At 61.4% G+C, this 57671-nt stretch carries 53 protein-coding genes and 1 tRNA gene (2 of these 54 cut by a window edge); 38 read left to right on the plus strand and 16 right to left on the minus strand.

All coding sequences use genetic code 11. The features are described 5' to 3' along the window. Window positions 1–93: the end of a DUF1439 domain-containing protein gene (locus GM668_RS21155; RefSeq protein ID WP_155440940.1), read on the plus strand. 495 nt of this gene lie to the left of the window's left edge; the window shows 93 of its 588 coding nt (coding positions 496–588); the start codon falls outside the window, past its left edge; its stop codon occupies window positions 91–93. Here GM668_RS21155 and GM668_RS21160 read toward each other — a convergent pair whose 3' ends face one another. Continuing rightward, complete coding sequence (locus tag GM668_RS21160) at window positions 94–603, minus strand: carboxymuconolactone decarboxylase family protein (RefSeq protein WP_155440941.1); 510 nt, start codon at window positions 601–603, stop codon at window positions 94–96. Window positions 604–667: 64 nt separating this feature from the next. On the opposite strand from GM668_RS21160, the gene GM668_RS21165 reads away from it, so the two are divergent. Together GM668_RS21165 and GM668_RS21170 are read left to right on the plus strand one after the other, a co-directional pair. After that, window positions 668–1006 (plus strand): winged helix-turn-helix transcriptional regulator, encoded by a 339-nt coding sequence (locus tag GM668_RS21165; RefSeq protein ID WP_155440942.1) that lies wholly within the window; start codon window positions 668–670, stop codon window positions 1004–1006. After that, window positions 1003–1587 carry a DinB family protein gene (locus tag GM668_RS21170; RefSeq protein WP_155440943.1) on the plus strand — a complete coding sequence of 195 codons (585 nt, stop codon included), beginning with the start codon at window positions 1003–1005 and terminating at the stop codon, window positions 1585–1587. The genes GM668_RS21165 and GM668_RS21170 overlap by 4 nt, the downstream gene beginning before the upstream one ends. Here the strand turns inward: GM668_RS21170 and GM668_RS21175 are convergent, their stop codons facing one another. Next, on the minus strand, window positions 1588–2343 hold the full coding sequence (locus GM668_RS21175) for a substrate-binding periplasmic protein (protein ID WP_155440944.1): 756 nt from the start codon (window positions 2341–2343) through the stop codon (window positions 1588–1590). Window positions 2344–2424: 81 nt separating this feature from the next. Here GM668_RS21175 and GM668_RS21180 point away from each other — a divergent pair, with 81 nt between their 5' ends. After that, on the plus strand, window positions 2425–3126 hold the full coding sequence (locus GM668_RS21180) for a CPBP family intramembrane glutamic endopeptidase (protein ID WP_155440945.1): 702 nt from the start codon (window positions 2425–2427) through the stop codon (window positions 3124–3126). On the opposite strand, the gene GM668_RS21185 is transcribed toward GM668_RS21180, so the two are convergent. From GM668_RS21185 to GM668_RS21195, 3 genes are all read right to left on the minus strand, one after another. Next, the gene (locus GM668_RS21185; RefSeq protein ID WP_155440946.1) at window positions 3096–3848 is read right to left on the minus strand and encodes a UDP-2,3-diacylglucosamine diphosphatase; all 753 of its coding nucleotides are present in this window, start codon (window positions 3846–3848) and stop codon (window positions 3096–3098) included. The genes GM668_RS21180 and GM668_RS21185 overlap by 31 nt on opposite strands. 139 nt (window positions 3849–3987) lie before the next feature. Further along, window positions 3988–4479 (minus strand): peptidylprolyl isomerase, encoded by a 492-nt coding sequence (locus GM668_RS21190; RefSeq protein WP_155440947.1) that lies wholly within the window; start codon window positions 4477–4479, stop codon window positions 3988–3990. 113 nt (window positions 4480–4592) lie between these two features. Continuing rightward, a complete protein-coding gene (locus GM668_RS21195) occupies window positions 4593–5252 on the minus strand; it encodes a peptidylprolyl isomerase (protein ID WP_155440948.1) in 660 nt (219 codons plus the stop codon). Window positions 5253–5435: 183 nt separating this feature from the next. Between GM668_RS21195 and cysS the strand changes: the two genes are divergently transcribed. The 20 genes from cysS to GM668_RS21295 all read left to right on the plus strand — a co-directional run bounded on the left by cysS (window position 5436) and on the right by GM668_RS21295 (window position 29841). Beyond that, window positions 5436–6827 carry a cysteine--tRNA ligase gene (gene cysS, locus GM668_RS21200; RefSeq protein ID WP_155440949.1) on the plus strand — a complete coding sequence of 464 codons (1392 nt, stop codon included), beginning with the start codon at window positions 5436–5438 and terminating at the stop codon, window positions 6825–6827. 1 nt (window position 6828) lies between these two features. After that, window positions 6829–7485, plus strand: a complete 657-nt coding sequence (locus GM668_RS21205; protein WP_155440950.1) for a DNA-3-methyladenine glycosylase family protein — start codon at window positions 6829–6831, stop codon at window positions 7483–7485. A gap of 63 nt (window positions 7486–7548) precedes the next feature. Then, a complete protein-coding gene (locus GM668_RS21210; RefSeq protein ID WP_155440951.1) occupies window positions 7549–8523 on the plus strand; it encodes an acetyl-CoA carboxylase carboxyltransferase subunit alpha in 975 nt (324 codons plus the stop codon). Between the two features lie 130 nt (window positions 8524–8653). Next, window positions 8654–10054, plus strand: coding sequence for a tRNA lysidine(34) synthetase TilS (gene tilS, locus GM668_RS21215; protein WP_155440952.1), 1401 nt, complete (start codon window positions 8654–8656; stop codon window positions 10052–10054). A gap of 138 nt (window positions 10055–10192) precedes the next feature. Then, window positions 10193–11458, plus strand: coding sequence for an aspartate kinase (locus GM668_RS21220; RefSeq protein ID WP_155440953.1), 1266 nt, complete (start codon window positions 10193–10195; stop codon window positions 11456–11458). Window positions 11459–11686: 228 nt separating this feature from the next. After that, window positions 11687–13930, plus strand: a complete 2244-nt coding sequence (locus GM668_RS31610) for a calcium-binding protein (RefSeq protein WP_155440954.1) — start codon at window positions 11687–11689, stop codon at window positions 13928–13930. Between the two features lie 136 nt (window positions 13931–14066). Then, a tRNA-Ser gene (locus GM668_RS21230) sits at window positions 14067–14159 on the plus strand. Between the two features lie 401 nt (window positions 14160–14560). Next, window positions 14561–16840: a DUF6531 domain-containing protein gene (locus GM668_RS21235; protein WP_155440955.1), complete on the plus strand. Its 2280-nt coding sequence runs from the start codon at window positions 14561–14563 to the stop codon at window positions 16838–16840. 8 nt (window positions 16841–16848) lie between these two features. Further along, window positions 16849–19131: a DUF4329 domain-containing protein gene (locus GM668_RS21240; RefSeq protein WP_170305743.1), complete on the plus strand. Its 2283-nt coding sequence runs from the start codon at window positions 16849–16851 to the stop codon at window positions 19129–19131. 10 nt (window positions 19132–19141) lie between these two features. Beyond that, on the plus strand, window positions 19142–19549 hold the full coding sequence (locus GM668_RS21245; RefSeq protein WP_155440957.1) for a hypothetical protein: 408 nt from the start codon (window positions 19142–19144) through the stop codon (window positions 19547–19549). Between the two features lie 682 nt (window positions 19550–20231). After that, a complete protein-coding gene (locus GM668_RS21250) occupies window positions 20232–20642 on the plus strand; it encodes a hypothetical protein (RefSeq protein WP_155440958.1) in 411 nt (136 codons plus the stop codon). A 9-nt stretch (window positions 20643–20651) separates the two neighbouring features. Continuing rightward, entirely contained in the window at window positions 20652–21251 is a 600-nt protein-coding gene (locus GM668_RS21255) for a tetratricopeptide repeat protein (protein ID WP_155440959.1), read from the plus strand. 658 nt (window positions 21252–21909) lie between these two features. Further along, complete coding sequence (locus GM668_RS21260) at window positions 21910–23331, plus strand: wax ester/triacylglycerol synthase family O-acyltransferase (protein WP_155440960.1); 1422 nt, start codon at window positions 21910–21912, stop codon at window positions 23329–23331. 165 nt (window positions 23332–23496) lie between these two features. Next, window positions 23497–25191 (plus strand): AMP-binding protein, encoded by a 1695-nt coding sequence (locus tag GM668_RS21265; protein ID WP_155440961.1) that lies wholly within the window; start codon window positions 23497–23499, stop codon window positions 25189–25191. Between the two features lie 38 nt (window positions 25192–25229). Further along, complete coding sequence (locus GM668_RS21270) at window positions 25230–25748, plus strand: phasin family protein (RefSeq protein WP_170305744.1); 519 nt, start codon at window positions 25230–25232, stop codon at window positions 25746–25748. Between the two features lie 39 nt (window positions 25749–25787). Then, window positions 25788–25985 (plus strand): YgaP family membrane protein, encoded by a 198-nt coding sequence (locus tag GM668_RS21275; protein WP_155440963.1) that lies wholly within the window; start codon window positions 25788–25790, stop codon window positions 25983–25985. 60 nt (window positions 25986–26045) lie between these two features. Beyond that, window positions 26046–28139, plus strand: coding sequence for a [FeFe] hydrogenase, group A (locus tag GM668_RS21280; RefSeq protein ID WP_155440964.1), 2094 nt, complete (start codon window positions 26046–26048; stop codon window positions 28137–28139). A 9-nt stretch (window positions 28140–28148) separates the two neighbouring features. Next, window positions 28149–28691 (plus strand): cytochrome b, encoded by a 543-nt coding sequence (locus tag GM668_RS21285; RefSeq protein ID WP_155440965.1) that lies wholly within the window; start codon window positions 28149–28151, stop codon window positions 28689–28691. A 19-nt stretch (window positions 28692–28710) separates the two neighbouring features. Continuing rightward, window positions 28711–29433, plus strand: a complete 723-nt coding sequence (gene phbB, locus GM668_RS21290; RefSeq protein ID WP_155440966.1) for an acetoacetyl-CoA reductase — start codon at window positions 28711–28713, stop codon at window positions 29431–29433. A gap of 171 nt (window positions 29434–29604) precedes the next feature. Next, the gene (locus tag GM668_RS21295) at window positions 29605–29841 is read left to right on the plus strand and encodes a hypothetical protein (protein WP_155440967.1); all 237 of its coding nucleotides are present in this window, start codon (window positions 29605–29607) and stop codon (window positions 29839–29841) included. Here GM668_RS21295 and GM668_RS21300 read toward each other — a convergent pair. The 6 genes from GM668_RS21300 to GM668_RS21325 form a co-directional block, all read right to left on the minus strand. Further along, entirely contained in the window at window positions 29808–31097 is a 1290-nt protein-coding gene (locus GM668_RS21300) for a putative glycoside hydrolase (protein WP_371868746.1), read from the minus strand. The genes GM668_RS21295 and GM668_RS21300 overlap by 34 nt on opposite strands. Before the next feature lie 81 nt (window positions 31098–31178). After that, window positions 31179–33800, minus strand: coding sequence for a magnesium-translocating P-type ATPase (mgtA, locus tag GM668_RS21305; RefSeq protein ID WP_371868747.1), 2622 nt, complete (start codon window positions 33798–33800; stop codon window positions 31179–31181). An 8-nt stretch (window positions 33801–33808) separates the two neighbouring features. Continuing rightward, window positions 33809–34171, minus strand: coding sequence for a hypothetical protein (locus GM668_RS31785; protein ID WP_155440968.1), 363 nt, complete (start codon window positions 34169–34171; stop codon window positions 33809–33811). A gap of 41 nt (window positions 34172–34212) precedes the next feature. After that, complete coding sequence (locus GM668_RS21315; protein ID WP_155440969.1) at window positions 34213–34623, minus strand: bacteriohemerythrin; 411 nt, start codon at window positions 34621–34623, stop codon at window positions 34213–34215. Window positions 34624–34669: 46 nt separating this feature from the next. Beyond that, the gene (locus tag GM668_RS21320; RefSeq protein ID WP_155440970.1) at window positions 34670–35509 is read right to left on the minus strand and encodes a universal stress protein; all 840 of its coding nucleotides are present in this window, start codon (window positions 35507–35509) and stop codon (window positions 34670–34672) included. Between the two features lie 78 nt (window positions 35510–35587). After that, window positions 35588–36100 (minus strand): pyridoxamine 5'-phosphate oxidase family protein, encoded by a 513-nt coding sequence (locus GM668_RS21325; RefSeq protein WP_155440971.1) that lies wholly within the window; start codon window positions 36098–36100, stop codon window positions 35588–35590. Window positions 36101–36257: 157 nt separating this feature from the next. On the opposite strand from GM668_RS21325, the gene ftsH reads away from it, so the two are divergent. Then, window positions 36258–38204 (plus strand): ATP-dependent zinc metalloprotease FtsH, encoded by a 1947-nt coding sequence (gene ftsH, locus GM668_RS21330; RefSeq protein WP_155440972.1) that lies wholly within the window; start codon window positions 36258–36260, stop codon window positions 38202–38204. A 36-nt stretch (window positions 38205–38240) separates the two neighbouring features. After that, complete coding sequence (locus tag GM668_RS21335) at window positions 38241–40019, plus strand: bifunctional aminoglycoside phosphotransferase/ATP-binding protein (protein WP_155440973.1); 1779 nt, start codon at window positions 38241–38243, stop codon at window positions 40017–40019. A gap of 45 nt (window positions 40020–40064) precedes the next feature. Here the strand turns inward: GM668_RS21335 and GM668_RS21340 are convergent, their stop codons facing one another. After that, window positions 40065–40367, minus strand: a complete 303-nt coding sequence (locus tag GM668_RS21340) for a BON domain-containing protein (protein ID WP_155440974.1) — start codon at window positions 40365–40367, stop codon at window positions 40065–40067. Between the two features lie 182 nt (window positions 40368–40549). Between GM668_RS21340 and GM668_RS21345 the strand changes: the two genes are divergently transcribed. From GM668_RS21345 to GM668_RS21355, 3 genes are read left to right on the plus strand one after another with little or no spacing between them, the layout of a single operon-like run. Further along, window positions 40550–43078 carry a cation-translocating P-type ATPase gene (locus tag GM668_RS21345; protein ID WP_155440975.1) on the plus strand — a complete coding sequence of 843 codons (2529 nt, stop codon included), beginning with the start codon at window positions 40550–40552 and terminating at the stop codon, window positions 43076–43078. A 12-nt stretch (window positions 43079–43090) separates the two neighbouring features. Next, entirely contained in the window at window positions 43091–43306 is a 216-nt protein-coding gene (locus GM668_RS21350; protein ID WP_155440976.1) for a hypothetical protein, read from the plus strand. A 41-nt stretch (window positions 43307–43347) separates the two neighbouring features. After that, window positions 43348–44337, plus strand: a complete 990-nt coding sequence (locus tag GM668_RS21355) for a zinc-dependent alcohol dehydrogenase family protein (protein WP_155440998.1) — start codon at window positions 43348–43350, stop codon at window positions 44335–44337. An 8-nt stretch (window positions 44338–44345) separates the two neighbouring features. On the opposite strand, the gene GM668_RS21360 is transcribed toward GM668_RS21355, so the two are convergent. The 4 genes from GM668_RS21360 to GM668_RS21375 are packed head-to-tail and all read right to left on the minus strand — an operon-like array spanning window position 44346 to window position 46080. Then, entirely contained in the window at window positions 44346–44531 is a 186-nt protein-coding gene (locus GM668_RS21360; protein WP_155440977.1) for a sensor histidine kinase, read from the minus strand. Then, window positions 44477–44704 (minus strand): hypothetical protein, encoded by a 228-nt coding sequence (locus tag GM668_RS21365; RefSeq protein ID WP_155440978.1) that lies wholly within the window; start codon window positions 44702–44704, stop codon window positions 44477–44479. The genes GM668_RS21360 and GM668_RS21365 overlap by 55 nt, the downstream gene beginning before the upstream one ends. Window positions 44705–44734: 30 nt before the next feature. Beyond that, complete coding sequence (locus tag GM668_RS21370) at window positions 44735–45577, minus strand: universal stress protein (protein ID WP_155440979.1); 843 nt, start codon at window positions 45575–45577, stop codon at window positions 44735–44737. Window positions 45578–45624: 47 nt separating this feature from the next. Then, window positions 45625–46080, minus strand: a complete 456-nt coding sequence (locus GM668_RS21375; protein ID WP_155440980.1) for a universal stress protein — start codon at window positions 46078–46080, stop codon at window positions 45625–45627. A gap of 122 nt (window positions 46081–46202) precedes the next feature. Here GM668_RS21375 and GM668_RS21380 point away from each other — a divergent pair, with 122 nt between their 5' ends. From GM668_RS21380 to GM668_RS21420, 9 genes are all read left to right on the plus strand, one after another. Further along, on the plus strand, window positions 46203–46511 hold the full coding sequence (locus GM668_RS21380) for a hypothetical protein (RefSeq protein WP_155440981.1): 309 nt from the start codon (window positions 46203–46205) through the stop codon (window positions 46509–46511). Then, window positions 46508–49219 carry a bifunctional acetate--CoA ligase family protein/GNAT family N-acetyltransferase gene (locus GM668_RS21385; protein WP_155440982.1) on the plus strand — a complete coding sequence of 904 codons (2712 nt, stop codon included), beginning with the start codon at window positions 46508–46510 and terminating at the stop codon, window positions 49217–49219. Before GM668_RS21380 ends, GM668_RS21385 begins: the two co-directional genes overlap by 4 nt. A gap of 139 nt (window positions 49220–49358) precedes the next feature. Further along, window positions 49359–49697: an ArsR/SmtB family transcription factor gene (locus tag GM668_RS21390; protein WP_155440983.1), complete on the plus strand. Its 339-nt coding sequence runs from the start codon at window positions 49359–49361 to the stop codon at window positions 49695–49697. Further along, window positions 49691–50125 carry a YeeE/YedE family protein gene (locus GM668_RS21395; RefSeq protein WP_155440984.1) on the plus strand — a complete coding sequence of 145 codons (435 nt, stop codon included), beginning with the start codon at window positions 49691–49693 and terminating at the stop codon, window positions 50123–50125. The genes GM668_RS21390 and GM668_RS21395 overlap by 7 nt, the downstream gene beginning before the upstream one ends. A 1-nt stretch (window position 50126) precedes the next feature. Next, entirely contained in the window at window positions 50127–50564 is a 438-nt protein-coding gene (locus tag GM668_RS21400) for a DUF6691 family protein (RefSeq protein ID WP_155440985.1), read from the plus strand. Between the two features lie 260 nt (window positions 50565–50824). After that, window positions 50825–52132: a homoserine dehydrogenase gene (locus tag GM668_RS21405; RefSeq protein ID WP_155440986.1), complete on the plus strand. Its 1308-nt coding sequence runs from the start codon at window positions 50825–50827 to the stop codon at window positions 52130–52132. 174 nt (window positions 52133–52306) lie between these two features. Further along, complete coding sequence (locus tag GM668_RS21410; protein ID WP_155440987.1) at window positions 52307–53692, plus strand: hypothetical protein; 1386 nt, start codon at window positions 52307–52309, stop codon at window positions 53690–53692. Between the two features lie 414 nt (window positions 53693–54106). Next, window positions 54107–56437 carry a M20/M25/M40 family metallo-hydrolase gene (locus GM668_RS21415; protein ID WP_155440988.1) on the plus strand — a complete coding sequence of 777 codons (2331 nt, stop codon included), beginning with the start codon at window positions 54107–54109 and terminating at the stop codon, window positions 56435–56437. Then, window positions 56415–57671 carry part of the coding region annotated (locus GM668_RS21420; RefSeq protein WP_155440989.1) for a condensation domain-containing protein on the plus strand (this coding region is incomplete at its 3' end). Its footprint extends 385 nt past the window's final position, so 1257 of the 1642 annotated nt are shown. The genes GM668_RS21415 and GM668_RS21420, both read left to right, overlap by 23 nt.

The raw sequence follows: 57671 nt of genomic DNA on the forward strand, positions 1-57671 counted from the left end.
GAAGACTTGCGCTTTGCCGGCATCCAGTTCGTGCCGGTGGCGATCCGCACCACGCCCACGGCGCTGGTGCTGGTAGTGGAACCGGCCCGGTAATTACGCGGCCCATGCTTCCGGCGCGACCCGGCAGGCATTGGCAATAAAGGCAATGGAATGGTAATAGCCGCACAGCGCCAGGATTTCCAGCAGCTGTGCGGGCTCATAGCGTTGCGCCAGTTCCGCCCACACCCCATCGGACAAGGTGGACGTGTCGTGCAGTTCGTCGGCAGCCCGCAGCAGCACATCGTCCGCATTGGCCGCTTGCGTGGCCGCCACTTCCGCCGCGGACAATTGCGCTGCCTGGGAAAACAGCGCCGCGTGCACGCTCCATTCGTAATCGCAGCCGCAGCGCGCACAGGTGCGCAAGATCAGCATTTCACGGTCGCGCAGCGACAGTGTTCCGGGATCCAGCAAATTGCCTGCAAATAGCCGCTGCAGCACACGCGGGCTGTGCGCCATGGTCTTGAACAGTTTCAGCGGTTCCATCCCTGGCGGCATGACGCGGGCAAACGCGCCGGCGGTTTCCGGCGTATAAGGACCTTCGCACGGGGTAATCCTGGGCTGCATGGCGACTCCTTTTTCGTGTATGTGGTAGATTGCTACGGATAATGTAGCACAAAGAGGAGTCGATATGGCAATACCGAAACCGGGCGTCCCCGTGCGCGGTTCGCACAGCGGGCGTCCCATCATGGCGGCGCTGGACTTATTGGGGCGGCGCTGGGTCATGCGCATCATTTGGGAATTGCGGGGCGGGCCGCAAACCTTCCGCGCGCTGCGCGAGCGCTGCGACGACATGTCGCCCACGGTGCTGAACCAGCGGCTGCGGGAATTACGCGACACTGCGCTTGTGGAAATGACGGACGACGGCTATGCGCTCAGCCAGCTGGGTGCTGAACTGTTGAAAGCCATGGAACCCATGCTGGCGTGGTCGGAGCGCTGGCAAACCGTGCTGGCCAAGGAGATGACATGACGCCAAGCCTGTCGCACCATTTGCTCACCCATGCGTACAACAATGCGTGGGCCAACCACCGCCTGCTGAACGCGTGCATGCAGCTGACGCAGGCCGAATTCGAAGCGCCGCGCACGGGTTTCTTCCCGTCGATCAAGGCTACGCTGAACCATATCCTGACGGTCGACTGGTTTTATATCGATGCGCTGGAGCGGGAGCTGGAAGGGCGTGAACCGCACCCGCATTACCTGAGCTTTTTCGAACGGGACCAGCCGTGCGCCACGTGTGGCGAAGTGCGCGCCGAACAGCGCGATGCAGACCGGCGCCTGATCGGGTATTGCCGGCAGTTGAAGGACGATGAGTTGAACCGCACAGTGACGATCTTGCGTGTGGGTTCCGTGCAGCGCGACAAGCGGCACCGCCTGCTGGCGCACCTGTTCCAGCACCAGACGCACCACCGGGGGCAGGTGCATGCAATGCTGTCCGGTACGCCCGTGGCGCCGCCGCAGCTCGATGAATTCTTCAGTGCCGGTGAAGCGGAGTTACGCGCGGAAGATTTCCGCGAGCTGGGCTGGACCGAGCAGCTGATCTGGGGCGCCTGATTATTTGTACGGCGTGGCGGGTTTCGGCAAGGCGCGGATGGCCTGGTTCAAGCGCTCCATGGTGGATGCTGGCATGGAGCGGCTGCACAGGATGTAGCGCTTCAAGCCTTGCGGCAGATCCGGCACGTCGTATTGAATGACGGACGCCAGTTCCTTGAAGTGGGCGCGCATATGGCCCCAGTCGTTGCGGTCTGCGAACATGTAATGGAAGCGGTTCGCAGCCAGCATTTGCATCATGCTGGTGGTGGTGACCGTGCGGCGCATGGTCTGGTTGCCGGCTTTGGCAATGCGCTCATCGAGTTCCACGCCATACGACACGCCATCGACCACGCCCAGTATCAATTCCGGATCCGCCATCAGCGATGCCAGCGATGTGTGGGCTTGGACCTTGGCTGCCGACCCGGGCGCCACGAGGATGGTATGCGGCGGATCCGTATAGACGGGAATGGAGAATTGCGCGATGGCTTCCCGTTCCGGCAAGCGGTACCATGACAGCGAACAGTAATTCGGCTTGCGCAGTTCGAAATTGGTCCAGATGCGTTTTTGCGGTTCGCGCACAAAGCGCGCATCGATACCCGCTGCGGCAAACACTTCTTTACCGTACGCCAGCATGAATCCTTTTTCCACGCCATCTTCCGTGTAGTAATACGGCGGCTTTTCGCGCCAGGACACGGTGACGGCGGAAGACGCCGCGGATTCGCTGGCGAAGGCCGGTATTGCCAGCAATGGCAATACGGCAAGTAAACCGGATTTCATGAAGAATGCTTGAAAACTGAACTTGATGGATTATATATCGGCGGGCATCTGATATTTCACATTGTCTATACGAGAGGGCGCATGCCGTTACCTGAACTGTTGCTGGTACTGTACCTGTTGCTGGTCTTGCCGGCGCACGCGATCTGGCGCAGCCGTCAAGCCGGGGGCATGGAGCGCCCGCGTATGAAAATATACGTGTCGAACATCACCCGGCTGGTGTTGCTGTTGCTGGCGCTGGCGGTATGCGCAGCCTGGTCTGGCTATACCGCCCGGCAAATGGGCGTGGCGTGGCCGCCGGGTACGGCCGGCCTATGGGGGCTGGCGGCAGCCTTGGGCGGGCTGGCGGCCATGATGCTCGGCAGCGGGATGTATGAGCGCCGCATGCGCGCCGGCAAGCGTGCCGCCATCGAAGCGCAAATGCGCGAGGACAAAGCCATGCCGTCCACGCCGCGTGAAATGGCAGTCTTCGCCGTGCTGTCTGTCTTGCTGGGAGCCGGCTGGGAATTGCTGTACAGGGGATTTTTATTGCTGGTGCTGGCGCCGGTGGTGGGCCTGGCGGGCGCGGTTGCCTTGTCCGCGGTGGCCTATGGCTCGGGACATGGCTTCCATGGCTGGAAGCCATACTTCATCAGCATTGCCACCGCCCTGGCGTTCACGCTGGCGTACGTATGGACAGGCAGCCTTTGGTGGCTGATGGTGATCCACATTACGTTGCCGCTGTCTGCCGGCTGGAGTATTTATAGGAAAAAACGCTACGCGATCACCGAGCCATCGAGCGCATAGCGCACGATGGCGCCATCGGCGTGCACGGCAATCCAGCCGCCCCGTGGCGGCTGCGCCTGCGGTTCCCAGTCTGGCAGCACATAGCGGCGCGTGCCATCCACGTGGTGCAAGGCGGGGCGGTGCGTGTGGCCGTGGATCATGATGGTGGCGCCGGTTTGTTCGAAGACTGCGGCAATGGCCTGCGGCGTCACGTCCATCACTTCATAGGATTTCGTCGTGTGTTCTTTCTGGCTGTTTTCACGCAAGCCGGCAATGATGGCTTTGCGCTGCGCCAGCGGCATGGCGAGGAATTGCTGTTGCCATGCGGGGTCGCGCACCTGGGCGCGGAACGCCATGTATTTGACGTCGTCCGTGCATTGCGCGTCGCCATGCAGCAGCACGATGCGCTGGCCGCCGATGTCGGCCACCCACGTTTCCGGCAGCAGGGTCAGGCCCGCTGCGGCAGCAAACGCGTCGCCCGCGAGGAAGTCGCGGTTGCCGGCGATCCAGTAGACGGCAATGCCGGCATCGCTGATCTTGCGGATGGCGGCAATGATGTCCTGGTGATAAGCGTCGCCAAGGTCGTCATCGCCCGCCCAGTATTCAAAGATATCGCCCAATAAATACAGTTGCTGCGCATGGGGCGCCTGCTGTTCCATAAAACGGTGGAACGCGGCCGTGATGGCGGGTTGCGCGGGCTGCAAATGCAGGTCGGAGATGAACAGGGCGAGGGGAGCGGACATTGCGGGAGAAGGTGCTCTTCGTGCGGCATGGGATTCGTCATCCCCGCGCAAGCGGGGATCCATGCTGAGTGGCTTCGGATGCGGCCTATGGATTCCCGCTGGGGCGCCGAGCCGTGCGCGGGAATGACGATGTGCGAAATTAAGCCGCTTCGATGCTGGTGATGATCACGTCTTCCACCGGCACGTCGGCAAACATGCCGGAGCGGGTGGTTTTGACTTTCTTGATCGCGTCTACCACGTCGGTGCCTTCGGTGACTTTACCGAATACAGCGTAGCCCCAGCCGTCCTGGCCTGGGTAGTCCAGGAAGGAATTGTTTTTCACGTTGATGAAGAACTGGGCGGACGCCGAGTGCGGCGCCGAGGTGCGGGCCATGGCCAGCGTGTATGGCTCGTTTTTCAAGCCGTTTTTCGCTTCGTTTTCCACGGTGGCTTCGGTTGGCTTTTGCTTCATGCCTGGCTCAAAGCCGCCGCCCTGGATCATGAAACCGTCGATCACGCGGTGGAAAATCGTGTTGGTGTAGTGGCCGGCGTTCATGTACGCCAGGAAGTTGGCCACGGTTTTTGGCGCTTTTTCCGCGTCCAGTTCAGCCGTGATTTTGCCCAGATTGGTGTTGATGACGATTTTGGTCATGGTGGTTCCTCAAATAAGATATTTTCCCAACATGGGTGCAGGGCCTTCAGGCCGGGCATCCACAGATTTGCGGTTGTGCGCGACTATACAGGACACGCGGCCAAAGCGCTATTTTACTGCTGCATCGGCATGCCGCCCGGCGGCGCGGCATTTGGCGGCGGCACCGGTTCAATCGGCTTTTTCAAGATCGTGGCTTTGGTGATCGTGATGGGTTTGACGGGGATATTCTGGAAGATGCCCTTGTCATCAACCAGCACGCCCTTGATTTTATTAACAACCTCATAACCCTTGATGACGCGGCCAAATACTGCATAACCCCAGCCATCCTGGCCCGGATAATCCAGCCCGACATTATCGACCACGTTGATGAAAAACTGGGCCGTGGCGGAATTCGGATTGCCCATGCGCGCCATGGCGACGCTGTACGTTTCGTTTTTCAAGCCGTTCTTTGATTCAATTTGGATCGGCGGACGGGTTGGTTTGCCTTTCAAATCAGCGGTATAACCGCCGGCCTGGATCATGAAGCCATCGATGACGCGGTGGAAAATCGTCCCGTTATAGTGGCCGGATTTCACGTACTGCAGGAAGTTGGCGACCGATATCGGCGCTTTTTCCTGGTTCAGTTCCAGCACGATTTCGCCTTCCGTGGTTTTCAGCGACACTTGCGGCATTACCGGGTCCGCCGCCAGCGCGGAACCCGACAAAGCAGCGCCCGTGACCAGGCTGGCGAACAGTCCCAACGATTTAATCCACAGTCTCCGTGTCTCTTGCATATGGCTTCCTTAAAATTAACAGTGCTATACTTTGCCCGACGTACCATTCTAGCAAACACCCATTGAGGTCTGTCAGTCCCCGGCGTACGCGATCGGCAGGTGCGGCACGAATATGTGCCACGCACCCGCTATTGTATTGCTGGTTTTGCCACGGTGACAGGCCCTGAGAATTACAAGAGTCCGATGAGCAATTTGAAGATTTACAACACGCTGGCGCGCGAGAAGCAAACATTCGTACCGATGGAAGCAGGCAAAGTCCGCATGTATGTGTGCGGCATGACCATCTACGATTATTGCCATATCGGCCACGGCCGCATGATGATGGCGTTTGACGTGGTGTACCGCTGGCTGAAGGCATCGGGCTACGACGTCACTTACGCGCGCAACATCACGGACATCGACGACAAGATCATCAAGCGCGCTGTGGAAAACGGCGAAACCATCGGCCAGCTGACCAGCCGCTTTACCCAGTACATGGATGAAGACACGGCGGCCCTGGGCATCCTGCCGCCGACGCTGGTGCCGCGCGCCACGGAATACGTGCCGCAAATGCTGGGCATTATTGAAAAGCTGGAAAGCAAGGGCCTGGCTTACCAGGGCGAGGACGGCGACGTGAATTACGCCGTGCGCAATTTCGAGGGCTACGGCAAATTGTCCGGCAAGTCGCTGGACGACTTGCGCGCGGGCGAGCGCGTTGACGTCAATACCGGCAAGCGCGATCCGCTGGACTTCGTACTGTGGAAAGCCGCCAAGGAATCGGAGCCGGAAGAAGTCAAATGGGATTCCAAGTGGGGCAAAGGCCGCCCGGGCTGGCACATCGAGTGCTCGGCCATGTCGTGCGCGCTGCTGGGCGAACAGTTCGACATCCACGGCGGCGGCGCTGACCTGCAATTCCCGCACCACGAAAATGAAATCGCGCAGTCCGAAGGCGCGTCCGGCCACACGCTGGCCAACTACTGGCTGCACAACGGGTTTGTCCGTGTCGACAATGAAAAGATGTCCAAATCGCTGGGCAACTTCTTCACGATCCGTGACGTATTGAAGAAATATGACGCCGAAGTGGTGCGTTTCTTCATCTTGCGCGCGCATTACCGCAGCCCGCTGAATTACTCGGACGCGCACCTGGACGACGCCCGCGGCGCGCTGACCCGCCTGTACACGGCGCTCGATGGCGTGGAAGGCGATGGCCAGCCGCTCGACTGGAATGAAGCCAACGCGCAGCGTTTCGCCGAAGCGATGAATGACGATTTCAATACGCCGATCGCCGTGTCTGCGCTGTTTGACCTGGCGGCGGAAGTCAACAAGACCAAGTCGCCCGTGGCGGCACGCCAGTTGAAAGCTCTGGCTGGTGTGATCGGCCTGCTGGAGCGTACGCCGCAAGCCTTCCTGCAAGCTGGCGTCGGCGGCGGCGACGGCATGAGCGAAGCGGCCATCGTGGAAGCGATTGCCGCCCGTGCTGCCGCCAAGAAGTCGCGCGACTTCGCCACGGCTGACCAGATCCGCAAGGATTTGACGGCGGCCGGCATCGTGCTCGAAGACAAGCCTGACGGCACCACCAACTGGCGCCGCGCATAAGATGGTGAACAGCTCCAGGGAAGGCGCCGTGCCGGGCGCCGCGGCAGTGCCGCCGTATTGGGAAGAGGCGAAAGCTGAACTCATGAAGCGTGACCGCATCATGAAAAAGCTGATTCCTCAAATTGGCGACCTGCACCTGGTCGGCCATGATGACCCGTTTACCACCCTGGCGCGTTCCATCGTCAAACAGCAAGTCACGGCCAAGGCGGCGGACGCCACGTGGCAAACCTTGCGCGCGGCCATGCCGCGCTTCACGCCATCGGCTGTCTTGAAGGCGGGCGCCGGCCAATTGGCCGCGTGCGGCCTGTCCAAGCGCAAGACTGAATACATCCTGGACCTGGCGGACCATTTCAAGGCAAAAAAAGTCCATGCGTCCCAGTGGGACCAGATGGATGATGAAGCGGTCATCGCTGAATTGGTGCAAATACGCGGTATTACCCGCTGGACAGCGGAGATGTTTTTGATATTTAATCTCCTCCGCCCGAACGTTTTGCCGCTGGATGACCCCGGTCTGATCCAGGGCATCAGCCAGAATTACTTCTCAGGCGAGCCGGTTTCGCGCAGCGATGCGCGCGAAGTATCGGCCAACTGGGAACCTTATCGCACTGTCGCAACCTGGTATTTATGGCGGTCTCTGGACCCCGATCCGGTAAAATAGCGCAATTCGCCGTCTCGTCCGCTGCTCTGTCAGCCGTCAGGGCGGCACCCATACGGAGGTAGAATGACTAAAACGACTTTCCTCAATTTTGAGCAACCGATTGCGGAACTCGATTCCAAAATTGAAGAGCTGCGCTTCGTCCAAGACGACTCGGCTGTCGATATTTCGGAAGAAATCGACCGCCTGGCCAAGAAAAGCCAGCAACTGACCAAAGATATCTATGCCAAGCTGACCCCTTGGCAAGTGGCGCAAATCGCCCGCCACCCGCAGCGTCCATACACGATGGACTATGTGAACGAGATTTTCACCGACTTCCATGAACTGCACGGCGACCGCACGTATGCGGACGACCAGTCCATCGTCGGCGGCCTGGCCCGCTTCAACGGCCAGCCATGCATGGTGATCGGCCACCAGAAGGGCCGCGACACCAAAGAGCGCGCGATGCGCAACTTCGGCATGCCGAAGCCGGAAGGCTACCGCAAGGCCATGCGCCTGATGAAACTGGCGGAAAAATTCAACCTGCCGATCTTCACGTTCGTGGACACGCCTGGCGCATTCCCTGGCATCGACGCGGAAGAGCGCGGCCAGTCGGAAGCCATCGGCCACAACCTGTACGTGATGGCGGAGCTGAAAGTGCCGCTGATCGCCACCATCATCGGTGAGGGCGGTTCCGGCGGCGCGCTGGCCATTGCCGTGGGCGACCAGGTCTTGATGCTGCAATATGCGACGTACTCCGTGATTTCGCCCGAAGGCTGCGCATCGATCCTGTGGAAGACCGCCGAGCGCGCGTCTGACGCGGCCGAAGCGCTGGGCCTGACGGCGCACCGCCTGAAAGCCATTGGCCTGATTGACAAGATTGTTAATGAACCACTGGGCGGCGCGCACCGCGATCCAAAAGAAATGGCCCGCATGCTGAAACGCGCACTGGCCGATTCGCTGCGCCAGTTCCAGGGCATGAAGACCAAGGATTTGCTGGCGGCCCGCCACGAGAAGCTGATGAGCTACGGCAAATTCAAGGAAACCACGCCGCAAGAATAATGTCTGACACGCCCACGTATTCCGCCTATGAGATACAGCGGAATGCGTAGGGCGGGTTGCACAAACCCGCCAGGCAGACCACGAACCGGAGCCGGAGTAACACCGCCTCCGGTTTTTTACGTTTTAAACCATGAAAAAAACCGCATCACTGGACGCGCAATTCGCCGCCAGCCTGTCCGCGCTCCCGCACAACGGCAAACTTGCCATCGCCTACAGCGGCGGCCTGGACTCCTCCGTCCTGCTGCGCATCGCCCACGATTGGGCAAAACAAAACAATGTGGCGCTGTACGCCTTCCACGTCCACCACGGCATCAGTCCGAACGCCGACAGCTGGCTCGCGCACTGTGAACAGCAATGCGCGGCGCTGAACGTGACGTTTGCCGCCAGCCGCATTGCGCTGCAAGACGCGAAAAAATCCGGCGTGGAAGCGGCCGCCCGCAAGCAGCGCTACGCAGCCTTGGGCGCCATGTGCCGCGAGCACGGCGTGCCATTGCTGCTGACGGCCCACCACCTGGACGACCAGGCGGAAACCGTGCTGCTGCAAATGCTGCGCGGCTCCGGCACGGCAGGCTTGTCCGGCATGGATACCAGCAACCACGCGCGCGATTTGCTGCAGAACGATGCGCTGCTGCTGGCCCGTCCGCTGCTGGCCGCCACGCGCGAACAATTGGAAGCGTTCCAGCAAGCGCATGCCGTGGCGCATATCGACGATGAATCGAATGCGGATCCGCGCTACGCACGCAACGCGCTGCGCCACCTCGTCATGCCGGCGCTGGCGCAGCACTTCCCCGGCTACCAGCAGCGCTTCGCCCGCAGCGCCCAGCATGCGCAATCGGCGCAGCGCCTGCTGGACGAATTGGCGGACCAGGACTTGGCCACCGCCCTGGCGGGAGAGGGGGGAAGCGGCGATACACTGAGTGTCGCCTACCTGCACACCCTGAGCGCAGACCGCAATTACAACCTGCTGCGCCGCTGGTTCAGCCTGCGCGGCCTGGCCATGCCATCCACCGCGTGGCTGCACGAAATGCTGGAACAGCTGTTAAGCGCAGGCGAAGACACCAACCTGTGCGTCACGCACCCCGAGTGCGAAGTGCGCCGCCACCGTGGCCGCCTGCTGCTGGCGCCCCGCCTGCCCGAACTGGCCGGCATGCGCGAAGATAAATTCGATGACGCCCCCGAACAGGCGTTCCGCTGGCAGGGCGAAGCGCAACTGGCGTTCCCGGACTACGGCGGCGTGCTGCACATCGAAGAAACGCTGCAGGGCGGCCTGGATGCGGCGTGGCTGCAGGCGCAAAAGCTGACGATAGGCTTTCGCAGCGGCGGCGAGACCCTGAAGCCCGCCCACAACCGCCCAACGCGCGCACTGAAGCGGCACTACCAGGCGCTGGGCATCCCCGCGTGGGAACGGGAGCGCCTGCCAGTGGTGAAAGCCGCGGGCGAATTGCTGTTTGCGGCGGGTATCGGCATGGACTGCCGTCATTTGGTGGAGGACGGCGGTAAACGGGTCTTATTCCGGTGGGTGGCAAAATAATCTACGGTACTGATGCGTTTTCGTATGTTCATATGCCAATTGAGTATGACTACATAACTTTTTTGGCTTGTTCTTTCGCGGAGCAAGCTGTACAGTTATAAGCCCTCCTTTAAAAATTATCACTGAGCGGAAACACCAATGGCTTTAATCGTTCACAAGTACGGCGGCACGTCGATGGGTTCGACGGATCGCATCAAGAACGTCGCGCGCCGCGTCGCCAAATGGCACGACGCAGGACACCAGATCGTCGTTGTTCCGTCGGCCATGTCCGGCGAGACCAACCGTCTGATCGCGCTGGCGAAGGAAATTCAAAACCCGCCCGACCCACGCGAACTGGACATGATTGCCTCCACTGGCGAGCAAGTGTCCGTTGGCCTGCTGTCGATGGCATTGCAGGCGATTGGCAAGGATGCCGTATCGTATGCCGGCTGGCAGGTGGCGATTAAAACCGATTCCGCTTTTACCAAAGCCCGAATTCAGTCGATCGACGATGAAAAGGTCAAGCGTGACCTGGACAGCGGCAAGATCGTCATCATTACCGGTTTCCAAGGCGTGGACGAGAATGACAACATCTCGACCCTGGGCCGTGGCGGCTCCGACACTTCCGCCGTGGCGATTGCCGCCGCGCTGAAGGCGGCCGAATGCCTGATCTACACGGACGTCGATGGCGTCTACACCACCGACCCGCGCGTGGTATCCGAAGCGCGCCGCCTGAAAGCAATCACTTTCGAAGAGATGCTGGAACTGGCGTCGCTGGGCTCGAAAGTCCTGCAAACCCGTTCGGTGGAATTCGCCGGCAACTACCGCGTGCCAACCCGCGTCTTGTCGTCGCTGACCGATCCGCTGATGGATCTCGAAACCGAAGCCAACTCGGGCACCCTGATTTCGTTTGAGGAAGACACACACATGGAACAAGCAGTTATCTCCGGCATCGCCTTCAACCGCGACGAAGCCAAAATCACCGTATTGGGCGTACCGGACCGTCCAGGTGTGGCGTACCACATCCTCGGCCCGGTGGCCGAAGCCAACGTCGAAGTGGACATGATCATCCAGAACCAGTCCGTCGACGGCAAAACCGACTTCACCTTCACCGTGTCGCGCAACGACTACCAGAAGGCGCTGGACGTGCTGCACAGCTCCAAAGATGAAGTGGGCCACTCCACCATCGTGGGTGACGCCAAAGTGTCGAAGATTTCCGTCGTTGGCGTGGGCATGCGTTCCCACGTGGGCGTGGCATCGAAGATGTTCCGCGTGCTGTCGGAAGAGGGCATCAACATCCTGATGATCTCGACCTCGGAAATCAAGATTTCCGTGCTGATCGATGAGAAGTACATGGAACTGGCTGTGCGCGCCCTGCACAAGGCGTTTGAGCTGGAAAAGGATGTCAGCGCACGCGTCGAATAATCTTTCGCGTCACTGAGCTTCTTGAAGCGCCCCGCATGCCTGATGGTGTGCGGGGCGTTTTGTTTTTTGTGGTCATGCATAATTGCAACATGCTGTCAATAAGAAGTCACATACTTGTTTGATTTAAATTAAAAATCGGCAAGCTTGCCTCTTTCTACACATTTTCTCCACAGTCACTTTATACATTGGGCTGCAAGGCAACCTGATCAACAACTACTGGAGAGAGAAATGGATTACAGAACTGCGACCTGGGATGTCAGCAACAACACCTACGTCAAGGATGGCGGCCCCAAGCATTACAGTTCGTGGCACACGCTCGATGTCACGCTGAACGTCAACATGAACTCCGTGGCCGGCGGCTGGTCCAAGTTCAAATTCGAAGTCTTCGGCGTCTATAACGACAATATCTTCAACGACGCTTACGTGCGCACCATCAACGTTACAGGCGGCGAGGGCGACGACTGGTTCAACCTGAATTCCATCAGCGATGATTCCGGCAAGGCGGACTGGACCAGCACGATGTACATGAAGGGCGGGAATGACACCGTCATCATGGACGACGACACCACGGAGCGCGGCACCGACTATATCAACCTCGGCGACGGCGACGACTACGCGTACGCCGGCTGGGGCAACGACACGGTGGATGGCGGCAATGGCAACGACATCATGTATGGGCGCGACGGCGACGACAAGCTCAATGGCGACGCGGGCGACGATATCCTGTACGGCAACAACGGCAACGATACGCTCAATGGCGGCAGCGGCGACGATGTCCTGAAGGGCGGCACCGGCTCGGACATCCTCAATGGCGGTGACGGCAACGACCAGCTGAGCGCCACTTTGGGCGTCGGCTACAAGCCGGTCTTGACCGGCGGCGCCGGCTACGATGTTTTCACCTTGTGTTCGGACCTGTATATGCCGGGCAGCGCCTCGTCCAGCACGGATTGGGGCAGCATTGCGGCAGGCACGATCGCCAAGGCCGGCACCAGCAATGCCGCCAGCTACCTGGTGAAAAGCCTGTTCTCGCTTGGCACGGGCTGGAATGCGATTGCCTCCACCGCGATCACCTTCGGGGCCGACATGCTGGGCAAATTCGTCACCGAGCTGTCCGCAGGCGGCTCTGCCGTCAACACGTCCAGCATCGTGTCCGGCACCTACATCGAATTGACGGACTTCGACCCCCGTGAAGATACGCTGCAACTGACGTTTGACAAGGACGTGGTGCTCGACGTCGAATACAGCGCCGTGACCGGCGCCACCATGTTCGTCAAGGACACCACCGGCGCATACCGGATCAAGGCGGCGCTCGACAGTGACTTTACCAGCCTGTTTGGCGGGGACGTCAACGCGATCAAGAACATGCTCAACACTTACCTGTCTTCGGGCCTGTACATCACCAGCAGCACGGTGAAGTCGAATGGCGCCGACGTCAGCCTGTCTGGCTATACCAATGCCAGCGGGGGCACGTTGACGGCGTCCGACTTTGGCGTCACCAGCGGCAAAATGTATGTGATGGGATCGTTTGCGGGACAGACCTTGGATGGCGGCTACGACGCCTCCACCACCATCCTGACCGGCACGGCCGGTTCTGATGTGGTGTCGCTGCAGCGCATTGATTTCAGCAAGACCGACAGCTATAACGCGATTGAATCGCTGGCGCAGGTGAAAACCACGAAGCAGGGGATCCTGTATGGCGGCGATGGCAGCGACGTGCTGATCGGCGGCACGGCCATGGACCAGTTAAACGGCGGCAGCGGCGTTGATCACCTGTACGGCTTGGGCGGCAACGACAGTTACACGGGCGGAGCCGGCAACGACTACTTCCACGTACTCACCTCGTGCCTGTCGACCGACCAGAATTCCAGCAGCACCAGTGCGGCCAATGCCGGCTCGGACACGATCACGGACTTCAACAGCTACCTGGATAGCGACACCATCTATGTCGACAATACGTCCGTCAAAGCCAGCGACGTGAAGTACGCGCAAAGCGGCGCGGATATTGTCATCAGTTTTACCGGCCAGACCAATACGGTCACGCTGCAAAACAAGACCCTGACCGACTGGACTTTCAGCACCGCCACCGACACCACCGGCAACGTGATGATTACAGGATCCTATTCCGGGCCGGCCGGCTGTTTCATTACCACGGCCACGGCGGAGCAATTCGGCTGGGCCGACAATTGCCGCGTGCTTGAAACCCTGCGCTGGTTCCGCGACCACGTCATGGCAGCGCGGCCCGACTGGCAGCGCGATATCGGCGTGTATTACCGCGTCGCCCCGCGCATCGTCGCCGCCACCCGCCATGACGCGGCGCTGTACCGCCGCCTGTGGCGCAGGTCACTGCGCCCGGCGGTTGCTGCCATCGTTGCTGGAAAATACCAGCGTGCTTACGATATCTACCGCCGAATGGTCGAGGAGCTGGCGCCGGCACGCCGTCCGTCTGGGGCACATCAATACCCGGTTGCATGATTTATGAGCAATCAGTAAATATTTTCAAAAAAATGGCTGCGTTTCCTTGACCAATCCCGGTACGGCCATTACTATAGCGCTCGTCTGATCGACGCAGCAATGCAGAAGAGAAAGACGATAGTTGAGTAATCGACTAGGAGGCGTGGCCGAGTGGCCGAAGGCACTTCCCTGCTAAGGAAGCATACGGGCAAAACCTGTATCGTGGGTTCGAATCCCACCGCCTCCGCCAGTATTTAGAAAAAGCCCTTGTTAATCAAGGGCTTTTTCGCTTTTGTTGATCTAGATTATTCGATAAAAGGCCCCTAAAAACGGGGCTCAGTACGAATCCGCATTTGGCGGTCATATACGTCGTGTTATTTCCCTCCGAATTGGCTGGGTATCGATTCTGCTTGTGTTGGCGCTGATCTTGACCGCAGAGTGGGCAGAGCTGACGCGCTGTCCGTTGAAATCATTTCAGGCTGTCGCGCTGCGCCGACAATCGTTGATCTTTCTGTTGCTTTCGTAAACCACCTTCTGGTTTTTGGCTTAAAAGCGCCGTCTCGCCACAATTGGTGAGAATGTGCGCTGGTTTGCCGGGGTACCGTATCCATGGTTTCCATGTGGAAATAGTGCTAATCCTGGAGATACCCCATGCTGCGTGCTCGCGTCAGGCCATGCCTGTCCATCCTTGCCCTGCTCATTTTTTTGTTGCAGTCGTTGGCGGTTGACGCCGCGACAACCTACCGTTCTCCGATTGGCGGCTACCGCTTTGGGTCATCCATTTATCCAGATGCCACCCTGCTGGCCACCAAAGGCTGCGTCGGGGCGTGGTTCGTTCATCATTTGACCTTTACACCCAACGCCAATGCTGCCGGACCTGATGTGACCATTTATTGCGGCATGAGTCAGCCAGACGGCACGGTGGCCACGATGCGCTGGGCAGGTTTCAGCTGGGTGCTCGATTGCGCCCAAGGCATGATGGGCGCAGTGAATGGGCAGACCCAATGCATCATTCCCGGTGTCGTCAAAGAAAAGCCATGCCAAGAGTGTCCGTCCCCCAAAAAGGGCAACCCCATCAATATGGCGAAGAAAGAAAAGGTCCAGACGGAACTGGATTATGCCTCTAGCCTGGAACTGCAATTTACCCGTCTCTACAGCAGCTACTGGACGTTGCATGCAACAGAGGGCGTGTCGCCAGGGTGGCGCCACAATTATTCAATGCGCGTGACGAGCAACCTGAGCAGTTCTGCGCCGTATTATGTACGCGAATACAAGCAGCAGGCGAGCGGCGAGTATGCGTACCTGCCGATCGACCCGCCAACGGCAGTGACGCCATTTGCCCGGGTGACGCGCGCAGACGGCTATTCGCAGTTTTTCCGGTCGAACGACGGCGGCGCGAGCTGGACTGCCGATGCGGACGTCAATATGAAACTGTCCGCCACACGCAACGAGCTGGGTAACGTGACGGCATGGCGGTTGACGACGGCTGCCAATGACGTTGAATATTATGGCGATACCGGTCAATTAACCGACATCAAATATGCGAACGGTCTATCGTTGTCCTTCATCTACAGCGACAGCAGCACGCCCGTCACGATCGCCAGTGCCCCTAATCTGCTAATCAAAGTTATCGACAACTTTGGCCGGTCGTTGATGCTGGGCTATGACGATAAGAATCGCATCATCAGCATGACGACGCCGTCAGAAAAAGTCTTTCTGTACGCGTATGACGCATTCGGCAATTTGGCCAGCGTGACCTATCCGGATGGTTTGAAGAAGCTGTATCACTATAACGAACCGGCGTATCAGCTAAAGACCGGTACTGGAAATGACAGGCTGCTGACGGGCTTGTCGTTCGATACCAGTCCTGGAGTGATCTCCCGCTATGCGATCTTCCGTTACGATACCAACGGCTGGCCTGTGTCGACAGAGCATGCGGGTGGCGCGGATAAGGTCACCATCAGCTACTCGCCCCGGTCGTACACCAATGCGTTGGGCGCAACCACGAGTCCCGGCTATACCACGCTCAACGGGATGGAGTTGCAGACGTCCGAAAACAGGCCCAACGGTTCAGGCGGCATAGTTTATAGCTTTATTTCTTACGATACCAATGGCAACTTCGCGTCGCGCACGGACTACAACGGTAACGTAACGACCTACAGCTACGATCTGGTGCGTAACCTGGAACTGAGCCGTGTGGAGGGCAGTGGCACTGCCGTGGCGCGCACGATCAAGACCGAATGGCACCCGACCTTGCGCCTGCCCGCAAGGATTGCCGAGCCGCGCCGCATCACAACATTCAGCTACGATACGAATGGCCTGTTGCTTGGAAAAGTCGTGCAGGCGACCAGCGACGCCAATGGGACACAAGGCTTTACTGCCACAGCCGTGGGCAGCCCGCGTGTCTGGCAATACACCTATAACAGTTACGGGCAGGTGTTGACGGCGAAAGGTCCGCGCACCGATGTCAACGATCTGACCACCTATAGCTACGACGCCAGCGGTAACCTGGCCAGTGTCACCAATGCGCTGGGCCATCAAACCACGTTCACCGGCTATGACGCCGATGGCCGGGTCGGCACCATCACTGATCCGAACGGCAACGTGACGACACTGACGTACACATTGCGGGGGCAAATTGCGACGCATAGCGTGGGAAATGAAACCACCAGCTATACCTACGATGGCGCCAATTGCCTGACACAAGCCGTGCTGCCCAACGGCGCCACCATCACGTACAGCTATGACGCGGCGCTGCGCCTGACCGGGATCGCCGACAACCTCGGCAACAGCATCACTTACACCCTGGATGCGATGGGCAACCGCTTGAGCGAGCAAGTCAAGGATTCGGCGGGAACCCTGGCGCGCCAGACCACGCGCGTATTCGACACGCTGGGCCAGCTGAAACAGCAGACCGGAGGTGTGCAATGAAGTGCCAAATGACACGCGCCATTGCCGGGGCACTGATGGCCGCTGTTGCGGGCAGCAGTGTTGCCCAGACCGGGCAGAACACGACCAGCAATTTCCAGTATGACCAGATGGGGAACCTGACCCAGCGCACCGACCCGCTGGGCAATGTCACCAACTTCAGCTATGACGCGCTGTACCGCATCAAGCAGTCGATCCAGCCGGTTCCTGCCGCCGGTGTGGCCCGGCCCACCACCAACTTGACGTATGACGGCATTGACCAATTGAGTACGGTGGCCGATCCGCGCAGTTTGACGACGACGTACACCAATGACGGCCTGGGCAACCAGCCTGGACTGGCCAGCCCGGACACTGGCGCGACGGCCCGTACCTTCGACCTTGCCGGCAATATGCTGACCAGTATCGATGCACGCGGCAAGGTGAGCACCTATACCTATGATGCGTTGAACCGCGTTACTAGTATCAGCTATGGCGGTGGTACGCCGACCACGCTGGAATATGATGGCGGACCATCCGGCGCGCCCAATGCGATTGGCCGCTTGACGAAAATGACGGACGAATCCGGCCAGACCACCTACGCGTACGACCAGGCGGGGCGCTTGCTGAGCAAAGTGCAAACCATCACGCATGCGCTGGGGACGGTCAACCGCACGGTCTCCTATGCCTATGACAGCAATGGCCGGCTTGCCAGCCTGACTTATCCAAGCGGTAACCGGATCGACTATGCCTATGGTACGGATGGCAGGGTTAACAAGCTTACGCTGCACCCATCTGATTCCAATGGCGGCACCGATACCGCGACGTCGATCGTGTTGCTGGACCAGGTGCTGTATGCGCCGTTCGGCGGTGTGCAAAGCTGGGCCTGGGGCAACAGCAGCGAAGCGGCACCCAACATGTATGCGCGGACGTTTGATCTGGACGGACGGCTGGTTTCTTACCCGTTAGGTAGTGTGATGCGAACCGTCACCTACGACGCGGCCAGCAGGATCGCGGCACTTAACCATACGGGGACCGCCAATGCCGCCAGCTATAACCAGACCTTTACCTACGATGGCCTGAGTAGGCTGCTGACATACACCGGCAGCACTGGTACGCAAAGTTTTGCCTATGACGCCACGGGCAATCGTACCCAGCTGAAAATCGGCGCCAGCACTTACAGCAACACCATTGCGGCGACCAGCAATCGCCTGGCCAGCACCAGCGGGCCAGTGCCAGCCAAGAGTAATGCATTTGATGCGGCCGGCAATCTCACTGGCGACGGCACTGTTAGCTACACCTATAGTGAACGTGGCCGGATGAAGACCAGTGTGTATGGTGGGGTGACTACCAGCTATCTGTATAACGGCATCGGGCAGCGTACCAGCAAGACGGGGACGACCACGCCGACTGGCGCCGCAGCGTACGTGTATGACGAACAAGGACGTCTGCTAGGGCAGTATGACGCCAGCGGGGCGGTGTTGCAGGAGACGGTGTTCCTGGGGGATCAGCCGGTTGGTGTGTTGAAGCAGGTTGCCAGTGGTACGCCGGCAGTGGTGACGACGTCGGTGGGCTACATTTATTCCGACCACATCAATACGCCGCGGATGATCATGGCTGCGGCCAGTAATAGCGTCGTGTGGAGCTGGCTGGACGCTGATCCATTCGGCATGGCGCAGCCGGTTGAAAATGCAAGTGGAACGGTATTTACATACAACGCGCGCTTTCCCGGGCAGTTGTATGACAAGGAGACTAACCTTCATTACAACTACTTCCGGGATTATGATCCGCAAACTGGACGATATGTGCAGAGTGATCCGATTGGTTTGCGTGGCGGGATCAATACCTTCGGCTACGTTCTCGGTAATCCACTAAAGTACTCTGACCAGTACGGGCTGGCACCTGGCGATCATTTCTATACGGCAGAAGCTGCTGCCCGTGATGCAATACACTACATAAACCCTAGGTCGATCGCAGAGAACCGGGAATATGGTGGATGGATATATAAAGATCGAAATCGTGGTCCTGGTTATACGTATGACGAACCAACTCGATTTGGTCCAGCCGGCGGGCATATGCCATCCAAACCAATGATTGCACCAGTATATGGGGCCTACCACACCCATGCAGCTTACGATCCTGACTATGACAACGAGAACTTCTCTCCGGAAGATAAAGATATGGGAGATCGACTTGGGTGGCCAACATATCTCGGTACGCCTAGCGGTGCGATTAAGCGTTACATGCCTGATCCACAAAGAGCACGCCGAGGTAGAGTGGGTCGGATTGTGAATAAAGATTTAAACAATTGCGAATAGGAGTAGGGCCATGATTTTAAATAAAAGAATTTTTCTATTTTTCATGGTGTTGTTTCAGTTTCTTTTTTCGAGTATAAGTGTTGCTTCCAAGGAGGGCATATTGGGTTGGTCTGATTTTTCAATTAGTTCAAAAGGGCCTGCTGCGACAGGAGTGGCAAAAATCGTCGGAACGCAAACGGAAAATGGTATCGCCAGTCTTCAGATTGAGGCTTTTGGTAAGAAAGTTCAATTAAATGGACTGCAGTTGAAGTCCCTAGAAGGGATGAACATAAACGGAATGCAATTGACTTTTGAGAAGAAAGATGGTGATGGAATTCGGCTTTTTATTGTTATATCTAGGGGATTTTCATCGGGTTTAGTGAAGTCAAAACTAATTGAAATGGATGAGAAGGGAAATATTGCCGTTTCTGAACCTTAGTAATACAACTACTTCCAGGGGCGAGAAGTGTTTAGCAGAACGTAAACGTCGTGAAGAAGAAACTTGTCCGAATCCGTAGCGGGAATTGTGGAATGGTAAAAAGAGGAGCTTTCATTATGAATGTAGGGTTCGACAACTACCCGTGAGATTGAGGTTGAGTTAATTTTAAAAAATTGGGACGGTGATTTCCCCGAAGGATGCCCCCGTCTTGATCGTAATTATTTTTTGAGGATTGCCGAGGACAAGGGAGTGGATTGGTCATTAGTGAGGACATGCTTGCTACTGCCGATTTGGATAAGGCGATAGTTGATTTTTTTATCTCCATTGCGGAATAACGCTAACGTATTGAAATCCTATTCACCGCTTATAAGAGTGGCGGTTTATAATCGTGCATTCTCCTGCACCCTTTACTTGAAATCTCTTCCATTGATCATGCAGTTTGGCGCTGAGCTGGAAATTAACGTGTATCCAACATCGGACTATGAAAATGAAGATTCAAAGGATTAATTTTTCAACCCAAGATATCGCGGCTGCTGATGAATATGGCGTTACTCTGTATATGAGTGGCCCTAACGGAAAAATGAATATATATCGACCTAAAAAACGAAAAGGTTCTATTTCTTCTAGGAAGCGTAATAGCTCCTACACGCAGTCTTGTGAAAATTGAGCACTAGAGGTAAAAATGCGAGTTGCAAGCCTTGGTATCGTTATAATGGTCGCCATTGCAGCGACTTTTCTCAGCGCTAGGGCGAACGCCCAAGAGTTGTCAACTGTAAGGAAGTTACTTGTAGAGGATGATGCAATTAAAAGATCAATTGAGATTCTAGGCCAAGATGGAACCGAAATTACAGCGTATCGCGCGCGAGCCGAGAAGTTAGATCAGCCGGCAGATTTTGGTTTAAGACTAACTGAAGCACAGAAGCGTGAGTTGAGATTGACGTTGCGCGGAAAAGTATATTGGATGGTACGTATCGATGTCCTGAATGACGCCGAGAATGGTAAAAAAAATATACTTTGGACGAGGCGAATACTTATTGATGCGGATACTGGAAAGGAAATTTTTTTTCCAACGGCATCAAGGACGCCGAATTGAAATCCTTGTGTGGATGAACAAAACGATTATCGGTCACATACTGTGGTAAAACGCATACTGTTACTGTCAGGGCAGGCGGCGGGAAAACGATCGCCAATTTCCCTGCGAATGGCTAGTAAAGACCACGATCCTTTTGTAAGGATCTATGAACTTTGCAATCAGGGAAAGCTCGGTGCAGCGTTGAGGATATTAATTGATCCTGCTACGTGTCGATTGCGAAAAAAATTCCGATTCGATTGCAATCATGCTTGGTATTGTGTTGGTGACATTCTTTTTAAGCAAAGGAAGATAGAAGAGGCGGGCAATGCATTTAAGAAATCTTTGCGCACGCGGTTGGATGACATTGATGCTCTTATGGCTGTGGGAAATTGTTATGATGAGTTGCGACGCCCAAGAATTGCTGAAAGGTATTTTCAACGAGCGCTAGATTTATCTCCACAAATTAAGAATAAGAAGCGCCAATCGATCATGCTGAACTTGGGAAACTCGATTTTTGACCAAGGACAATTCGGACGGGCCGCTGGAATTTACAAGCAACTGCTTCGAGTGCGTGGAGAAATTGGCATTAGAGCGAGAAAAAATCTATCAATTGCAAAAAATAGCATCTAGTAACCATTCTGACAGGCTCCGTAATAGGATCGCGCGTGGTTACTTCGACGTCACCCATAGTATGGTTTGGGATCCCGTGCAGTTTGCATTTCCAAAACTGCCGGTATCAAGTTAAGCTACAGGCCCGATGTCCGGATTGTAGGTTCATTGATTTGCAGCCAATTGCTTGCAATTGTGCATTGAATTGCGGTCCCTACCGGGATGGGGGCCTTTTTAGGGGCCTTGAACCATAAACAGAGCTTTTGAAGGCGGATTTTCCCTCTGAAGAGCCACTTCAGTACGAATCCCACCGCCTCCGCCAGATACCTGAGAAAAGCCCTTGATTTTCAAGGGCTTTTTTCTTTTCGGGACTCGGCTTTTCTCTTGGCCGTGTTGCGCATATAACTCAGAACGCACGGTAAAAAGCCATGGCCAAAACTGCGCGTGCTGTGCCACTGCGGGGCAGCACCGACACTAACCGCCGACTTGCTGATATTTTTAGCGAAAGTTTGACGCTTGCGCTGTCGCCCAAACTCGCTTAATGGTATAGCTGCCTATAAATTGTCGTGCCATCCAGGAGCATGCATTATGCGCAAAGTTACTGCAGGTCCACTGACTTTTATCGGTAAGAGCAGCGCCAGCATGGCGTGTCGTGTGTTGCCTCAAGGCTGCCTGTAAAATGGCTCGCCCGCAGACACAACGTGAAGCGCTGACTGCAGTCGATACCGCATGGCTGCGCATGGATCGCCCGAGCAATTTGATGATGATTTGCGGCATGCTGATGCTTGAAGCGCCAGTCGGATTGCAGCAGTTGCGCGACGTGATCCGCACACGCATGCTGTGCTTTCACCGCTTCCGCCAGCGCGTAGCCGATGCTGCCGGCAGTCCGTACTGGGAAACCGATGCGGAATTCGACCTGGACTGGCATGTCAGGCACATGGCGCTGCCTGCCGGGGACACGGCGCTGCAGGAAGTTGCCAGTGACCTCTTCAGTACCCCGCTGGATCCCGCCCGGCCGATGTGGCAGTGCCATTTAATCGATATGCCCGGCACCAGTGCGGTGATCATGCGGATACATCATTGCTATGGCGATGGTTTTGCGATGTTACATGTCGTCAATGCGTTCACCGATGCGTATGCAGGCAGACCCGGCATGGCCGGCGAAGACCTGGCGCCGCAACAGCCTGCCCGTAGCGCCTGGGAACATGTGCTGGGACCTGTCACGGAAGCCGCCGGCGATGCGCTGCGCCTGGTGCAAACCGCGGCAGGCATCGGCGCCGCCGTGGTGAACGAACCCCGCATCGTACGGGGAGCCGCGCGGACAGGCGCTGACCTGCTCTATCAGGCGGCAGTGATCGCCGGCATGACGCCGGATGCGCCAAGCCGGCTGAAAGGCAAGCTGGGGGTCATCAAGAAAGTCGCGTGGGCCGCCCCCATCGCGCTGGCCGACATCAAGGCCGTCGCGGCCGTACTCGGCTGCACGGTCAATGACGTGCTGGTCGCGTGCGTTACCGGTGCGCTGGCCGCTTACCTGGAGGACCAAAGCGATACGGCTGCAAAGCTTGATTTGAGGGCGCTGGTGCCCGTCAACCTGCGGCCGCCGGGACGGTTGACGGAACTGGGCAACCAGTTCGGACTGGTCTTCCTTGATTTACCGTCGGCCATTGGCGACCCCGTGCAGCGTGCCATCGAAGTCCATAAGCGCATGGATTTGCTGAAGCAATCCACTCAGCCACAAGTGGCGCTCGCGATCCTTACCGCAATCGGCGTGGCGCCGGAGCCGCTGAAAGAACGCTTGCTGGAAGCGCTTGCGGCCAATGCCAGCATGGTTGTGACCAATGTCCATGGCCCGGACCATGCCCGTTATCTGGCCGGCCAGCGCATCACCCGCCAGCTGTTCTGGGTGCCGCAATCGGGCGGCATCGGCCTGGGCATCAGCCTGCTCAGTTATGCCGGGCAGCTTAATTTCGGGGTCGCCGCCGATGCGCGCCGCATACCCGACCCGGACCGCATCCCTCAACTGTTTGCCAGGCAATTTGAAGCCTTGCTGCTGGCGGCATTGATGATGCCATGGCCGGGCGATGCCGGCGATGGCGGCTGAGCCGCTCGCCATCTGGATCTTTTTTCATAGAATATTTGATTTCGGTCAAAACACGCAGCGCGGATGGCGCGACCGCATCAATACTGTCCTCTACAATCATTTGCAGATAACGTGCACGGTGCCGCAATCGGATGACGTTTGCGGATTCACGACAGTGGGGCTGCAATGCATAAGGTCTGGCTAGAGCATTACCCTCCGGGTATTCCTGCGGAAGTGCAAGTCGACGTGTTCAAGTCGCTGAACGCGCTGTTTGCGTGGATTTGCAGCACATACGGCGACAGGCCGGCCTTCAGCAACCTGCACACCACGCTGACCTGGCATGAACTGGAAGGGCTGGTGCACCGTTTCGCCGCCTATTTGTGCAGCGTGGCAGGACTGCGCGGCGGCGACCGGCTGGCCGTCATGATGCCCAATCTGCTGCAATATCCCGTCGCGCTGTTTGGCGCCCTGCGCGCCGGCTGTGTGGTGGTCAACGTCAATCCTCTCTATACGGCGCGCGAATTGCAGCACCAGCTGGCGGACAGCGGCGCCACGGCCATCGTGGTCCTTGATCATTTCGCCCATACGCTGGAACAGGCGCTGCCCCAGACGGCGGTCCGGCATGTCATCGTCACGCAGGTTGGCGACCTGCTGCATTTTCCCAAGGCGCAAATCGTCAACTTGCTGGTCCGGCGTGTGCGCCACATGGTGCCGGACTGGCGCATCCGCGATGCGGTCCGGTTCGCCGATGCGCTCCGGCGCGGCGCTGAATGCGCGCCGCCTGCGGTTCAAGTGGGCCGGGAAGACTGCGCCTTCCTGCAATATACGGGCGGCACCACCGGCGTGCCGAAAGGCGCTGTACTCAGCCATGGCAACCTGCTGGCCAATATCGAACAAACCGCAGCCTGGGTGACGGGCACACTGGCGCCTGGCGCCGAGACTGCCCTGGTTCCGCTGCCGCTCTATCACGTCTTCGCACTGACAGCGGCACTGACGTTTTGCAGGCTGGGCGCCCACATTGTGCTGGTCACGGATCCACGCGACGTGCCAGCGCTGATCCGGGAGCTGCGCCACTATCCGGTCAGCGTCATGATCGGCGTCAATACCCTGTTTGGCGCGCTGCTCGATCAGCCTGCATTGGGAAAAGTGCCGATGGACCGGCTGAAGCTCGTGGTGGCAGGCGGAATGGCCGTGCAGCGCCCGGTGGCTGAGCGCTGGCAGCAAGCAACCGGTCGGCCGCTGATTGAGGGGTACGGGCTGACTGAAACCGCGCCGATCGTTTGCGCCAACCCGGTTGGCCAGCATACATTTTCCGGCGCCATAGGCTTGCCGCTGCCGTCCACCGAAGTGGCCATCATGGATGATCGGGGCGAGGAACTGCCCTATGGACAAGGTGGCGAGATTTGCGTGCGCGGCCCGCAAGTCATGCAGGGCTACTGGAACATGCCGGACGAGACCGCGAGGGTGTTCCATGCGGACGGATGGCTGCGTACGGGCGATATCGGGGTGATGGATGAGAGGGGAGTTGTCCGGCTGGTTGACCGCAAGAAGGATGTCATCGTGGTGTCCGGCTTTAAAGTCTATCCGAATGAGGTCGAAGAGGTGGTGGCCATGCATCCCGGGGTGGCGGAAGTGGCGGCAATTCGCGCATCCGACCTGCACTCGGGAGAGACCGTGAAAATCGTCGTAGTGCGGCGCGACCCGGCCCTCACAGCCGAAGATTTGCTGGCACATTGCAGCCAGTACCTGACCGGCTACAAGCTGCCACGGATCGTGGTATTTCGTGCCGGCGTATTGCCCAAGTCACCGATTGGAAAAATATTGCGGCGCGTGGTATGGGCGGAAGAAGAGTCAACAGCCTCCAGCATGGCGGATACCTGAGGCAGCGGAGTCGAAGGCGTTTAACAAGGAGAGTGAACATGGCAAAAAAACGGAAAGGCGTAGCGGCCGATGAGGTGGACAGCCTGGTCAACGCAGTATCTGCGTCGGCCCAGCAAATCTGGCAGGCTGGATTGGGCGCATTTGCGGCCACGCGGCTAGACGGCGGAAAATTGTTCGAGGCCCTGGTGCACGACGGCGCGCAATTGCACAAATTGACGCGGGAGCTGAGCCGGGGCAAGGTTCCGGATGTGGCCGGCAAAGTCGGACAGTTGGCGGAAGATGTTGCGCGGCAGGCCAATGCTTCATGGGAAAAGATCGAACAGTATTTCGAAACACGCGTGGCCGGTACGCTGCACCGGATGGGCGTTCCGTCCCGTGACGATATCGACAGGCTGCGGCAAGACGTCACGGCGCTGGAAGCAGCTATCCGGTTGTCCGCAGGATCGCGCGGCGGAACGCTGGCCATTTCCCCAGCGGCCGGTACCCGTAGCCGGAAGGCGGGCCAGAAGCGGACCAGCCCGGACGGCACCAGCACCAGCACCAAGCGGGCGCACTAAAGCACCGCCACACAGATATAGGATCAAGAGGGGGCTATCATGAAAACCAACGTCGGAACTGCCGACCGGGTCCTGCGTATGGTCGCGGGTCTGGTGCTGGTCGGCCTTGCTGCAAGCGGCAACGCAGGGATGTGGGGATGGCTCGGACTGGTGCCGCTGGCGACGGGTTTCGCCGGCGTCTGTCCGCTGTATAGCCTGCTGGGCTTCAACACCTGCTCCGCATCGCATCGGCGTTAGATGGCTGCACCCATGTATGGGCCGGCGCCAGGGTGACGGCGAGTGAAAGGGATGGTTGACATGATCAGGCTGACGATCAATGGCCGCACCGTGGAGGTCAGTGACGGCGCGACCTTTCTCGATGCCGCAAGAGAGGCCGGTGTGTATATTCCTACGCTGTGCTTTCACCCCCGCCTGCCATCGCATGCCGTATGCCGCATGTGCCTCGTGCAGGTTGCAGGACAGGCCCATCCGCAGCCGGCATGTATCACGAAGGCCAGCGAAGGTGACGTTGTCACGACGGATGCCGAGGAACTGCGCCAGTTTCGGGCCATGGATGCGCAATGGCTGCTGGCGCGCCATCCCAATGACTGCATGCATTGCGAAGTCAATGGCGCATGCCGGCTGCAAAACCTGGTCAGCGAAAACCAATGGGAAGACCGCTGGGAAAAGCTGGCCCGCGGGACGGAGCGCCATCCGGAGCACAGGCTCACCGACCATACTTCGCCCAGCATCTGGCGCGACCTGTCGAAATGCGTTGAGTGCGGCTTGTGCGTGGAAGCGTGCGGCGCCAGCGGCCAGGGCCAATACGTGATTGGCTTTGCCGAGCGCGGAACCGGGCGCTTGCCGGTCACCGTGTTCGACCAGCCGCTGGCCAACACCCAATGCATTTCATGTGGCCAATGCACATCGGCATGTCCGGTGGGCGCGCTGGTCGAAACACCGCACTGGCATGACGTATTGCACACCCTGGATGGCCGCAGGCGCGTCACGGCAGTGCAAGTGGCGCCGGCCACGCGCATTGCCATCGGCGAGGAATTCGGCATGGCGCCCGGCACTGTCAGCACGGGAAAAATGATCCATGCGCTGCGCCGCCTGGGCTTTGATTACATCTTCGACAGCAACTTCGGCGCCGACCTGACCATCATGGAAGAGGCCACGGAGTTGCTGGGCCGCCTGGCTGCGCCCAGCCGGCACCGTCTTCCCCTGTTCACTTCCTGCTGCCCCGGCTGGGTCAACTGGGTTGAAATTAACCGCCCGGATCTGTTGCCGCACCTGAGCACAGCCAAGTCGCCACAGCAAATGCATGGCGCCCTGACGAAACGCAGCGCATTTGCGCGCACGCTGGGACCAGGCTTTTCCAGCGGCTGCGAGGAGCCCTACGTGGTTAGCGTCATGCCCTGCACCGCCAAGAAAGATGAAGCGGTACGGCCGGGCATGGCTGGCGACCTGGACCATGCTGTCACCACGCGCGAACTGGCCAGGATGATCAAGGCGCGCGGCATCGCCTTCCATGCGTTGCCCGACGATGGCGCATTTGACCAGCCGCTGGGCGCCAGCACGGGTGCGGCGCAGATCTTTGCCGCTTCAGGGGGCGTCATGGAAGCGATGGTGCGGACGGCAGCCCATTTTGCCGGCGTGGAAGAATCGCTGCCCTTGGAATGGCAGCCACTGCGCGGCGTTACGCAAGGCGTGAAAACTGCGCAAATCCCGGGCCTCGGCAAGGTTGCCATCTGCAATGGCATTGCCACCGCGCAGCGCTTGCTGGAAACAGAAACTTGGCGCGACGAATTCATCGCCATCGAAGTCATGGCCTGCGTGGGTGGTTGCCTGGGGGGCGGTGGCGAGCCGAAATCCATGGATCCGCAGGTGCTGGAAAAGCGCATGCAGGCGGTGTACAGCATCGATAAACAGGCGCCGAGGCGCCGCTCCTATGAAAATCCGGATGTCCAGGCATTGTATGCAGAAGAACTGGAGGCGCCCAATTCCGTGCAGGCGCATGCGCTGCTTCACACCAGCTATGCGGCGCGCAACTCCAGCCGCCTGCTGCTCATGCGCTTTCTGGATTGCGTAGACCGGCGCGATGGCAGCAGCGCGGCGCGGCTATGCCATCCTGACGTCGTGTGGCAGACAGCATCGCGCCATGGCGATTTGCACGGGGCCTTGCAGATTCAAGCGTTCATCGACACGCAATTGCCGCCCCGCCGGTATGGACCGGCATTTTTGCGGCACACGATGGCATCTGCTGCGGATCCGGAAGACTTGACGGTGATAACGCCAGCGGGCGAGCGGTGCGCGTTTCACGTGGAAGCCGAGCTTGCGCCTGCAGACGGAATACCGGCAATGCTGATCAAGCGCCTGGTGCGGATTCCTGGACACACTTCGATTGCATAAGGGGGAAATATGCGCAAGCTATCGAGCGCACACCATGACCCGGTGGCGCAACTGGTGCACTGGGCCACGGCGGCACTGGTGCTCAGTGCTTTCATCGCCGCGCCGGAAGAGCATGGCGCACAGGCCGCCGGCAACAGCATAAGGCTGCAGTTGCACGAGACACTGGGACTCGCTGTATTCGGCCTGAGCGTGGTCCGCGTGCTTTGGCGCTTCGCTGCTGTGCGGCCGGTACCGGCCGCCACGGTGCGCTGGATGGCGCTCGCCGCAAGCAGCATGCATGGGGTGCTCTACCTATTGCTCTTTTCTGTGCCATTGTCCGCGATCGCCAGCGTATGGCTGCAGGGGCACGCATTGACGTTGTTTGCCGGGATCAGTATTTCGCCGATGCTGGCGCCGTCGCCAGATGCCGGAGAGGCCATGGCCGAAGTGCATGAATGGCTGGGCGATGCCTTGCTATGGCTGGCCGGATGCCATGCGTTGGCCGCGCTATTTCACCACTATATTTTGAAGGATGGGATATTGCTCTCGATGTTGCCGCGCTGGCGGCGCTGAACAACGAAAGGAGGACACCATGGGACGGATTGCAATTGTGACCGGTGGTACACGCGGCATCGGGGCCGCCATAGCCGGCCGCCTGAAAACAGCAGGGTATCACGTTGTCGCGGTCTTTCACGGTAACGTGACCGCAGCGGAAGCGTTTCATCAGGAGACCGGGATAGCGGTCCGTCAATGGGATGTCAGCGATTACCAGGCGTGCGCAGACGGTATCGCGACCGTGCGCGATATGCTGGGTCAGGTTGACATCCTGGTCAACAATGCAGGCATTACGCACGACGTCATGCTGCACAAGATGGCGCCGGAACAATGGCACGCCGTGATGGCGACGGATTTGACCTCGTGTTTCAACATGTGCCGCGGCGTCATAGGCGGCATGCGCGAGCGCGGGTTCGGGCGCATCGTTAATATCTCGTCAGTCAATGGCCAGCGTGGCCAGGCGGGGCAAACCAATTACGCGGCCGCCAAGGCCGGCATGCTCGGTTTTACGCGGGCGCTGGCGCTGGAATCGGCGCCGAAAGGCATCACCGTCAATGCGGTGGCGCCCGGCTATATCGCCACTGAAATGGTCGGGGCGATGGACCAGGTCTTGCTGCAACGCATCGTTGCACAAATTCCGGTCGGAAGGCTCGGCAAGCCGGACGAAGTGGCGCGCATCGTCGAATTGCTGGTCAGCGACGATGCCGGCTATATCACCGGCGCGACTTTCAGTGCCAATGGCGGCCAGTACATGGCATAGGCGGCTAGAAAGGGCAGCGCCGCCGCATCATCCGTCAGGCCGGGGCAACCGTGAATAGCGTCATCGCGGCCTTGCACGGCGAGACCACCCAGGCTGTCCTGGTCCACGGCGTGGCGGCGCTGGCCGGACTGCTGCTCTACATCGTGACCACCCGCAATTGAGCCGATCGCCGTGCTGGCCGGCACCCGCACGCTGCGGACTGCCGGCGGCGAGTCCGTACCCGTACCGGTAGGGGATTTCGCGTGGCGCGTGCTGCATGAGGTGGCCGGCGCCGATGTCCCGACACCTGCCAGCCTGATGATTGGTGAAGCGTACCGGCCGGGTTTGAAAGATGCACGCAGTGTTTCACTGCCTGGCAGCAAGGGCGTGACCGGTTATTCCTGCTGCCGCAAGCCTTCGGAGCTATAGCTGTTGCGCGGATTCCATAGCATCCAGCCATCGCTGCCCGCTTGTTCCGCTGCGTGGATCTGGGCGCGGATTTCATCGGCATCGAATGGACGCCGGTCGAAGGCATAATCGCGGAACGCTTGCAGCCACGGACGGAAGCGCAGCGGCGCAATACCGGTCCGGGCCGCCGCATGCTGCAAGGTCTGCAATACAATGTCGTAGGGCTGCCGCACGGGATCGGGTGCGCCTGGAATGCCGAACTGGAAGCCGGATGGGTAGAGCATGGGCGACAGGTAATCCACGGCCTGCGACAGCGCCGCAAGATTCTGGCCGATCGATGTGTCGTTGTTGTTCCATGCGGTGTAGCCGAAGACGTCGGCTGCCAGGAAAACGTTGTAGGGCGCCAGGCGCCGGTGCGCGGCTTGCAGGAAACCGGTGACCGCGGCAACGCGGTTGGCCTCGGTGTTCGGCTGTGAAAACAGCAGGCCACGGCTGTCAGGGAAGCGCACGTAGTCGTACTGGATTTCATCAAAGCCCATTGCCGCCGCTTCGGCGCCCAGGTCGAGCAGATAATCCCATGCTTCGCGCTGGAATGGATCGATCCAGGCAAAGTGTTCGCGGTCGCGGAACAGGCTGCCATCGGCAGCTTTTACGCTCCATTCCGGATGCGCCTGCGCCAGCAAGTCGTCCTTGAAGGCGACGATACGGGCGATCAGATAGATGCCTTGCTCTTTCAGTAACGCCACGAGTACGCCCATGTCCTGCACCGTGGTCAGGCTGCGCGCTCCGCACTGCGCGGCTTGCGCCACAGCGCTGGGATAGGGTACCAGGCCGCGGTCGCCCTTGATGTCGATGACAAGGGCGTTCAGTTCGGTGCTGCTTAGCAGCTTGAGCGCCGCATCGCGCACAGCGGGATTGCCGGCGCCATACACGGAAAGGTACAGCGCCTTGGGGCGCAGCGGCACTAGCCGTATCAGCGGCGCCTGGCTGCTGTCGCCGGCCCACGTGACACTGGTGCGCTGGTAGCCGACGGCGCGCGCCTGGACATGCTGCGTGGTTGACTGCAGCTGGTAGTGGCCATCTGCATCGGTTGTGACTGCCATGCCGTTGGCGGTCACGGTGGCGCCGGCGACCGGGCGCCCGTTAACGGCATCGGTGACCCGGCCCTCAAACGCCAGCGCCAGCAGCGGCACGCATAGCATCAGCAGCGGGAACAGGAACAGGCCCTGCGCAGTGGCCGTCAGGCGCGTCAGCAGGGCAAGCGGAGGTATTAGCACTGTTTTCTCCCGTGCGGTTTGATCCTGATAGCAATTTAGCTGTGCAAATCGCAAAAAACGTTGATCAGGATCAAAGGAGAGTCAATGCGGACCGGGCAGCCGGCGTTTAGCCCATTCCACGCATAGCAGGTAGCCGGCAAGTATTGCGCACAGTCCCGGCCAGTACGCAGCGGGCATCGTCTGCAGACCGAACAGCGGCGCCAGCGGCGACCCTGGCAGCCACACCCCGCACAGGCAAACCAGCATGGTGGTGGCCAGCAGGGCAGGGCTGGCCCTGCTTTGCACGAAAGGCAGCCGGGCAGTCCGGATCACGTGGACCGCCAGCGTTTGCGACAGCAGCGATTCAACGAACCATCCGGTCTGGAACTGGGCGCCCGTGGCGTGCAAGCCGAACCACAGCCAGGCATAGGTCAGATAGTCAAACAACGAGCTGACGCCGCCCAGAAGCAGCATGGCATGGCCGATATCGCTCATGTCCCAGCGGCGCGGACCCGCCAGGGCGCTAGCGTCAACCCGGTCGGACGCCAGCGCAGTCTGCGACACGTCATAGAGCAGGTTGTTCAGCAGAATTTGCAGTGGCGCCATGGGCAGGAACGGCAACAGTATGCTGGCGCCCAGCACGGACACCATATTGCCAAAGCTGGCGCTGGCGCTCATGCGCAGGTATTTCGTGATATTGACAAACACTTGCCGGCCTTCGCGCACCCCTTCGCTGACCGCCATCAGGCTTTTGCGCAGCAAAATGATGTCAGCTGATTCCCGGGCAATGTCTGCCGCCGTGTCCACGGAAATGCCGACATCGGCCGCCTTCAGTGCACCGGCATCATTGATGCCGTCGCCCAGGTAGCCGACCACGTGGCCGGCCCCTTGCAGCGCGCGGATCACGTCGGCTTTCTGCTGCGGCGTGAGTTTGACAAACAGCGTGGTTTGTACTGCCCTTTGCTGCAACGTTGCCGCATCCATGGCGGCAATCTCGGGACCGCTCAGCAGAAGGCTGTCCCGTAAGCCGACATGATGGGCCACGTGCCGGGTGACCGCTTCATTATCGCCCGTCAGTACCTTGACGGCGATGCCTTGGCCATGTAGCGCTTGCAGGGCTTCCAGCGCGGTGCTTTTGGGCGGGTCAAGAAAGGCGATATAACCGGCCAGCAGCATGCCGTGTTCGTCCGCATCGCTGAATGCCGCTGCTTGGGCCGGCAGCTCGCGCACGGCAACGGCAATCACCCGGAATCCTTCCTGGTTCAGCGATGCCGCCACCCGCACCAGTTCTGCCGCATGGTGCGGGTGCAGCGCTTCGGTTGCGCCATCGCGGTTGCCCTGCGTGCAGTTGGCAGCCACTTCTTCAACCGCACCCTTGCAGATCAGCAACCTGGTGCCGTCCGGGCGCTCCAGGATGACGGACATGCGGCGGCGCTGGAAGTCAAACGGCAGTTCGTCGATCTTGCGGTAATCCAGCGGCGGGGCCAGATGATGGCCTTCGATGTATTCCTGCACGGCGCGGTCCAGCAGGTTCTGCAGGCCGGTTTGGAAATGGCTGTTCAGGTATGCGTATTGGGCGACCTGCGCGGAATCTTTGCCATCGATGTCGACGTGGCGTGCGACGACGACGCGGTTTTGCGTCAGCGTCCCGGTCTTGTCAGTGCACAGCACATCCATGGCTCCCGTATTTTGAATGGCGTTTAAGCGTTTGACGATGCACTTGCGTTGCGCCATCGCCACCGCGCCTTTGGCCAGGTTCACCGTAAAGACGACCGGCAGCAATTCCGGCGTCAGCCCTACCGCCACTGCCGCCGCAAACTGGAGCGCCTGCATCCAGTCGCCTTTGGCCATGCCGTTGATCAGAAAAACCAGCGCCATCAGCAGCACCATTACCCGCAGCATCAGCGCGATATAGCGTTGCAATCCCCGGTCAAAGCTGGTCAGTTCGCGCTGTGCCGCCGCTGACTGCGCCATGCGGCCGAAATCCGTGTCGCGCGCGGTTGCGATGACGACCGCGGTAGCCGTGCCGCTGGCGACGGATGTCCCCATGAAGGCAATGTTGGGCAAGTCATACCGTGCCGGGGGCAGCTGGGCGCAGGGCGCGGCGCTTTTCTCCACGGGCATGGCTTCCCCGGTCAGGGCGGACTGGTCAATGAACAGGTCGCGGCACTGCAGGATGCGCACGTCGGCCGGTACCGCGTCGCCTGCCGACAGCAGGATGATGTCGCCCTGCGCCAGGTGCGACATTGGAATGGAGGCGGTCCGCGTGCCATCCGCTTCGCGCCGCAGCACCCGTGTCCTGGTATGCACCATGGCCAGCAGCCGCGCGGCAGCCTGGCCGGCCCGGTATTCCTGTATAAACGACAATACCGTGGAAAGCACCACCAGCACGGCAATCATGGCGCCGCCCCAGGGCTGGGCGGTGAGGAAGTTCATTATGGCCAGCCCCAGCAAGACCAGCGGCAGAGGCCGCAGGAAAGCCCGGACCAGTTGTCGTGCGGGCGATGCATGTGTTCCGCTGGCAGGTACGCTGGCGCCAGCCTGCTTGCGGCGTCGGGCAGCCTCCGGCGCCGTCAACCCTTTTTCGGTGCTGTCGAGCATCGCCAGTACGCTGCCGGCGTCCGCACGGGATCCCGACTCCGGCGTGACGGGCACCGCTTGCTGCCTGCCTGGCGCAACGGAAGGCGCGCCAGCGTGGCGCCGTTTAGCGTACGGTGCGTGCACGGCGGCGTCTAGTGCTGGTGCACATACATGCCGGGCGCATCGCACAGTGGCGGCGACCGGGAGGGAACGGGAACGATGTCCGGACCGCTGCGGCGGGCCAGCCAGCTCTCCCAGGCAGTCCACCAGGAACCCTGCTGTACCGGCGCCCTGGCATACCAGGCGTCCGGGTCGATGGACGCCTGGGCACGGTCCCCTGCGCCTGGATTGCGCCACGAAATCATGTACACGTCATATCCCCGTTCGGCCAGATAGCGCACCAGTGAGTCGTAGGAAGACAAGTCGAGAATATAGTATTTCATGATCCATGCCGGCACAAGCAGAGGGGGATGGCGCACACGGCATTGCGTTGGGGCGTGTAGCGTATCAGTCATCGGGTTCCAGGCTGCCGTGCTGCGCGGTCGTCCATGCTGTGTCAGTATGCCGGCACTGGCGCCGCACCGTTGCCCTGCCGCACCATGCGCAGCAAGTGGCGGTCCTGGGTGACGATATGAAATGGCAGCCAGTCGACCAGCGCGCGCAAGGCACGGTGCGCCGGATCGGCGTCGCCCTGCATCAGGGCCGACTCCGCATGGTGCAGGCCGGCCAGCATGCGGGCGTGCTGCGCGCGGTGCAGCGCCGCATCCGGGCACTGGAAGCTCTCCATTAATTGTTCTTCATAGCGGAAATCGGTTTCGATGCCGTCCACCACATCGCCATAGGCTGCCATGAACTGGTCTTCCGGCAGCGCCAGCGTATTGACCAGCGCTGCAAACGTCTTGCCGTGCGCCGTATCCAGCGTGGGTTCACCCAACACCATATCGGCCGGGAGGCATTGCTGTTCCATCTGTTCTCCTTGGTAGTTGTCGTGGCCGGCATGGATGCCGGCATGTTCAATGTGTCATCAGCAGGGGAATCCGGGTTTGCCTGAGCAAACCGCGGGTGGTGCTGCCCAGCACCCATTGGCGCAACCTGGTGTGGCCAAACGCGCCAGCCAGCATCAGGTCGGCGCACGTTTCCGCCGCCAGGTTGACCAGCGCGGTATCCGCTTCTTCATCCGTATCGCGCCGTACCACTTCCACGTTGCGGTTGTGGCGCGCCAGATACGCGGCCAGGTCCGCGCCCGGTTCGCCGCCGGCATCGATTTGTTCGGCTTCAGGATTGCAGACGGCAATCGTGACCTTGGCCGCACGGGCAATCAGCGGCAGGGCCAATGCGATGACGCGGTTGATCCCCATGCTGCCGTTCCACGCAATCAGGAGGTTGCTGAAGGCGGCGGAAGGAGAGGCCAAGGGCGGCACCAGCATGACCGGGCGGGCAGCGCGCGTCACCAGCGTGCCGGGCAGGGCGGCCGGCATCAGTAAGCCATGGCTGGCGACATCTTCCAGGTCAGCCACCAGCAAATCGCAATAGCTGGATTGCAGCAGCATGGCATCGGCCTGCGACACGTCGAGCATGCGCGTTTCAAACGAATTGACGCCGCATTCATTGCAGTGTTTGTCAAAGGACTGCAAGCGCTGCTGAGCCTCCGCGTGCAGCCGTTCGCAGTCTTCCGGCAGCAGCATGGAGCCGCCCTCGGCGCCGGCAGCCAGCAGGTAATTCAGTTCAACGATGCCGCTGGTGGTGGCGCCGATCAGGTGTGCGCCCATGCTGTTGGCAAGGCCGGCGGCGATGTCCAGCGTGCGCGGCGTGCCAGTAGCGCTGCTCAGGTGTACGACGATGGTCTTGTACATGGTTGGCCCCTGCGGTGATTGACAGGGGCCATGTTAGTGAACCGGATGATTAATTTATATGACCTGGGACAAGATGGTCTATTTTTCATGGCATGCCGTGCTGCCGGCGTACCGGTCTGCCGCGCTGACCGCATAGAGTTCCGTGTGGCCGAATCCGTGCCTGTAGTCCAGCAGCGAAATCACAGTGGGAAGGATACGCAGGAACAGCAGCCCCTGCCACGGCGCCGGGCCGGCCGCTTGCGCCATGCTTTTTGCCGCCGGAAATTTGTACAGGAACATTTGCGCCACGGATTCGATGTGTTCCTGTCCTTGCACGAATTCTGCCGTGCCGGCCAATGAAATGCCGCGGATACTGTTCCAGTCGGCGTAGTCCAGGTTGACGGTGGCGGACACCTTGTCGTTGCGCTGGATATTGTCCGCCTTCTGGCTGCCCAGGCCGACCGCCGTGTAAATCGCCAGGCCGTCATGCACGTAGCTGACGGTGGTTGCCTGCGGAAATCCATCGGGGCGGATGGTGGCCAGCGTCATGTCTTTGGCATGGTGCAGGATGTCGAGGATGCGGGCCAGTGCTGCCGGGTTGAGCTGTTCCATATATTGTCCCTCCGTGATTGATCGCGACAGTGCGACGGAGACCATGCTAGGAAATCAATAGTCGCTTTCATATGACCTTGATCAAAGTTTTTGTCGAAGGAGTTCGCTACGATGCCATTCTGAGTTGATGGTGATCAACACGGGAGTAGAAATTGCTATGGGCAAAGCTGACGGCAACGATGCGGTGAAAGGCTATGGCGGCTGGTATTGGCTGGCTGCGCTGGCGGCGGTTGCCCTTGCGCTTTATATCGCCGTGATCGGCAGCGAAACCACGCTGGCTTACAGCGAATTCAAGAAGCTGCTGTACGCAGGCAAGCTGTCGCACCTCATGGTGTCCGAGACCATGATTTCAGGGACGCTGCAAACGGATGAACTGGACGTGCTGCTGTTAACGGAGCGCGCACGCGAACTGCGCTGCGGGAGCAGCGCCACCTGTCCGTTTCACGTGGTGCGGGTGGCGGACCCGGCGCTGGTACCGGCGCTGGAGCAGGCCGGTGTGCAGTTTGCCGGACAGGACAGCGGCTGGTTCAGTAGTCCGCTGTGGTGGATGCTGCCGATTGCCCTGGTGCTGTGGCTGCCGGGCATGATGGCGCGCACGCCGGGCGCCGGCGGCGGCAGTGTGCTGGGCATCGGCAGGAGCCACGCGCGCATGTATGCGCTGCCGGTCACCGGTGTCAGCTTTGCCGACGTGGCGGGCATCGACGAAGCCAAGGAAGAATTGATGGAGCTGGTGGAATTTCTCCGTAATCCAGAGCGCTACCGTCGCCTGGGCGGCAGGATACCGAAAGGCGTGCTGATCGTCGGCGCGCCGGGGACCGGAAAAACATTGCTGGCCAAGGCGGTGGCGGGCGAGGCCGGTGTGCCATTCTTTTCCATCAGCGGTTCGGAATTCGTGGAAATGTTTGTCGGTGTCGGCGCGGCGCGCGTGCGCGACTTGTTTGCGCAGGCGGTGGCCAAAGCTCCCTGCATCATCTTCATTGATGAACTCGATGCGCTGGGCCGTGCCCGTGGCATCGGCGGTTTCGAGGGCGGCGCGGGCGAGCAGGAACAGACCTTGAATCAATTGCTGGTGGAAATGGACGGTTTCGACACCAACAGCGGCGTCATTTTGCTGGCAGCCACCAACCGCCCTGAAATCCTGGATCCCGCGCTGCTGCGTCCGGGGCGTTTTGACCGCCACATCGCGCTGGACCGTCCCGACCTGGCCGGGCGCAAGCAAATCCTCGCCGTGCACATGCAGCGCATCAAAACCGGCGGCGACATCGGCCTCGCCGAACTGGCCGCCAGGACGGCGGGCTTTGCCGGGGCGGACCTGGCCAGCCTGGTCAATGAGGCGGCGCTGCTGGCCGGGCGCAAAGGAAAAGACGTGGTCGAGCTGGCGGATTTTGACGAGGCGCTGGAGCGCATGATTGCCGGCCTGGAAAAAAAGACGCGGGTGATGAGCAGGACTGAAAAGGAGACGGTCGCTTACCATGAAGCGGGCCATGCGCTGATCGCGGAATCGCGTGTCCATGCGGACCGCGTGGCCAGGATTTCCATCATCCCCCGCGGTATTGCCGCGCTGGGTTATACGCGCCAGTTGCCCGCGGAAGACCGCTATTTGCTGCGCAAGACGGAATTGCTGGACAAGCTGGACGTGCTGCTCGGGGGACGGGTGGCCGAAGAACTGGTCTTTGGCGACGTTTCCACCGGCGCACAGAACGATTTACAACAGGCCACCCAGCTGGCGCACCATATGGTGCTGCAATACGGCATGAGTGAACGACTCGGCCTGGCAACCTATGCCGGTGGCGCTGGCAGCGGCGGGTACCCTGGGATGGGCGTCCGCAGCGCCGCCTATAGCGACGAGACAGCCAGGGTCGCGGACGCGGAAGTGGCCGGCCTGTTGGCTGCGTCGCGCCAGCGCGTGCGGGAATCCCTGCAGTGTATGCGGGCCCAGCTCGATGCGCTGGCGCAGGAGTTGCTGGTCCGGGAGAGCGTGGACCGGACTGCGCTGGATGCCTTGCTGGCCCGTTTTGTCTCCCGGGAACCGGGGCGGCCACCGTTGCCCCCTGCGGTGGAAGCGGTACAGGCGGATGCGGCGGCCGCAGAAGGCACAGCGTAGCGCTTGCGCGGCAGCGGGCAGACAGAAGGAGGGACTATGCAGCGATCGACGCATGCGGCCGGGCTGCCCGGCGTACAGGCAAGTCCGGCCGCAGGGCCTGGCCAACGGGCGGCGGCCCCAGAGGCCGGCGGGGAATTGACGGTGGCGCTGCAAGCTTGCATGGTGGACAGGCTGGCTGCAGTGCTGAAAGCCGGCGCGGGCGCCGTACTACGTATGGAAACCCAGATTTCCTGGGTACTCGTTTCCGGGGCACATGCCTACAAGGTCAAGAAGGCGCTCCGCCTGCCATTCCTGGATTACACAACGCTGGCGGCGCGGCATACCTGCTGCCAGGCGGAATACCGGCTGAACCAGCGCCTGGCGCCGGAACTGTACCTCGATGTGGTGCCGGTGACGGGAAGCCTGGCTCATCCCGCGCTGGGGGGCGCCGGGCATGTGCTCGACTACGCGGTCAAGATGGCGGCGTTCGATCAGCGGGCGCTGTGGAGCCGGCGCCTGGAAGACGGCGGCCTGGACGATGGCCAAGCCGAAGCGCTCGCGGTGCGCCTTGGGCAATTCCATCTGGCGGCGCCAGCCGTTCCGGCCGGCGTGCCATGGGGTACGCCCGGCTATATCGCCCATACGGTTGGCGCCACTCTGGCCGAGTTGAGCAAGCAGGTGCCCGGCGACGCCGGACAAGCCTGCCTGGCAGGGCTGCGGAAACTGGAGGCAGCAAGCCGTCCCCCGTTGTTTCCCGTGTTCCGCCAGCGCCGCGCCGGCGGGAAGGTCAGGGAATGCCATGGTGATCTGCACTGCGGCAATATCGTCAGCCTCGGGCGGCAGGGTATCCCGTTCGACGGCATCGAGTTCGCTGACGGTTTGCGCTGGATCGACGTGATGGATGACGTGAGCTTCCTGCATATGGACCTGGCATACCGCGGACGCCCGGACCTGGCGGCACGGCTCCTCAGCCGCTACCTGGAAGTCACGGGGGATTATGACGGGCTGGCCGTGCTGCCTTATTACCGCATGCACCGGGCGCTGGTCAGGGCCAAAGTGTTGCTGGAACGGGCGGCGCAAGACCATGTGCCCGCAGCGGAGCGCGCTGCCCTGCGCGCGGCGGCGGACGGCTACCTGCGCTTTGCACGCGGCAGCGCTCCCGCCCCGGCGCCCGCCATCATGGTGACCCACGGCTGTGCCGGCAGCGGAAAAAGCGTGTTGTCGCGCTATGTGGTGTCCGCCCTTGGCGCGTTGCAGATCCGTTCCGACGTTGAGCGCAAACGCATCTGGCCCGCCACCGCCACGCTGTATTCCGCGGCCGCGTCGCGGCGCACGTACGAGCGCCTTGCGGCACTGGCCCGTGCCATCGTGCAGTCGGGCTGGCCCGTTATCGTCGATGCCGCATTTCTACGTGCCTGGCAGCGCGAGCTGCTGCGCGCGCTGGCGGCGGAGTTATCGGTGCCATTTTTTTTGTTCGACGTGCGCGCGCCGGAACAATGCATGCGCGAACGGGTGGCGGCTCGCCTGTTGAACGGATTGGATGCTTCCGATGCAGGCGTCGGCGTCCTTGAGCGCCAGCTGCAAAACCAGGAGCCGCTGACTGAGGAGGAATTGGCGCACGCGCTGGTGGTCGATACCGGCGCCGGCCTGGACTTGCAGCGCGTCCGCGCAGCCTGCGCGCCGGTGCTGGCACACGCAGCGGCAGGGCATCCGCCCGGTGATACTTCAACAGGAGAGCGCTATGGCTACGGACCGGAATTTGAAGGAAGACGTGGAGCAGGAACTGGCATGGAATCCCGCAGTTGGCGAAGGGCATATTGCCATTGCCGTCCGTGATGGCATTGTCACCAACCACCTTGCCATCGGCCCCGCTAACTGAATTCAAGACAGGGATGGCGGCGCGGATTGCTGTTCAGGCAGCTCAAATACCTGCGCCGACGAGGGGGCGCACCACAGCATATGGCAGCGCACCAGCTTGACGCCAGGTACGTTTTCGGCAGCAACGCGCAGCGCGTCGGCCTGGCGATGGTCGGTGACGGTTCCGTACAGGTTGACCACGCCGTTGCGCACCAGGATGCCGGGATGGGTCTGGCGCGCCCATACCAGCGCCGCGAGTTCCTTTTGCAGCTGTTCCTGGATATCGGAATCGGCCCGCGTGCCGGCAGGGAACTCGGACGTTGCCACGGTCCTGTGCGGGATTGATATAGGTCAAGAGCAATAAAAAGAAAACCGGGCGTCGGCACGGCATCTGTGCCAGCCGAGCCACTGATGTGCGCAGAAACCCCGCTCATTTCAGCGCGCCTTGATCTCGGTCAATCAAATATGCGGTGCAAGCGGCTAGTGTGGAAACGGGCAAGGGGAGCGCCATGACGAAACTACCTGACGTGAGCGGGCTGTCGGCGGAAGAGGCGGCGCAACGGCTCGCTGCGGATGGACCGAACAGCTTGCCGGCTGCGAAGAACGGGCTGGCGGCGCTGTGCCTGCGCACGGTCCGCGAACCGATGTTTCTGCTGCTGATCGGTGCCGCCATGCTTTATCTGGTACTGGGCGATCTGCACCAGGGATTGTTCCTGTTCCTGATGGTAGGCGTCACGGTGGGCATCACGCTCTTTCAGGAAGGCAAAACGGCGCGGGCGTTGCAGGCGTTGCAAGAGATGGGCGGCCAGTCGGCGCTGGTGTTGCGCGACGGACAGCCTCAGCGCATTCCGTCCCATGCCGTGGTATGCGGCGACGTGCTGTTGCTGGCCGAAGGCGACCGCGTGGCGGCCGACGCCGTGCTGCTGTACGCCAATGGTTTGCAGGTGGACGAGTCCCTGCTGAGCGGGGAATCGCTGCCTGTCGTCAAACTGGCCATGGCGGGAGCCCTGCCGCGTGCCGGGCCGGGAGCGGAGGCGCTGCCTTACGTGTGGTCGGGAACACTGGTGTTGCAGGGGGACGGCGCGGCGCGGGTGACGGCCACGGGTGCGCGGACGGAACTGGGAAAAATCGGACAGAGCCTGGCGCAATTGCGCACCGAACCATCGCCTTTGCAGCGCAGCGTGGCGCGCCTGGTGTCGTGGTTTGCTGCGGGCGGCCTGGCCCTGAGCCTGCTGGTGACGGTGCTGTATGGCATGCAGGGCGCGTGGATGCCCGCCATCCTGGCCGGTATCGCGCTGTCGATGTCCTTATTGCCGGAAGAATTGCCGGTCATCCTGACCGTGTTCCCTGCGATCGGCGCGTGGCGCATGTCACGCGTGCAGGTGCTGACCCGGCGCCTTGCTGCGATTGAAGCGCTCGGCGCGGTGACCGTGCTGTGTACAGATAAAACCGGCACGCTGACGGAAAACCGCATGCGGATCGAACAATTGCATGTGGATGGCGTAGCGTTGCCGCTGCACCGTGTCCAGGGCGTATTGCCGCCAGCCTTCAGGGAGCTGGTGCGGGTTGCCTCGCTGGCCAGCAAACCGCGATCCGCAGATCCCATGGAAACCGCATTGCATGCGCTGGACGGCAGCGATGTGCGCGAACAGCCTTTGCGCGCTTATCCGCTGTCGCCGGGTTTGCGTGCGATGTCGCAGGCTTGGGACGAAGGGGCCGAAGGCATGGCGCTGGTCGCCACCAAAGGAGCGCCGGAAGCCATTGGCGCGCTGTGCCGGCTGGGCGGCGAAGAATTGAGGGCCATGCTCTGCGCGGCGGACACCATGGCCGGGCAGGGATTGCGGGTGCTGGCCGTGGCCAGCGCGGCACATGCCACAGCCCATCTGCCGGAAGCGCAGGACGGTTTTGAGCTGCGCTATCTGGGCCTGATCGGGCTGGCCGATCCGGTCCGTGCCGAAGTGCCGGAAGCGCTGGCGCAATGCCGGCAGGCCGGTATCCGTGTCGTGATGATTACCGGTGATTACCCGCTGACGGCGGCGACCATTGCCATGCGTGCGGGGCTGGCGTGCGAACACGCGCTGACCGGGACGGAAGTTGACAGCCTCAGCGAGGCAGCGCTGCGCCGCCGGCTGATGCAGGCCACCGTGTGCGCCCGTATCTTGCCGGCGCAGAAGCTGCGTATTGTGCAGGCGTTGAAAGCCAACGGGGAAGTGGTCGCCATGACCGGGGACGGCGTCAACGACGCCCCTGCGCTGAAAGCGGCGCATGTCGGCATTGCCATGGGCGGGCGGGGCACCGACGTGGCGCGGGAGGCGGCCGCCTTGATATTGATGGACGATAACTTTGCGTCCATCGTGCGCGGCATCCGGCTAGGCCGGCGCATCTTTACCAATATGCGCAACGCCATGTCCTATGTGGTGGCCATGCATGTGCAGGTGGCGGGCATGGCGCTGGCTCCTGCGCTGTGCGGCTGGCCTATCTTGCTGTATCCCATGCATATTGCTTTCCTTGAATTGATTATCGATCCGACTTGCTCGCTCGCTTTTGAGAATGAAGCGTCGGATGAGGACGCAATGCGCTGTCCGCCTCGCGACCAGGCAGCCCCGCTGCTGGACCGGGAGGCCGCTACGCTCGCCCTGGCGCAAGGGGCAATTACATTGGGCGTCACGCTGTTTGCCTACTGGCGGGCGCTCGCTATGCTGCCGGCGCCGCAAGCGCGGGCGGCAGGGTTTGCTGTACTGGTGCTGTCCGGGCTGGCGCTGATCTTTTCCACCTTGTCACGGCGGCGCAGCGCCCTGCAAGCACTGGCGTCGCGTAACCGGTTGCCACGGGCGGTAGCGGGCGTCGCCACCGCGTTGTTGCTGGCGGTGCTGTATGTGCCGCCGTTGGCGGACGTGTTTCAGTTCAGTGCTTTGCCTGCGGCTGAACTGATGACGGCGCTGGGGCTGGGCGTGGCCAGCCTGGCTGGCTGTGAATTGTCCAGGCGTCTGCTGGCGCCACGCCGCCAGGTCCTGAACCATATGCAGGCCAGGCAATGAAAGGAGTCGCTCATGCATCCATGCCTCGTTGTGTATTATTCCCGCTCCGGCGTGACGGAAAAAATTGCGCAGGAAATTGCCAGCCGGTGCGGCGCCGATATGGACGCCATTCGGGAAGAGCGCAGCCGTGCCGGCCCGCTGGGTTTTTTGCGGTCCGCCTATGAATGCGTCAGGCGCAAGCTGCCTAAAAAGGCGGACAAGCATGCCCGCCATGTGACCATCAACTGATGCACGCCATGGCTGGCAGCGGCATGGCGTTCAGCCACACCATGCTTGCCATGCAGTTGCCCGCGCCGGGCATGGCCTTGCAGCAGGTCCGCCTGGCGGTCCCGCTGCCGGCCGCCGGGCAGGTGTTGCTGAAGGTGGAAGCGTGTGGCGTGTGCCGCACCGATCTGCATGTGCAGGACGGCGAGGTGGCGGCGGCCTGTCCGGTGGTGCCCGGGCACGAGGTGGTGGGGCGCGTCTGCTGTCTGGGGGCCGGCGTGACCAGCTGGCAAACAGGGGAGCGGGCCGGGGCGGGATGGCTGGCCGGCGCGTGCGGCGCCTGCCACGCCTGCCTGCGCGGCGCGGAAAACCTGTGCGACGCCATCGTGTTCAATGGCTGCCACCACAATGGCGGCTATGCGGAGTATATGCTGGCCGACGCGGCCTACCTGTATCGGCTTCCTGTCGCCTATGATGCGGCCCACGCGGCGCCGCTGCTGTGCGCAGGGCTGATCGGCTACCGGGCCTATGCGCTGGCCGGGCCGGCCGAACGGCTGGGGATCTACGGCTTTGGGGCGGCGGCGCACTTGCTGGTGCAACTGGCCCGGCAACAGGGCCGGCAAGTATATGCATTTACCCGTCCGGGCGACTTGGCTACGCAGGCTTTTGCCCGCAGCCTTGGCGCGGCCTGGGCAGGCGGAGCGGACCAGGCGCCACCGGCGCCGCTGGATGCGGCGCTGATTTTTGCGCCCGACGGGGCGCTGGTGCCGCGCGCGCTGGCCGCCGTCAGGAAGGGCGGCGCAGTGGTCTGCGGCGGCATTCACATGAGCGATATCCCCGCCATGCCGTATGCGCTGCTGTGGGGCGAGCGCAGCATCCGCTCGGTCGCCAATCTGACCCGTGCCGACGCGCAGGCATTCCTGGCGCTGGCCGGGCAATATCCGTTGCAGGTTGCTGTGCAAACCTATCCGCTGGAACAGGCCAACGAGGCGCTGGCGGACTTGCGCGCGGGCCTCGTACACGGCGCGGCGGTGCTGCTGCCGGGCGGCGGGTGACCCGCAGGTCACGGCCCGCCGGCAGGCAGTGGCAGCAAGACCGTGACGCGCGTGCCGCCTTTGCCGCGGATGGAAATCCTGCCGTTGAGGGCCTGGACCCGTTCGCGTATGCCGATCAGGCCCAGCGAGCCGGGTTTGCTTAAATCGCCGTCCTCCAACCCGATGCCATCATCGAGGACACGGATGCGCAGCATGCCGTCATGCCATCGTCGCGCACCAATTGCAGCACTGCGGCGTCCTGGCCGATATCGGACTCGCTGACATTGCTGTCCACCTGCGCGGCCAGGGCGGCTGCCGCCAGCGTGGCGGTCAGCAAGCGGCGCAGCAAGCCGGCGCCAGCGGGCGCGGCTGAGTTGGCATCCGCCATCGGTATCTCCGGCAAGCAGCTGTTTCTGGTTCAGTGCGCCATCAGCACGGGGAGCGTCATGCCGGCCAGTACAGTCTTGCTGGCGCCACCGAGGATGCGCTCACGCAGGCGCGTATGGCCATAGCAGCCCATCACCAGCAGGTCGGCCCGGATTGCGGCAGCCAGCTGCAACAATCCTTGCCCGGCGCCATGCGGTGGGGAGATGGTCATGACTTCCGCATTGACGCCATGGCGCGCGAGGTAGAGTGCAATGTCGGCGCCGGGTTCTTCACCGTGGGATTCCGGACCGGTTTCCGGAGCTATGATGGCGACGGCGGCTTGTTTTGCCCGGCGCAGCAGCGGCATGGCCGCTGTGATGGCGCGGATGGCTTCGACACTGCCGTTCCAGCCGATCAGCGGTCGTTCGCCCAGCGTGGCGAACTGGCCGGCAGCCGGCACCAGCAGGACCGGCCTGCCGGCATAGAGGATCACGTGTTCCGGCAAGTCCAGCAGCAGGGCGCCTTCGTTGCGGTCTTGCGGATCCGCCTGGCCGAGGACAAGCAGGTCGGCATAGCGCGCCTGCAGGCAGAGCCCCGAATATTCGTCTTCGTCCCTGTTGCGCTGTTCATAAGAGTTCAGCCCGGTTTGCTTCACGACGGCGCTGAACAATGCCAGCGCCTGCTCAGCCCGTCGAGTCACGTGTTCGACATAGCCGGAAAACAGGGCGCTGCTGCCTTCAAAAGGACTACGCTGGGAGATAAAACGGGGAATACCGCTCATTGCAGCTCCCACCAGGTGCGCCTGTTCAAGCAAGGCCAGATGAGCTGCCAGCCTGATGCGTTCTGCTGCGTTGGCGGCGTTGTCCGCGTGGACCAGGATCGTACGGTATGACATGGCAGTCTCCGGCGCGTGGCGATGGATGCAAATGGGACAGGGTGCGGTCAATGCCTGCCTGCGTCGGCATGAAAGACCAGTACCGGGATCCGGCTCTTTAACAGCACCCGGTGGGTTTGGCTCCCCAACAACATGCCTTTCAGTCCGGTGACGCCATGCGTGGCCATGGCGATCAGGTCGCAGCCGCGCGCCTGTGCAGTTTCCACGATCTTGCGGTAGGGCTGGTCTGAGCGCAGCGAGACGGTCTCGCACGGAACGCCCATGGCCTTGGCATTGCTGGCCAGCGCTGCCAGCAGTTTGGCGGCTTGGTCGGATGTGCCGCGCAGGTAGGCTTCGCGGGTGTCTTCCAGCTGCTCGGCTTCGTAGGTAAAAACATGATACTCAGGCAGCACATGCAGCGCCGTGACGCGGGCGCCGGCATCTTTGGCGAATTCCAGGGCGGATTGAATGGCGGCCGACGATCCCGGCGAGCCATCGGTTGGCAGCAACAGATGTTGATACATGTCAGGCTCCTGATAAAAAGTTGATGAGCAGTGAAGCTGTTGGACAGTGTGCGCAAGTTGCCGCATTACGGCTTTGATTCAGGTCAAATTGTCATCAATGGACGTTGCTGTGGCCTTGACTGATGGACAAGGACTCAAAGCTGTGGGTTTTGTACTCTTTCTTGTTGCAACTTGATCGTGGTCAAACACCTTGCCTGACTTGGCAGGTGCATGACGGTATCGTATGTGCTACCGGCGGCATGAACCTACGTTCACCTCTTATCGGAACACCTGTCCCGCGCTTGCGGCGGCTGGGGATTGATACCTGTCGGCTCAATGTCGTGTCCGCGTCATTGCTGGCCTTGCATGCGGAATCGCCCGGTGAACTGGCCTACGCCATGGCTTATGCGGAACATGAAACCGGTGAACTTGGCTTGAGGAGACGTGCATGACCATCCGCAACCTGAACTTTCTGTTCGCCCCCCGCTCGGTGGCGGTGATCGGGGCCACGGAGCGGCCCGGCAGCGTTGGCGCGACGGTGCTGCGCAATGTGCTGGCCGGGGGATTCGGCGGCCCCATTTATCCGGTGAATCCCAAACACCAGACGGTGGGGGGCAGGCGCTGCTACCATGCAGTGGCCGCCTTGCCTGAGGCGCCTGATCTGGCGCTGATCTGCACATCACCCACCACCGTACCGGATTTGATCAGCCAGCTCGGTGAGCGCGGCACCCGCGCCGCCATCGTCATGACGGCAGGGCTTGGCGCACCGGCAGGCCGGCATGGGCATACGCTGCGCCAGGCCATGCTGCATGCGGCCCAGCCCCATCTGCTGAGGATACTCGGACCGAACTGTGTGGGGCTGCTGGCGCCCCATATCGGCCTCAATGCCAGTTTTGCCCAGGCAGGGAGTACGCCGGGCAGCCTGGCCATGGTGTCGCAATCGGGCGCCATGGTGGCGGCGGTGCTGGACTGGGCCGCTGCGCGCGGCATCGGGTTTTCGGCATTTGTGTCGCTGGGTGACTGTTCCGATGTGGACGTCGCCGATGTACTCGATTATCTGGCAGGCGATGCGGAGACGCACGCGATCCTGCTGTACCTCGAAGGCATAGGCAATGCACGCAAGTTCATGTCCGCGGCGCGCTCTGCAGCGCGCTGCAAGCCGACACTGGTGTTGAAGGCGGGGCGTGTGCCGGAAGGGGCGCGCGCTGCGGCGACCCACACTGGCGCCCTGGCTGGAACGGACCTGGTCTGCGATGCGGCCATCCGCCGCGCAGGCATGCTGCGCGTGGCATCAACGGAGGAATTGTTCGAAGCGGCGGAAACCCTGGCGCAGCCTCACCCGCTGCGCGGACGCCGCCTTGCAATCATGACCAATGGCGGCGGTCCTGGTGTCATGGCGGCCGATGCGCTGGTGGCTGGAGGCGGGGAGCTGGCGCAACTGGGCCACGCCACGCTTGAGCGCCTGGCCAGCGGGTTACCGTCGAACTGGTCTTATTCCAATCCCGTCGATATCATCGGCGACGCGCCGCCGGAACGCTATGCGCATGCGTTGCGTGAATTGCTGGCAGCGGACGAAGCCGATGCGGTCTTGCTGATCCACGCGCCGACTGCAATTGTTCCGGCCGGGCGCATTGCGCAGGAACTGGCGCCGCTGCTGCAGCAACGGCAGCGCCTGGTGCTTTGCTGCTGGATGGGCGGTGCTTCAGTGGAGCAGGCCGCTGAGCTGACGCGCAAGGCTGGCGCTCCTGTCTTTGCGACGCCGGAAGCGGCGGTGGAGGCATTTCTGCAGTTAAGCAGCTATGCGCGCAACCAGCGTCTGCTGATGGAAGTGCCGTCGTCCCGGTGCGGGCCGCACGCCGATACGGTAGCGGCGCGCGCCCTGGTGCGGCGTATGCTGGCTGCGGGATGTTTAAGCATGGGCGAAACCGATGCCAAGGCGCTACTGGAGGCATACGGCATTCCCGTGGTGCCAACCCGCGCCGTGCCCGACGACGATGCGGCACTGAACGCCGCTGCGGAGATTGGTTATCCAGTGGTGGTGAAAGTATTGTCGCCGGACGTGCCGCACAAGTCCGACGTCGGTGGCGTGGTGCTGGACATCGACCATGAGGACGCGCTGCGTAATGCGCTGTCTGCCATCCGCAGCCGCCTGGCGGCGCTGCGTCCTGAAGCGCGCATCGCCGGCTATTCGGTCCAGAAAATGGTGCGCCGCCGGCAAGCGCGTGAACTCATTGCCGGCATAGCCAGCGACCCTGTGTTTGGTCCGGTCTTGCTGTTCGGGCACGGCGGAGTGGATGTCGAAGCCGTGGCCGACCAGGCGGTTGCACTGCCTCCACTGAACCACGTGCTGGCGGCAGACCTGGTGAGCCGCACCCGCGTGGCGCGCTTGCTGGGAGCGACACGCGGCGCGCCAGCCGCCAATATGGAGGCGGTGTACGATGTGCTGGTGCGCTTGAGCCAACTGGTGATCGACCTGCCCGAAGTCGTGGAGCTGGACGTGAACCCGCTGCTGGCCGATAGCAGCGGCGCACTGGCCCTGGACGCCAGGGTACGGCTGGCGCCGGCCGCTGAGGGGAACGTCCGCCAGCTGGCCATCATGCCGTACCCGGAGCACCTTGAGCAACGCTGTACCTGGCAGGGGGAACCATTGTTGCTGCGGCCTATCCGTCCCGAGGATGGCGCCGCCCACCAGCTGTTTTTCAGCCGGCTCACTGCAGAGGATGTGCGTTTCCGCATGTTTACCAGTGTCAGCGCCCTGTCTCCGGCGCAACTGGCGCGGTTTACGCAGATCGATTATGCGCGCGAGATGGCGTTCGTCGCGATCCGTGAACACGAAGGCGCCCCGGATGAAACGCTGGGTGTGGTGCGCGTCGTTGCCGACCCCGACCATGTGCGGGGTGAATTTGCCGTGACGGTGCGCAGCGACCTCAAGGGCCGTGGCCTGGGCCGGTTATTAATGGAGATGCTGATCGGCTATTGCCGGGCGAGCGGGCTAAGTGAAATCATTGGCGAAGCCCTGCTCGACAATGAACGGCTGCTGGAGCTGGCGCGTGCACTCGGCTTCAGTAGCCGCCACAGCGGCGCCGGTACCGTGCTGCTGTCGCTGCGCCTTGCCGATGGGACTGGCGCGGGCAAGACGGAACACCCGGCAGCGAAGTGATCGCCGGTGACGCCACGCGCACCGTGGTCTGGCCGAGGAAGTAACGGTTTGCCTGGTGCTTACTCCTAGGTGTAAAAACAATATACAAAAATAGTTTATCTAAATATATAATGTTCTCATTGAAACCGTAGAGTGCACCATGACCCCTTCCAGTCCCACTGTAGACCTGGTATCCATGCAGGCCGCCGCTGCGCAGGCTTGCGCCTTGCTAAAGGTATTAGCTAATCCTGACCGTTTGCTGCTCATGTGCCAGTTGTCGCAGGGTGAAATGTCCGTCGGCGAACTGGAGGTCCAGCTCGGCATCCGGCAGCCAACGTTGTCACAGCAATTGACTGTGCTGCGAGAAAACAGCCTGGTGGCCACGCGCCGCGACGGCAAGAATATTTTTTATTCCGTGGCGAGTCCGGAGGCGCTGGCTGTCATGGCTGTCCTGTATCAACAATTCTGTACTACCGCTCGTGAGGAGCCGTCATGCTGATCGACCTTGTTCATTTCACCCCCGGGCTGTCATTGGCAGGAGGCTTGCTGATCGGCACGGCTGCGGCCGTACTGGTGCTGTTCAATGGCCGCATCGCGGGCATCAGCGGCATCCTTGGCGGACTACTGAGCTTGCCGCAACGGGATATGGCGTGGCGCCTGGCGTTCCTGGCCGGCCTGGTTACTGCGCCCATTGCCGCCAGCCTGCTTGGGCAACCCATCGCACCGCAGATTGACGCCGGCTGGAGCACCATCCTGGCCGCTGGCTATCTGGTCGGGCTGGGCACGCGCTATGCCAGCGGCTGCACCAGCGGCCATGGCGTATGCGGCATTTCCCGTGGCGCCATCCGTTCGCTGGTGGCCACGGCAATATTCATGGCGGCGGGATTGTTAACGGTGTTCGTGAAACGGCACGTCTTTGGAGGCTGACATGGCAGTATTGACGTCGTTGCTGGCGGGGCTGCTGTTCGGCATCGGCCTGATGGTGTCCGGCATGGCCAATCCGGCCAAAGTGCTGGGTTTTCTTGACGTGGCGGGGCGCTGGGACCCGTCGCTGGCTTTTGTCATGGCCAGTGCCATCGCCGTAGGGGCGCTGGCATTCCTCGTCGCCGGGCGCCTCCAGCGTTCTTGGCTAGGCTTGCCGATGCAGTTGCCCGGCAACGCTTCTGTGACGCCTCGCCTGGTGCTGGGCAGCGCCGCGTTCGGCATTGGCTGGGGGCTGGCCGGCTTTTGTCCGGGGCCGGCGCTGGTGGCGCTGGGGGCCGGTTATCCGAAGGCGTGGGGTTTTGTCGCTGCGATGCTGGCCGGCATGGCAGTGTTTGAATTGATTGAGCGGCTGGCAGCGCCTGCTGAGTCCGGCACCTGGTAGACGAAACCGCAATATACGTCCAATTGCTGCGACAGCGCTGGCTGGCGGATGGCGAGCAAAACTTCGAGTTCGTTTTACCGCGTTGACGGCGCGCTACGCGCTCGCCCGCAGTGCGCCCGGATGTGGCCTGCGAGACAGCCTGCAGCAGCCATGGCTCATCCAGTCACCTTCGCCACCTGCTGAAATCATGTCATATATGTTATTATTTATGACAACAATCAATGCAGCAGTATTCTTTTCTCCATTCTTTTACTTCAAAAATGCGTCCAATTCATGTCGGCTTGCTGGGTATCGGAGTTGTTGGCTCCGGAACATTCAACGTCCTCAAACGGAACCAGGACGATATCTGCGGCAGGGCAGGGCGAGGGATTGAAATTGTCATGGTGGCGGCGCGTGACATTGCCCGTGCGCGCGGTATCGTCGGCGAGCAGGTGGAGGTCGTAAACGACCCCTGGCAAGTGGTTGATGATCCCCGCATCGACGTGGTGGTGGAAGTGATAGGCGGCTGTACCTTGGCGAAGGAGCTGGTGCTGCGCGCGATTGCCAACGGCAAGCACGTGGTCACTGCCAACAAGGCGCTGCTGGCCGAACACGGCATGGAAATCTTTGCCGCCGCGCGCGCCCGCTCGGTCGTTGTGGCCTTCGAGGGGGCCGTGGCGGTCAGCATCCCGATTATCAAGGCGCTGCGCGAAGGCTTATCGGGTAACCGCATCGAATGGGTCGCCGGCATCATTAACGGCACCACGAATTTCATCCTTTCCGGGATGCGCGACAAGGGCCTGCCGTTTGATGCCGTGCTGAAGGAAGCCCAGCGTCTCGGCTATGCGGAAGCCGATCCCGCATTCGACATCGAAGGAGTTGACGCGGCCCATAAAGCCACGTTGCTGGCATCGGTGGCCTTTGGTATTCCCGTGCAGTTTGACAAAGCCCATGTGGAAGGCATCACCCGCCTGGAAGCGGTGGACATTGCCATCGCGGAGCGGCTGGGCTATCGCATCAAACTGCTGGGGATCGCGAAGCGTACGGCCGACGGCATTGAATTGCGGGTCCATCCAGCGCTGGTGCCGGCACGCTGCCTGATCGCCAACGTCGAAGGATCGATGAATGCCGTGATGGTGAAAAGCGATGCGGCCGGCGTGACCATGTATTACGGCGCGGGCGCAGGGTCGGAACAGACGGCATCGGCGGTCATTGCCGATCTGATCGACATCACCCGCCTGGCCACGGCGGAACACGAACACCGCGTGCCCTACCTGGCATTCCAGCCGCAGGCGATGGTGCAGACGCCGGTGCTGCCGATAGCAGACGTGCGTACCAGTTATTACCTGCGCATTGCCGTGCGCGATACGCCCGGGGTCATGGCCGATATCACGCGCCTGCTGGCCGCCCACGATGTTTCCATCGATGCGCTGCAACAGCAGGCCCCGGCCGGGCGCGAGCAAACCGACATTATTGTTTTGACCCATGAAACTGTGGAGCGGGCCATGGATGCGGCGCTGGCCGGCATTGCGGCACTGCCCACCGTGCTGGGACCGATTACCAAGTTAAGGGTGGAACAGCTGGCCTGACCGGCCACCGCCACCTTCCCGCTTGCGGCCACAAGGTCGTGATAGCGCATGGCCGCGACCTGGCGGCCATGCCCCGCCCGGCGCCACCAGCGCCTGTCTTTCCGCTTCCCATGCGCCCCTATCCGCGGCGCTGCACTATCGCGTCCAGGCTGCCTCAACCTGACGAAAGACATTATGAAACTGGAACCTGTAGACCCGGTGCTGCCCCAGGCGCTGGAGCATTACCATGCCTTGCTGCAAGGCCCCTACCTGGATAGTACCGTGGCGGCAGTTGCCGCCGTGACCGACCGGCAAAGCCAACCCGGCAGCGAAAAAAACATTTGCCATGTGCTGCGCCCCCGCTTCATTACCCAGGCGCAGGAGCGCGCCGTCAACGATGCGGCGCTGGCAGTCTTCAGCGCATTAAAGCAATTGCAGGCGCGCCTGCTGGCCGATGATGCGCTGCTGGCCGCCTTGCCGGTGGACCCGGCCTACCTTGACTTGATCCGCCACACTGCCACTATGCCCACGGGCGTGATGGGGCGCATCGATGCATTCGCCGGCATGGGCGGCGATGTCAGTTTTATGGAATTCAATCCCAATCCGGGCGGCGCTTTTTACTTCGACATGATAGCGGAAGCATTTGAACAGGCGCCCATCATGCAGGCTTTCCGCCAGCGTTATCCATTCGAGTCGTACCGCTTGTCGGCGCGCATGCCGGCCGCGCTGGGCGCCTCGTATACGCGCCATGGCGGCCAGGGCGTGCCACGCATTGCGCTGGTGTTTGGCGACGGTGCCGCTGATGCCGGCGCTCCGGCCTCGCATCACTTCGAGCAATCGCTGGAAGGGCAGCGCCTGGTCGGGATGCTGACCAGGCTGGGGATGCCGCCGGTGATCGCATCGCCCGCCGATTTCGCTTACACCGAGCGCACGGGCCTGACTGCACGCGGTAACGCCGTTGATGCCGTGTTCGTTGAAAACTGGCGGGCCTGGCTGGGATTGCCTGCGTCGCATCCGCTATTCGTGGCGGTGCGTGAACGCAAAGCCTGGCTGATGAACTCGGTCGCGGACAAGGTGTTATTGGGTAACAAAGCCATGTTCGCGCTGCTGTCGGACGCGGACTATGCAAGCTTCCTGCCGCCCGCCCTGCGCGCCGCGGTGGACCGGCACGTGCCGTGGACCCGCTTGTTCCAGCCATCGATGACGGACTTCCATGGCCGCCGGGTGGACTTGCTGCCCACGGTGGCTGCCGACAAGGACCGTTTTGTCCTCAAACCGGCCGATGGCTGGGGCGGCGCGCAAGTGGTGCTGGGCAGCGATTGCAGTGACGCGCAGTGGCATGCGGCGATGGAAGCGGCAACGCGGCAAACCTTTGTGGTGCAGGAAAAGATCGCCGCCGCACCGGAATCGTTCCCGTTGCTGGAACAGGGCGCCCTGGTATTGCATGACCACTTTGTCGACTTGAATCCCTACCTGTGGTCGGACAGCACACCGTATGGCATGGGGGCGCGCGCCTCCCGTATCGCTGTCACGAACTTTAAGCAGGGTGCTTCGCTGCTGCCCGTCTTCGTGCTGCGGTAGACGGCAGTGGCGGCAGGAGAGGTTGCCAAATAAGATAGCCAACCTGTCATTATGCGCTTGACAACTATACGCGATACGGCATACTATCTATTGTCTTTTTGAGAAATCAAAAAGATAAAAATGCTATCCATATAATTCAGCATTTCGGCTCGCACACCCGCCTGCCGCCCCGCCGCCAACACCACTTGGCGGCGGCGTATCACCGATACGCCACTGTCAGCGTTCGTTTGCACCTATCCGGTGAAATGAACTGAATTTCCTTTTCGTTACCTAACATCGCCTGCGTCCAGACCGCACTTTATCGCGTGTTGTCTGCCGTAGTGCCGCCGTGCGTCTTTGCCGCACCGCGTGGTGCCGCGCCCAACCGGTGCAGCCAGGTAGCGCATCCAGCTAACCCTGTTACAGGCTTTACAAATGACACGACCCAATACTGCCCGGCTGGCGCCTGGCTGGGCTTTGTGCGTCTTGCTGCTTGCTTGCGTGGTTGCCGCGCTCGGCTTGCTGCATGCGCGCGGCCCTTCCCCGCTGCGGGCCGATGCTCCGCCCGATGCCTTTTCAGCCATGCGGGCCATGGCGCATCTGGAAAAGATAGCCCAAGTACCCCATCCAGTTGGTTCCGCCGCCAACGCCGACGTGCGCGGCTATCTGCTGGCGCAATTGCGCGCGCTGGGCCTCGAGCCGGAAGTGCAGAGCGCAGTCGGTGTGACCCGCACCGCCGCTGGCGGCAATACGGGCAAGGTACACAACGTGCTGGTGCGCGTGCCGGGCCGCGCGCCAGGCAAGGCAGTCATGCTGTCGGCCCACTATGATTCCGTGCCCAGCGGACCGGGCGCCGCCGACGACGGCGCGTCCGTGGCCGCCATCCTGGAAACGCTGCGCGCGTTGCGCCACGGCCCGCAACTGGAACATGACGTGATTGTCTTGTTCAGCGATGGCGAGGAAGCGACCTTGCTCGGCGCGGAAGCGTTCGTTGCAGGCCACCCTTGGGCGGCGGATGTGGGGCTGGCGCTGAATTTCGAATACCGCGGCAACAGCGGCCCGATGATGATGTTTGAAACCAGCATCGGCAACGGCGGGCTGATTCCGGGATTCGCCCAGGCGGCAGCCCATCCGGTCGGCAGCTCGCTGCTGTACGAAGTGTATAAATTGCTGCCCAACGATACGGACATGAGCCCCTTCAAGCGGGCCGGTATTCCGGGCATGAACTTTGCCGCGATCGAGTCGCCCTACAGCTACCACGCGGAAATCGACCGTCCTGAATTGCTGGACCAGCGCAGCCTGCAGCATGAAGGCGAATTGATGCTGTCGCTGGTACGCCATTTCAGCCGGCAGGATTTATCCAGCCTGGCCGCGCCGGACCACGTTTATTTCGATGTCCCCGGTGCGCTGCTGCATTACCCCGCATCATGGGCGTTCCCGCTGGCGCTGGGCGCGGCCGCGCTATTGGCCTGCCTGCTGTGGCAGGGCCGCCGGCGCGCACAGTTGCGCGTGGCGCGCGCCATGCTGGCCATCCCGGTTTTCCTGTTGATGCTGGTGGTGCTGGCCGGCGCCGCGCAATTGCTATGGCGCGCCATTACGCTGGCGCACCCGCAGTACATGCAATTCATCGGGCCCTATAACAGCCACTGGTACCTGCTGGCGTTCACTGCGCTGGTGGCGGCCGGTTACAGCGCACTGCAAGCGGCGCTGGCGCGCTGGTTTTCCGCGCTGGAACTGGCGGCAGGCGCGATGCTGTGCTGGCAGGCGTTGTTGCTGGCCAGCGCGCTGGCCATGCCGGGCGTGAGTTTTGTCTTCATGTGGCCATTGGCGCTGATGCTGGCCGCGCAGGCCCTGATGCTGGCGCCGCGCGCGCAGCCGATGTCTGGCCAGTGGCGCGCGGTCTGGCTGCTGGTTGCTGCTGCGCCTGCCATCCTGCTGTTTGCACCGCTGCTGCGCTCGCTATATGTCGGCCTGGGACCGAAGTCCGTGATGGCGCCGGCCGCATTGCTGGTGCTGTTGCTGGGTTTGCTTTCGCCGTTGCTGGAACTGTTGACGCGCCGCTGGCTGTTGCCGTTGCTGCCGCTGGGCGCCGGTGCGCTGGCGCTGGTGGCCGGCTCCGCCACAGCGGGCTTCAGCGCGGACCAGCCGCGTCCCAGCGAACTGTCGTACGTGTTTGACGGCGCGGCGGGGAGCGCCCACTGGGTGTCCGGCAATCCCGAGCCGGACCGCTGGAGCGAATCGTATATCGATGCGGGCAAAGGGCGCCACGCCATGCCGCTGCTGTTTGGCGAACGGCCCGGCGCCTGGTGGAGCGCCGGCGCGCCGGCAGCGCAAATCGCGGCGCCCCGCATCGACGTGGCCAGCGACAGCAGCGACGGCAAACAGCGCACGCTGCAACTGCGCGTCACGTCGGTACGCCAGGCTGCGCGGCTAACCGTGGCGGTGGAGGGCGCAACCGTGCTGTCGTCCACCTTGCAGGGGCGCGCGCTGGCCGATGTGCCGCGCCAGGGCTGGACCGTCAATGGCTATGCGCTGGATGGCGACCCGCTCGACATCACGCTGCATTTGCCGGCCGGACAGCCGGTCCGCATCCGCGCCATCGACCGCAGTTACGGGCTGGCGGACCTGGGTGTGCCGGCACGTCCGGCCGGCCTGATGGGCTACCCATTTGGCGCCAGCGACACCGTGCAAGCCGTCAGTGTGGCCGAACTGGCCGCACCTGGCCTTAACTCAGGAAAATCCCATGAACGCTTCAGTCAACGTTGACCAGATGCGCCTGCGGGCGCTGGACATGCTGCGGGGCGGCGCCCGCGCTGCACCGGCTGCGGAACCCACTGCCGGCCCGGCGGCATTGCCGCCCGGCTTTACCCATGGTATGACGGCGGTACAGCAAGGCATCTGGTTCCAGGAACAATTACATCCCGGCAGCGGCGATGCGCACATCGCCGTGGCCCTGCGCCTGACGGGTGCGCTGGACCCGGCACGCCTGGCGCGCGCGGTCGACAGCGTGACGGCCTTGCAGCCGGCGCTGCGCAGCTGCGTGGTGGCGGGCGCGCCGGCGCGCCTGATGATCAAGCCGCACGGCGAACCGCTGGCGCTGCTGGCGCCGGATGGCGATGCAGAAGCCCAGCTGTTGCGCGAAGCGCGCCGCCCGTTTGACTTTACCGGCGCGACGCTGTTTCGCAGCGCCTTGTTGCCGCTGGGGGAAAACCAGCACGCGCTGCTGTTGACCGCGCACCACCTGGTGTTCGATGGCTGGTCGATGAGCATGCTGGTGAGCCAGTTGAGCGCCGCCTATGCCACTGGCGCTGCGCCGGCGCTTGCCGGGGTGGCGGGCGCCTACCAGCGCTGGTTCGATACGCCGCAACCTGCCGCCACGCCGGAAGCCCTGGCGTACTGGCGCGCGGCGCTGGCGCCGTGTGCAGAGCGTCTGAGCCTGCCGTCCGACCACGCGCCGGCCGCCACGTGCTTTGCGCGGTCCGAACTTGGCCGCGCCGACGTGGACGCGCTCGACCGCGCATGCAGGGAACGGGGCGTGACCCGCTTCCCGCTGCTGGCCATTGCGCTGGCGGTGGTGCTGGGCCGCTACGGCAACCAGGGCGCCGTCACGCTGGGCTTCCCGCTGACGGTGCGGCCGCGCGCGGAACTGCAGGCGGTGGCCGGCAATTTCCTGCAAACGTTGCCGTTGCCGCTGGTATTGGATGCGCATGCCTCGGCCGGCGCCGCGGTGGAACAGGCCAACCGCGCCTTCGTCGGTGCGTTGGCGCATGCCGGCGTGGCGCTGGCAGACCTGGTGCGCCATTGTTTGCCGGAGCAGGAAGGGCAGCGCAGTAATGCGTTCGATGCACTGCTCAACTTGACGAACTTCGCCATGTCCACGTTCGACGCACCCGGCATCGCCTGCGCGCCATTCAGCGATGAACAGCCGGAATTGCTGGGGCTGGGCGGCGCGAAATTCCCGCTGACCGTGTATTGCGAACCCTTGGCCGATGGCGGCCTG

It is taken from the genome of Pseudoduganella ginsengisoli (genome assembly GCF_009720865.1).
Lineage (GTDB): Bacteria > Pseudomonadota > Gammaproteobacteria > Burkholderiales > Burkholderiaceae_D > Rugamonas > Rugamonas ginsengisoli.

What these genes read in the sequence shown, in the direction of transcription:
- GM668_RS21350 (WP_155440976.1), top strand. Translation starts at nt 43,091, where the DNA reads ATGCATCCATGCCTCGTTGTGTATTATTCCCGCTCCGGCGTGACGGAA.
- GM668_RS21415 (WP_155440988.1), top strand. Translation starts at nt 54,107, where the DNA reads ATGACACGACCCAATACTGCCCGGCTGGCGCCTGGCTGGGCTTTGTGC.
- GM668_RS21335 (WP_155440973.1), top strand. Translation starts at nt 38,241, where the DNA reads ATGCAGCGATCGACGCATGCGGCCGGGCTGCCCGGCGTACAGGCAAGT.
- GM668_RS21175 (WP_155440944.1), bottom strand. Translation starts at nt 2,343, where the DNA reads ATGAAATCCGGTTTACTTGCCGTATTGCCATTGCTGGCAATACCGGCC.
- GM668_RS21270 (WP_170305744.1), top strand. Translation starts at nt 25,230, where the DNA reads ATGGCAAAAAAACGGAAAGGCGTAGCGGCCGATGAGGTGGACAGCCTG.
- cysS (WP_155440949.1), top strand. Translation starts at nt 5,436, where the DNA reads ATGAGCAATTTGAAGATTTACAACACGCTGGCGCGCGAGAAGCAAACA.
- GM668_RS21280 (WP_155440964.1), top strand. Translation starts at nt 26,046, where the DNA reads ATGATCAGGCTGACGATCAATGGCCGCACCGTGGAGGTCAGTGACGGC.
- GM668_RS21190 (WP_155440947.1), bottom strand. Translation starts at nt 4,479, where the DNA reads ATGACCAAAATCGTCATCAACACCAATCTGGGCAAAATCACGGCTGAA.
- ftsH (WP_155440972.1), top strand. Translation starts at nt 36,258, where the DNA reads ATGGGCAAAGCTGACGGCAACGATGCGGTGAAAGGCTATGGCGGCTGG.
- tilS (WP_155440952.1), top strand. Translation starts at nt 8,654, where the DNA reads ATGAAAAAAACCGCATCACTGGACGCGCAATTCGCCGCCAGCCTGTCC.
- GM668_RS21380 (WP_155440981.1), top strand. Translation starts at nt 46,203, where the DNA reads ATGGACAAGGACTCAAAGCTGTGGGTTTTGTACTCTTTCTTGTTGCAA.
- GM668_RS21285 (WP_155440965.1), top strand. Translation starts at nt 28,149, where the DNA reads ATGCGCAAGCTATCGAGCGCACACCATGACCCGGTGGCGCAACTGGTG.
- GM668_RS31610 (WP_155440954.1), top strand. Translation starts at nt 11,687, where the DNA reads ATGGATTACAGAACTGCGACCTGGGATGTCAGCAACAACACCTACGTC.
- GM668_RS21170 (WP_155440943.1), top strand. Translation starts at nt 1,003, where the DNA reads ATGACGCCAAGCCTGTCGCACCATTTGCTCACCCATGCGTACAACAAT.
- GM668_RS21390 (WP_155440983.1), top strand. Translation starts at nt 49,359, where the DNA reads ATGACCCCTTCCAGTCCCACTGTAGACCTGGTATCCATGCAGGCCGCC.
- GM668_RS21210 (WP_155440951.1), top strand. Translation starts at nt 7,549, where the DNA reads ATGACTAAAACGACTTTCCTCAATTTTGAGCAACCGATTGCGGAACTC.
- GM668_RS21370 (WP_155440979.1), bottom strand. Translation starts at nt 45,577, where the DNA reads ATGTCATACCGTACGATCCTGGTCCACGCGGACAACGCCGCCAACGCA.
- GM668_RS21205 (WP_155440950.1), top strand. Translation starts at nt 6,829, where the DNA reads ATGGTGAACAGCTCCAGGGAAGGCGCCGTGCCGGGCGCCGCGGCAGTG.
- GM668_RS21260 (WP_155440960.1), top strand. Translation starts at nt 21,910, where the DNA reads ATGGCTCGCCCGCAGACACAACGTGAAGCGCTGACTGCAGTCGATACC.
- GM668_RS21410 (WP_155440987.1), top strand. Translation starts at nt 52,307, where the DNA reads ATGAAACTGGAACCTGTAGACCCGGTGCTGCCCCAGGCGCTGGAGCAT.
- GM668_RS21360 (WP_155440977.1), bottom strand. Translation starts at nt 44,531, where the DNA reads ATGCTGCGCATCCGTGTCCTCGATGATGGCATCGGGTTGGAGGACGGC.
- GM668_RS21345 (WP_155440975.1), top strand. Translation starts at nt 40,550, where the DNA reads ATGACGAAACTACCTGACGTGAGCGGGCTGTCGGCGGAAGAGGCGGCG.
- GM668_RS21180 (WP_155440945.1), top strand. Translation starts at nt 2,425, where the DNA reads ATGCCGTTACCTGAACTGTTGCTGGTACTGTACCTGTTGCTGGTCTTG.
- GM668_RS21265 (WP_155440961.1), top strand. Translation starts at nt 23,497, where the DNA reads ATGCATAAGGTCTGGCTAGAGCATTACCCTCCGGGTATTCCTGCGGAA.
- GM668_RS21375 (WP_155440980.1), bottom strand. Translation starts at nt 46,080, where the DNA reads ATGTATCAACATCTGTTGCTGCCAACCGATGGCTCGCCGGGATCGTCG.
- GM668_RS21250 (WP_155440958.1), top strand. Translation starts at nt 20,232, where the DNA reads ATGCGAGTTGCAAGCCTTGGTATCGTTATAATGGTCGCCATTGCAGCG.
- GM668_RS21160 (WP_155440941.1), bottom strand. Translation starts at nt 603, where the DNA reads ATGCAGCCCAGGATTACCCCGTGCGAAGGTCCTTATACGCCGGAAACC.
- GM668_RS21235 (WP_155440955.1), top strand. Translation starts at nt 14,561, where the DNA reads ATGCTGCGTGCTCGCGTCAGGCCATGCCTGTCCATCCTTGCCCTGCTC.
- phbB (WP_155440966.1), top strand. Translation starts at nt 28,711, where the DNA reads ATGGGACGGATTGCAATTGTGACCGGTGGTACACGCGGCATCGGGGCC.
- GM668_RS21315 (WP_155440969.1), bottom strand. Translation starts at nt 34,623, where the DNA reads ATGGAACAGCAATGCCTCCCGGCCGATATGGTGTTGGGTGAACCCACG.
- GM668_RS21245 (WP_155440957.1), top strand. Translation starts at nt 19,142, where the DNA reads ATGATTTTAAATAAAAGAATTTTTCTATTTTTCATGGTGTTGTTTCAG.
- GM668_RS21185 (WP_155440946.1), bottom strand. Translation starts at nt 3,848, where the DNA reads ATGTCCGCTCCCCTCGCCCTGTTCATCTCCGACCTGCATTTGCAGCCC.
- GM668_RS21400 (WP_155440985.1), top strand. Translation starts at nt 50,127, where the DNA reads ATGGCAGTATTGACGTCGTTGCTGGCGGGGCTGCTGTTCGGCATCGGC.
- GM668_RS21195 (WP_155440948.1), bottom strand. Translation starts at nt 5,252, where the DNA reads ATGCAAGAGACACGGAGACTGTGGATTAAATCGTTGGGACTGTTCGCC.
- GM668_RS21355 (WP_155440998.1), top strand. Translation starts at nt 43,348, where the DNA reads ATGCTTGCCATGCAGTTGCCCGCGCCGGGCATGGCCTTGCAGCAGGTC.
- GM668_RS21275 (WP_155440963.1), top strand. Translation starts at nt 25,788, where the DNA reads ATGAAAACCAACGTCGGAACTGCCGACCGGGTCCTGCGTATGGTCGCG.
- GM668_RS21325 (WP_155440971.1), bottom strand. Translation starts at nt 36,100, where the DNA reads ATGGAACAGCTCAACCCGGCAGCACTGGCCCGCATCCTCGACATCCTG.
- GM668_RS21165 (WP_155440942.1), top strand. Translation starts at nt 668, where the DNA reads ATGGCAATACCGAAACCGGGCGTCCCCGTGCGCGGTTCGCACAGCGGG.
- GM668_RS21320 (WP_155440970.1), bottom strand. Translation starts at nt 35,509, where the DNA reads ATGTACAAGACCATCGTCGTACACCTGAGCAGCGCTACTGGCACGCCG.
- GM668_RS31785 (WP_155440968.1), bottom strand. Translation starts at nt 34,171, where the DNA reads ATGACTGATACGCTACACGCCCCAACGCAATGCCGTGTGCGCCATCCC.
- GM668_RS21240 (WP_170305743.1), top strand. Translation starts at nt 16,849, where the DNA reads ATGACACGCGCCATTGCCGGGGCACTGATGGCCGCTGTTGCGGGCAGC.
- GM668_RS21220 (WP_155440953.1), top strand. Translation starts at nt 10,193, where the DNA reads ATGGCTTTAATCGTTCACAAGTACGGCGGCACGTCGATGGGTTCGACG.
- GM668_RS21385 (WP_155440982.1), top strand. Translation starts at nt 46,508, where the DNA reads ATGACCATCCGCAACCTGAACTTTCTGTTCGCCCCCCGCTCGGTGGCG.
- GM668_RS21395 (WP_155440984.1), top strand. Translation starts at nt 49,691, where the DNA reads ATGCTGATCGACCTTGTTCATTTCACCCCCGGGCTGTCATTGGCAGGA.
- GM668_RS21365 (WP_155440978.1), bottom strand. Translation starts at nt 44,704, where the DNA reads ATGGCGGATGCCAACTCAGCCGCGCCCGCTGGCGCCGGCTTGCTGCGC.
- GM668_RS21405 (WP_155440986.1), top strand. Translation starts at nt 50,825, where the DNA reads ATGCGTCCAATTCATGTCGGCTTGCTGGGTATCGGAGTTGTTGGCTCC.